37 protein-coding genes are annotated in these 42,716 nt (G+C 69.3%); 16 read left to right on the top strand and 21 right to left on the bottom strand.

Going from position 1 to position 42,716, the window contains the following annotated elements:
* Positions 1-65: 65 nt before the first annotated feature.
* Complete coding sequence (locus ACFVMC_RS25335; protein WP_379214169.1) at positions 66-1,061, bottom strand: zinc-dependent alcohol dehydrogenase family protein; 996 nt, start codon at positions 1,059-1,061, stop codon at positions 66-68.
* 594 nt (positions 1,062-1,655) lie between these two features.
* On the opposite strand from ACFVMC_RS25335, the gene ACFVMC_RS25330 reads away from it, so the two are divergent.
* From ACFVMC_RS25330 to ACFVMC_RS25310, 5 genes are all read left to right on the top strand, one after another.
* Complete coding sequence (locus ACFVMC_RS25330) at positions 1,656-2,171, top strand: hypothetical protein (protein WP_379214167.1); 516 nt, start codon at positions 1,656-1,658, stop codon at positions 2,169-2,171.
* A 122-nt stretch (positions 2,172-2,293) separates the two neighbouring features.
* Positions 2,294-3,700, top strand: coding sequence for an L-fucose/L-arabinose isomerase family protein (locus ACFVMC_RS25325; RefSeq protein WP_379214165.1), 1,407 nt, complete (start codon positions 2,294-2,296; stop codon positions 3,698-3,700).
* Positions 3,697-5,184, top strand: a complete 1,488-nt coding sequence (locus tag ACFVMC_RS25320; protein WP_379214163.1) for an FGGY-family carbohydrate kinase — start codon at positions 3,697-3,699, stop codon at positions 5,182-5,184. Before ACFVMC_RS25325 ends, ACFVMC_RS25320 begins: the two co-directional genes overlap by 4 nt.
* Before the next feature lie 117 nt (positions 5,185-5,301).
* Positions 5,302-5,766 (top strand): thioredoxin family protein, encoded by a 465-nt coding sequence (locus ACFVMC_RS25315; RefSeq protein ID WP_379214161.1) that lies wholly within the window; start codon positions 5,302-5,304, stop codon positions 5,764-5,766.
* Entirely contained in the window at positions 5,763-6,776 is a 1,014-nt protein-coding gene (locus ACFVMC_RS25310; RefSeq protein ID WP_379214159.1) for a glycoside hydrolase family 172 protein, read from the top strand. The genes ACFVMC_RS25315 and ACFVMC_RS25310 overlap by 4 nt, the downstream gene beginning before the upstream one ends.
* A gap of 4 nt (positions 6,777-6,780) precedes the next feature.
* On the opposite strand, the gene ACFVMC_RS25305 is transcribed toward ACFVMC_RS25310, so the two are convergent.
* The gene (locus ACFVMC_RS25305; protein WP_379214157.1) at positions 6,781-7,674 is read right to left on the bottom strand and encodes a hypothetical protein; all 894 of its coding nucleotides are present in this window, start codon (positions 7,672-7,674) and stop codon (positions 6,781-6,783) included.
* A complete protein-coding gene (locus tag ACFVMC_RS25300) occupies positions 7,671-8,069 on the bottom strand; it encodes a hypothetical protein (RefSeq protein WP_379214155.1) in 399 nt (132 codons plus the stop codon). The genes ACFVMC_RS25305 and ACFVMC_RS25300 overlap by 4 nt, the downstream gene beginning before the upstream one ends.
* A 131-nt stretch (positions 8,070-8,200) precedes the next feature.
* Between ACFVMC_RS25300 and ACFVMC_RS25295 the strand changes: the two genes are divergently transcribed.
* Positions 8,201-12,700 carry a CHAT domain-containing protein gene (locus ACFVMC_RS25295; RefSeq protein WP_379214153.1) on the top strand — a complete coding sequence of 1,500 codons (4,500 nt, stop codon included), beginning with the start codon at positions 8,201-8,203 and terminating at the stop codon, positions 12,698-12,700.
* Positions 12,701-12,703: 3 nt separating this feature from the next.
* Here ACFVMC_RS25295 and ACFVMC_RS25290 read toward each other — a convergent pair whose 3' ends face one another.
* The 8 genes from ACFVMC_RS25290 to ACFVMC_RS25255 are packed head-to-tail and all read right to left on the bottom strand — an operon-like array spanning position 12,704 to position 21,286.
* A complete protein-coding gene (locus tag ACFVMC_RS25290) occupies positions 12,704-13,582 on the bottom strand; it encodes a family 43 glycosylhydrolase (protein WP_379214151.1) in 879 nt (292 codons plus the stop codon).
* Between the two features lie 42 nt (positions 13,583-13,624).
* Positions 13,625-14,227 (bottom strand): hypothetical protein, encoded by a 603-nt coding sequence (locus tag ACFVMC_RS25285; protein WP_379214149.1) that lies wholly within the window; start codon positions 14,225-14,227, stop codon positions 13,625-13,627.
* A 19-nt stretch (positions 14,228-14,246) separates the two neighbouring features.
* Positions 14,247-15,011 carry a tyrosine-protein phosphatase gene (locus ACFVMC_RS25280; protein WP_379214147.1) on the bottom strand — a complete coding sequence of 255 codons (765 nt, stop codon included), beginning with the start codon at positions 15,009-15,011 and terminating at the stop codon, positions 14,247-14,249.
* 2 nt (positions 15,012-15,013) lie between these two features.
* A complete protein-coding gene (locus tag ACFVMC_RS25275; protein ID WP_379214145.1) occupies positions 15,014-17,245 on the bottom strand; it encodes a pyruvate, phosphate dikinase in 2,232 nt (743 codons plus the stop codon).
* A gap of 55 nt (positions 17,246-17,300) precedes the next feature.
* The gene (locus ACFVMC_RS25270; RefSeq protein ID WP_379214144.1) at positions 17,301-18,119 is read right to left on the bottom strand and encodes an SDR family NAD(P)-dependent oxidoreductase; all 819 of its coding nucleotides are present in this window, start codon (positions 18,117-18,119) and stop codon (positions 17,301-17,303) included.
* Positions 18,120-18,127: 8 nt separating this feature from the next.
* Entirely contained in the window at positions 18,128-18,859 is a 732-nt protein-coding gene (locus ACFVMC_RS25265; RefSeq protein WP_379214142.1) for a glucose 1-dehydrogenase, read from the bottom strand.
* 10 nt (positions 18,860-18,869) lie between these two features.
* A complete protein-coding gene (gene kstD / locus ACFVMC_RS25260) occupies positions 18,870-20,525 on the bottom strand; it encodes a 3-oxosteroid 1-dehydrogenase (RefSeq protein WP_379214141.1) in 1,656 nt (551 codons plus the stop codon).
* Positions 20,526-20,536: 11 nt separating this feature from the next.
* Entirely contained in the window at positions 20,537-21,286 is a 750-nt protein-coding gene (locus ACFVMC_RS25255; protein ID WP_379214139.1) for a glucose 1-dehydrogenase, read from the bottom strand.
* A gap of 175 nt (positions 21,287-21,461) precedes the next feature.
* Here ACFVMC_RS25255 and ACFVMC_RS25250 point away from each other — a divergent pair, with 175 nt between their 5' ends.
* Genes ACFVMC_RS25250 through ACFVMC_RS25240 form a run of 3 tightly spaced genes read left to right on the top strand, consistent with a single transcriptional unit; the run spans position 21,462 to position 24,316 of the window.
* Positions 21,462-22,589, top strand: a complete 1,128-nt coding sequence (locus ACFVMC_RS25250; protein ID WP_379214137.1) for an LLM class flavin-dependent oxidoreductase — start codon at positions 21,462-21,464, stop codon at positions 22,587-22,589.
* A gap of 12 nt (positions 22,590-22,601) precedes the next feature.
* A complete protein-coding gene (locus tag ACFVMC_RS25245) occupies positions 22,602-23,360 on the top strand; it encodes a glucose 1-dehydrogenase (RefSeq protein WP_379214135.1) in 759 nt (252 codons plus the stop codon).
* 17 nt (positions 23,361-23,377) lie between these two features.
* The gene (locus ACFVMC_RS25240) at positions 23,378-24,316 is read left to right on the top strand and encodes an alpha/beta hydrolase (RefSeq protein WP_379214134.1); all 939 of its coding nucleotides are present in this window, start codon (positions 23,378-23,380) and stop codon (positions 24,314-24,316) included.
* Between the two features lie 53 nt (positions 24,317-24,369).
* On the opposite strand, the gene ACFVMC_RS25235 is transcribed toward ACFVMC_RS25240, so the two are convergent.
* Positions 24,370-25,401, bottom strand: coding sequence for a TAXI family TRAP transporter solute-binding subunit (locus ACFVMC_RS25235; protein ID WP_379214132.1), 1,032 nt, complete (start codon positions 25,399-25,401; stop codon positions 24,370-24,372).
* Positions 25,398-27,395 carry a TRAP transporter permease gene (locus ACFVMC_RS25230; RefSeq protein WP_379214130.1) on the bottom strand — a complete coding sequence of 666 codons (1,998 nt, stop codon included), beginning with the start codon at positions 27,393-27,395 and terminating at the stop codon, positions 25,398-25,400. The genes ACFVMC_RS25235 and ACFVMC_RS25230 overlap by 4 nt, the downstream gene beginning before the upstream one ends.
* 326 nt (positions 27,396-27,721) lie before the next feature.
* On the opposite strand from ACFVMC_RS25230, the gene ACFVMC_RS25225 reads away from it, so the two are divergent.
* A complete protein-coding gene (locus ACFVMC_RS25225; protein ID WP_379214128.1) occupies positions 27,722-28,513 on the top strand; it encodes an SDR family oxidoreductase in 792 nt (263 codons plus the stop codon).
* Positions 28,514-28,607: 94 nt separating this feature from the next.
* Here ACFVMC_RS25225 and ACFVMC_RS25220 read toward each other — a convergent pair whose 3' ends face one another.
* Both ACFVMC_RS25220 and ACFVMC_RS25215 read right to left on the bottom strand, forming a co-directional pair.
* A complete protein-coding gene (locus ACFVMC_RS25220) occupies positions 28,608-29,663 on the bottom strand; it encodes an aminotransferase class V-fold PLP-dependent enzyme (protein ID WP_379214127.1) in 1,056 nt (351 codons plus the stop codon).
* Positions 29,664-29,885: 222 nt separating this feature from the next.
* Entirely contained in the window at positions 29,886-30,362 is a 477-nt protein-coding gene (locus tag ACFVMC_RS25215; protein ID WP_379214125.1) for a nuclear transport factor 2 family protein, read from the bottom strand.
* Between the two features lie 298 nt (positions 30,363-30,660).
* On the opposite strand from ACFVMC_RS25215, the gene ACFVMC_RS25210 reads away from it, so the two are divergent.
* The gene (locus ACFVMC_RS25210; protein WP_379214123.1) at positions 30,661-30,927 is read left to right on the top strand and encodes a three-helix bundle dimerization domain-containing protein; all 267 of its coding nucleotides are present in this window, start codon (positions 30,661-30,663) and stop codon (positions 30,925-30,927) included.
* 163 nt (positions 30,928-31,090) lie between these two features.
* Here ACFVMC_RS25210 and ACFVMC_RS25205 read toward each other — a convergent pair whose 3' ends face one another.
* From ACFVMC_RS25205 to ACFVMC_RS25190, 4 genes are read right to left on the bottom strand one after another with little or no spacing between them, the layout of a single operon-like run.
* Positions 31,091-31,975: a VOC family protein gene (locus ACFVMC_RS25205; RefSeq protein ID WP_379214121.1), complete on the bottom strand. Its 885-nt coding sequence runs from the start codon at positions 31,973-31,975 to the stop codon at positions 31,091-31,093.
* A 28-nt stretch (positions 31,976-32,003) separates the two neighbouring features.
* Positions 32,004-32,222, bottom strand: a complete 219-nt coding sequence (locus tag ACFVMC_RS25200; RefSeq protein WP_379214119.1) for a hypothetical protein — start codon at positions 32,220-32,222, stop codon at positions 32,004-32,006.
* A gap of 2 nt (positions 32,223-32,224) precedes the next feature.
* Positions 32,225-33,352: a Rieske 2Fe-2S domain-containing protein gene (locus ACFVMC_RS25195; RefSeq protein ID WP_379214117.1), complete on the bottom strand. Its 1,128-nt coding sequence runs from the start codon at positions 33,350-33,352 to the stop codon at positions 32,225-32,227.
* A gap of 49 nt (positions 33,353-33,401) precedes the next feature.
* A complete protein-coding gene (locus tag ACFVMC_RS25190) occupies positions 33,402-33,929 on the bottom strand; it encodes a flavin reductase family protein (protein ID WP_379214116.1) in 528 nt (175 codons plus the stop codon).
* Between the two features lie 258 nt (positions 33,930-34,187).
* On the opposite strand from ACFVMC_RS25190, the gene ACFVMC_RS25185 reads away from it, so the two are divergent.
* Together ACFVMC_RS25185 and ACFVMC_RS25180 are read left to right on the top strand one after the other, a co-directional pair.
* Positions 34,188-35,021 (top strand): IclR family transcriptional regulator, encoded by an 834-nt coding sequence (locus ACFVMC_RS25185; RefSeq protein WP_379214114.1) that lies wholly within the window; start codon positions 34,188-34,190, stop codon positions 35,019-35,021.
* Between the two features lie 40 nt (positions 35,022-35,061).
* Positions 35,062-35,658, top strand: a complete 597-nt coding sequence (locus tag ACFVMC_RS25180; protein ID WP_379214112.1) for a PadR family transcriptional regulator — start codon at positions 35,062-35,064, stop codon at positions 35,656-35,658.
* A gap of 56 nt (positions 35,659-35,714) precedes the next feature.
* Here the strand turns inward: ACFVMC_RS25180 and ACFVMC_RS25175 are convergent, their stop codons facing one another.
* Entirely contained in the window at positions 35,715-36,191 is a 477-nt protein-coding gene (locus ACFVMC_RS25175) for a hypothetical protein (protein WP_379214110.1), read from the bottom strand.
* Between the two features lie 367 nt (positions 36,192-36,558).
* Here ACFVMC_RS25175 and ACFVMC_RS25170 point away from each other — a divergent pair, with 367 nt between their 5' ends.
* The 3 genes from ACFVMC_RS25170 (at position 36,559) to ACFVMC_RS25160 (ending at position 40,916) form a co-directional block, all read left to right on the top strand.
* Positions 36,559-38,559 (top strand): SDR family oxidoreductase, encoded by a 2,001-nt coding sequence (locus tag ACFVMC_RS25170; RefSeq protein WP_379214108.1) that lies wholly within the window; start codon positions 36,559-36,561, stop codon positions 38,557-38,559.
* Between the two features lie 69 nt (positions 38,560-38,628).
* Positions 38,629-39,921, top strand: a complete 1,293-nt coding sequence (locus ACFVMC_RS25165; protein ID WP_379214107.1) for a bifunctional 3,4-dihydroxy-2-butanone-4-phosphate synthase/GTP cyclohydrolase II — start codon at positions 38,629-38,631, stop codon at positions 39,919-39,921.
* A gap of 158 nt (positions 39,922-40,079) precedes the next feature.
* Positions 40,080-40,916 (top strand): expansin EXLX1 family cellulose-binding protein, encoded by an 837-nt coding sequence (locus tag ACFVMC_RS25160; protein WP_379214106.1) that lies wholly within the window; start codon positions 40,080-40,082, stop codon positions 40,914-40,916.
* Here the strand turns inward: ACFVMC_RS25160 and ACFVMC_RS25155 are convergent.
* Positions 40,906-42,594 carry an FAD-binding dehydrogenase gene (locus ACFVMC_RS25155; RefSeq protein WP_379214104.1) on the bottom strand — a complete coding sequence of 563 codons (1,689 nt, stop codon included), beginning with the start codon at positions 42,592-42,594 and terminating at the stop codon, positions 40,906-40,908. The two genes, ACFVMC_RS25160 and ACFVMC_RS25155, sit on opposite strands and share 11 nt — an antisense overlap.
* Between the last annotated feature and the right edge of the window lie 122 nt (positions 42,595-42,716).

The following is a 42,716-nucleotide window of genomic DNA, read 5'->3' as shown; positions in this document are numbered from 1 at the left end:
GGTGTGGTCTCGGGTGTTGTGGTTGTTCGCGGTCGGCCCGGCGCGATCTCGGATCTTGCGGCGTTTCATGGTTGGCCCGGCGCGATCTGGATCTTGCGGCCCGCACCGTCGCGGAAGGTCCGGAGTGCGTCGGGGAACTCGGCGAGCCCGAAGGTGTGCGTGATCATGGCGTCGGCCGCGATCACGCCGCGGGCCATGAGTTCCACAGCGCGACCGAAACTTCGGAGCACGGCCATGGATCCGACGATGCTGATCTCGTCGTTGTAGATCCGGAACGGCGACACCGCCGCCGTCGCGGGGCCAGGAGCGACGCCGAATTGCTGATAGACCCCGCCCCGCCGGACCCGGCGCAACCCGTCCTCGATCGCTGCGACCACACCGGTGCAGTCGATCACCACCTCCCACCCGTGCGGCCGCCCGAATTCCGCCGCGTCCGTCGCGACCGCGTCGGCGCCGAGCGACGCGGCCACCTCCAGCCGGGCGGTGTTCACGTCCACCACCGACACCGAGGCGGCCCCGGCCGCGCGGGCCAGCTGCGCCATCAGCAGCCCCATGGTCCCGGCGCCGTAGAGCAGGTAGTGCGCGCCGAGCTCGCGCGGTAGCCGGTCGAAGGCGTGCACCGCGCACGACAGCGGTTCCACCAGCGCGCCGTGCGCCATGGACATCGCATCGGGCAGCCGATGACAATTGGCGGCGGGTACGGCCACGTACTCGGCCATCGCGCCGTCCACCGTGTCGCCGATGGCACCCCACCGTTCGCACAGATTCCCGCGCCCGATCCCGCAGTAGTGGCACACGCCGCAGAACAGCGACGGATCCACCGCCACCCGATCCCCGTCCCGCCACCCCGCCGCCTCGGATGCCACGATCTCCCCGGCGAATTCGTGCCCCGGCACGATCGGATACGGCGTCGGCGGAAACTCGCCCGCCACGATGTGCAGATCGGTACCGCAGATCCCGACCGCCCCCACCCGCACCACCACCTCACCCGCCCGCGGCACCGGATCAGCCACTTCCCGCACCACGAACCGCCCAGGCGTCTCGACCACCACCGCACGCATCCCTCTACGATGCCCCCACCACCCCCGCTCCCGGCACATTTTCAGCCTCCCTCGGCGCGTTCCGTCCCGCGCCTGGCTTGCTGGCCTTTTTCGGTGCGCTCTGTCCCCGCGCCTGGCTTGCTGGCGTCTTTCGGCGCGTTCCGTCCCGCGCCTGGCTTGCTGGCCTTTTTCGGTGCGCTCTGTCCCCGCGCCTGGCTTGCTGGCGTCTTTCGGCGCGTTCCGTCCCGCGCCTGGCTTGCTGGCCGTTTTCGGTGCGCTCTGTCCCCGCGCCTGGCTTGCTGGCGTCTTTCGGCGCGTTCCGTCCCGCGCCTGGCTTGCTGGCCTCTTCCGGCGCATTCCGTCCCCACACCCGCCACGCCGGCGTCCGATCGCGGCGTACCCGCACCACGGTGTGGGCGTGGCGGCGCTGTGCAGGGGTCGGCAGCCCACCTGACCACCGCACGTCGAAAGCATCGACAGGAGTTGCATCGGGCCTGTTCCGCTCCGGATCGGCCCAATTCGACTCCCGTCGAATTGTTGCGGAAGGGGGAAGTGCGCGTGGTGGAATTCGGACGGAGGGCGGCGGTGGCAGTTGGGGTCAGGCAGACTGGCGCGGTGGCGGAGACGGAACGCGGAGTGCAGGTTCGGACCGGTGACGGGGTGCTGTCGTCCGAGCTGACCGACGCCGTGCTGAATGCGGCGGTCGGGGGTTCGGGCGAGGCCGACGGGCTGTTGCTCGAACTCGAGCGGTCGAGTGAGGCCGAGGGGCTGTTGCTCGAGCGGTCGGGTGGCCGGTCGATCCGGGCCCAGCTGCTACCGGATCGCGTCTACCAGTTGACCTATCGCGAGGACGGGGGCGAATTCGAGCTGTTCACCTCGGATTCGAGTCTGGTGCGTGACATCCTGCGCGCGTGGGCCGATGAGCGACCGTGGTGGCGGGAACGGGTCGCGTGGTCGCCGGTCGATCCGGCGATCGCGGAACTGGAGTCCATGCGTCAGGAGATGGCGGGGATGCTGGACGGTATGAGCGTGCTGGACGCGCTCGGCGACACCATGGACGACGCGCTGGCCCGTGCGGATGAACTGCTCGAAAAGGACTGGGACGCAGAGGAGCTCGGCGGCAAGAGCTGAACCGTGGCCGGCCGGAGCGCGTTGCGATCCGGTGGCCGTTGCGCCGAATCCGCCCGGAGCGCGCCCGGCGGCTGGTATCTGTTGAGCGAGTTCTCCGACCACCCAACCGCGGGAGGCACGGTATGGCACGCATCGGGGTCATCAGTTTTTCCGACGGCCGCGACTATGTCCACGCGGGCATTGCCGAGTTCATCAGAACCACCGAGGATCGGCTGGTCGCGGCGTTGACCGCAGCGGGCCACGAGGTGGTGTGCGGGCCCGCGGTCAGTGACAACGCGCTCGCCGGATCGGTGGCGCGCAGCGTGGCCGCGGCAGGCGTGGATCTGACCGTCTTCCATTACGCGGTCTGGGCGTTCCCGCATTTCACCATGCTGGCGGCCGGCGCGACGCCTGGGCCGCTGCTGCTGTTGTCGAACATCGATCCCGTGCAGCCGGGCATGGTCGGGATGCTGGCCGCGGGTGGCGCGCTGGACCAGATCGGCCGCGACCACGCCCGGCTGTGGGGCGACCCCGGCGACGCGGCGCTGATCGCGGCCGTCGGGCAGCGGGCCCGCGCGGCGTCGGCCGTCGCGGCCCTGCGGGGCAGCACTTTCGGGCGTTTCGGTGGACGGCCGATGGGCATGAACACCGCGGTCGCCAATACCGATCAATGGCAGCGGCTGTTCGGGATCGATGTCGAGGAGATCGATCAGTGGGAGATCGTGCGCCGCGCGGAACTCGCCGACGCCGCGGAGGCGAAACACGCGCGCGAGTGGCTGGAACGCCACGCCACGGTGCATTACGACGGCCACAAGCTCACCCCGGAGCTGCTGGAACGTCAGATCCGCTCGTATCTGGCGGTGCGGGAGCTGATCGAGCAGTGGCGGCTGGATTTCAGCGGTATCAAGGGCCAGCCCGAGCTCACCCAGTATTTCGCCACCATGGACGTCACCGAGGCGTTCCTCAACGATCCCTACGACTGGAACGGGCCCAAACCGACGCATGTCTGCGCCACTGAGGCGGATATGGACGGCGCGCTCACCATGCAGCTGCTCAAGCAGATCGCCGACACCCCGGTCCTTTTCGCCGATGTCCGGCACTATCACGCCGACCGCGATATCTGGGATCTGTGCAACTCGGGCCAGCACGCGACCTGGTACGCGGCCCGCAGCGACGATCCGGCGGAGAACCTCGCGCGGGTGCACCTGTATCCGGAGGTGTTCTTCTTCCCCGCGGGCGGCGCTTCCGTGCATCACCTGGCGGCGCCGGGGGAGATGACCCTCGCCCGGTTCACACGCACGGACGGCGCGTACCGAATGCAGTTGATGCTGGGCGCTTTCGAGAACTACGACCGGTCCACCAACGAGGCGCTGATGCGGCAGTCGACCTGGGAGTGGCCGCACGCGTTCGCCCGCCTGGACGCCACCGCGTCGGATTTCCTGTCCCGGTTCGGCGCCAATCACATCCACGCAGTGCCGGGTGATCAGCGCGAAACCGTCCGTGCCGCCTGCGAATTGCTGGGCGTCGCCCTGGACGAGTTCAGCCGGTGAGCGATCCGCTGTTCGTCGGCGTCGATATCGGGACCTCCAGCTCGAAAGGCGTCCTGGTTCGAGCCGACGGCCGGGTTGTCGCCAGAGCCGAACGGGCACACGGTGTTTCCACCCCGCGCCCCGGCTGGGTGGAGCACGATGCCGAACGGATCTGGTGGGCGGAGTTCGCCGCGATCAGCCGGGAGCTGCTGGCGGCGGCCGACGGCGCCGCGCTCGGCGGGCTGGCCGTGTCCGGGATCGGCCCGTGCCTGCTGCCCGCCGACGCGGCCGGTGACCCGCTGCGCCCGGCCATCCTCTACGGCGTCGACACCCGAGCCACCACCGAGATCGCGGAACTGAACACCGAATTCGGCGTCGAGGCGGTGCTCGAGCGAGCGGGGTCGCCGCTGACCACCCAGGCGGTCGGCCCCAAACTGCGCTGGCTGGCCGCCAACGAGCCAGAGCTCGCGGCCCGGACCGAATTGCTGCTCATGGCGAGTTCCTTTCTCGTGCACCGGCTCACCGGCCGCTATGTGCTCGACCACCAGTCGGCCAGTCAGTGCGTGCCGCTCTACGATCTGCGCGCGCGGGCATGGGCGCTGGACTGGTGCGCGGCGATCGCGCCGGGTCTGCGGCTGCCCGAACTGGCCTGGCCCACCGAGGTGGTCGGCCGGATCACCGAAACTGCCGCCGCGGCAACGGGTTTGCCCGCCGGCCTGCCGGTGACCACGGGCACCATCGACGCCTGGGCCGAGGCCGCCAGCGTCGGCGTGACCGCGCCCGGTGACGCGATGGTCATGTACGGCACCACCATGTTCCTGGTCCAGGTGCTCACCGCACCCCGCCCGCACCCCGGTCTGTGGACCACCTGCGGTGCCTGGCCCGGCACCTACACCGTCGCCGCGGGAATGGCCACCTCCGGCGCGGTCACCGACTGGCTGCGCCGCCTCGTGGGTGGCGAATTCGCCGATCTGCTCGCCGCGGCCGGACAGGTGCCGCCGGGCAGCCGCGGGCTGCTCATGCTGCCGTACTTCGCGGGGGAGCGCACACCACTGTTCGATCCGGACGCCCGCGGTGTGATCGCCGGGCTCACCCTCGGGCACGGCCGCGCCGAGTTGTACCGTGCCGCACTGGAATCCATCGCCTACGGGGTCCGGCACAATCTCGTCGCGATGCGGGAGGCGGGTGGTCGGGCCGAGCGGCTGGTCGCGGTGGGCGGCGGCACCACCGGTGGGCTGTGGACCCAGATCGTCTCCGATGTCGTGGGCCGGCCGCAGCAACTCACCGCCGAGACCGTCGGCGCGTGTCTGGGCGACGCCCGCTTCGCCGCCGTCGCGGCCGGTGTCGACACCCGGCAGTGGAATCCCGTGGTCCACACCGTCGTTCCGGACCCAGCACGACATGCTCACTACGAGTCGTTCTACCAGCACTACCTAGAGCTGTATGCCGCCACGGCCGGCACCGCGCACTTCCTGGCCGCGGAACAGCATCGGGCCCATGAATGAGCCGGCGCGGCGCTATCGTGAGTCGTGTGGCGCCCGTCGTGGGCTCATGCAAGGATGCAAGGTTGGTTTCACCGTGATTGGGTGTGGCCGGATCAGCACACACCCGGGAGGATTGGCATGTCCAGCGTGACCTTGACCCAGCACAATTTCCACACCGTCGTCAGCACCAACAATATCGTGCTGATCGACTGGTTCGCGGGCTGGTGCGGGCCGAGCACCTATTTCGCGCCGGTGTTCGAGGACTCCTCGGATCGGCACCCGGATCTGGTCTACGGCAAGGTCGACATCGACGCCGAGGCCGAGCTCACCGCGCTCGCGCAGGTCAGCCAGTTCCCGACGCTGATGGCCTTCCGGGAGGGCCTGCTGGTCTTCAACAAGGCCGGTTTCCTGCCCGCCGCCGACCTGGAAGAGGTTGTGCAGCAGATCATGTGGCTGGACATGGACGCTGTCCGGCGGGCCGCCGCCGAGGGCGCGGAGGAGGCCGGTCAGGTGGCGGCCAAGACGACACAGTCACACGCGCAACCGGCGCGGCTCGCGAGCCTGGCGAGCGGGCCCGCCCGCTACGGCTGGCCCGGACTGTGAATCCGGCGGGATCGTCCGCCGATCTGTGGCGGCTCGATGCCGCGCGCACCCGCTCGATCAGTCCGGAGAACCCGACCGGCGCACCCGGCGCCGGGGCCCGGGCGACCGACGGCACCGGCGCGCACGCGGCTCGACTGCTCGGTCCCGGCTGGAAGGTCTCGCCGTCGATCGAGTTGCGGCCGGACGAAACCGCTGTGCTGGCCGATGTTTCCGGGCCGGGGGTGTTGCGGCACTTCTGGCTGACCACCGACCGCACGGTTCTGCGGCAACTCACCTTGCGAATGACCTGGGACGACGAACCCGAGCCCGCCGTCGATCTGCCACTGGGGTACTTCTTCTGCAACGGCTGGGACGAACTCGCGCTGCTCGGCTCCGAGATGGTGGTGGTCGCCCCCGCCGGGGGCTTGAACAGCTACTGGCCCATGCCTTTCGGCACCCGCGCCCGAATCACGCTGCACAATGGCTCCGGGCGCGCCGTCCCGGTCTACTACCAGCTCACCTATACCGAGGAAGAGCTCGCGGGCAAAGCCGCCCGGTTGCGCACCCGATGGCGGCGCAGCTCCCCGCTGGGGCTGCCCGCCGAGCATACGATCCTGGACGGCGTCACCGGCCCCGGCCGCTACGTCGGCACCTATCTCGCGATCCGGCCCGGTGCCCCCGGCTGGTGGGGTGAGGGCGAACTCAAGTTCTATCTGGACGGCGACACCACCCACCCCACGATCTGCGGCACCGGCACCGAGGACTACTTCGGCGGCGCGTGGAACTTCGACCTCGACGGCGTCTACCGCACCTACTCCACGCCGTATCTCGGCTTGCACCAGGTGCTGCCGCCCGACGAGATCTATCGGCCGCATCAGCGATTCGGCATGTACCGCTGGCATGTTCGTGATCCGCTGTGCTTCCGGGACGGTGTGCGCGTCACCCTCCAGGCGCTGGGCTGGGGCGACTCGGAAACCTATCTGCCGCTGGAGCGCGCCGATATCGCCACCACCGCCTGGTGGTACGGGTAGCCGGTCAGCCGCCCGGTGGCGGGAACGTCTCGTCCTTGCGCAGCAGTTTCGTCACCTTGGTGCCGATCTCCGGAGTGAGTACCGCCGGGCATTCGAAACCCAGCTCGCGGGCGAGCGCACCGCCGTAGAGGTCGATCGCTGATTCGGCGAGATCGGCCAGGGTGCTGGTCGCCGCGCGCGCCTGCGACCAGGCCGTGATCGCCACCGCCGCCGCGATGCCCAGCGCGGGCCACCACCACGCGCCGAGCAGCAGATAGAGAATGGCCCAGCCGAACAGGCGCGCGGCCGTGGCATAGGACTCGTGTGCCGTGCCCATATCGGCGCGCGGGCCTTCGGGCATGACGAACCACAGGCGCGGCCAGGCCACCGAGACATCCAGCCGGTACCGCTCCCAGACTCGAACATCCAACGCGCGCAGACGATCACCGATCCACAGCGGACGCTCGGCGGGCACCGGGGCGATCCGCTGGGTCCGTGCCATCGCGGCCGCGAGATCCAGCCGACCCGGGACCGGCCCGATCGCGGCGGTCACCTGCCGGTAGGCCCGATCCCAGCGCCACCGCCGCCAGCGGGTGAGCCACCGCAGCGGTCGCCGCCGCCCCGGCAGCATCCAGACGCGTTCGACGCCGCGCCCGAGCCAGCCCGCCGCCAGCCCGGCCCCGGCGGCGGCCACCAGGATTCCCGCGGTCACCGCGAGCAGGACGCCGGGCCGAGCCGTCTGCTGCGACTTCACGAATCCGTCGAACCAGGAGTGCAGCCGGTTCAGGTCGAGCGCCGCACCGCGCCCGAGCCGGTGCGCCACCACCGCCGTGGCCACCCACAGCAGGCCGGGCAGCACCAGCAGCGTCACCCAGCGTTCGGCGAGCTTCTTGCCCAGCTCACCGAGGAAGGCGTTCATGTCCCGATCTCCCGCGCGGCCAGCGGGTGTCCGGTGATCGCGCAGACCGGGACCTGATCCACCGGCCGTAGCAGAGTGCGCGCACACCGCTGCGGCGCCGAGCACACCAGCGCCGTGAAACTCGGATGCCCTGGGCCGCAGCCCGGCAGTCTCGCTGCGTTCGCGGGCGGGCCACCGTACGAGCGCGATCCGGTGGTGACATTGTCGATGCCGTTCTCGGCGAAAACCTGGTCCAGGGCATCGAGATCGGCGGCGAGCGCGTCGAGCCGACCGGCCCGCACCGCGTCCAGAATCCGGGCCAGCAGCGCGTCGGCCCCGAACCCGGCCGCCATCGTAGCGAAATCCGGATCCACCAGATGCACGCACAACCGATCGATCCGCTGGGTCACGTGCACCGTGCCCCTCCCCTCGAGATCCAGCACCACGGAATTCGTTGTGCCAGCATATCCCGATCGCCACAATGGAGGCCGATGGCTGGCAAACCCGTTGCGGGCATTGCGAAGTCGTCGGAACAGGGGGCGTTGTGATGGCCGGTCGGGACGAGATGGAAGCCGACATCCGATCGCTGTTCGACAGCGGCGATCTGTCCGTGGCCGCCGAGGCGATCGGAGCACTGGAAGCCGCGATGTCCGCCGCGGGCCCGAACAAGTACCAGTTTCGCGTCGCGCTGGCCGTCGCCTGCCAGATCTGGTTCGAACACACCGGAGACGACGACGCCCAGGCGGCGGCGATCGCGCTGTTTCGCGAGGAACTCGCCGACAATCCACCCGGGAGTCCGCACCGCGGCGCCTGCCTGGCCGACCTCGCCGAGGCACTCACCACGCTCGGCACCCAGACCGGTGATCTCGCCGCACTACGGGAGGCCGCCGACCTGCTCGACGAGGCCGCGGCCGCGGCGGCCGGACCGTATCGGGTGGGCTTCCGGTCGCGACAGGCGATGGTGCTGCGCTATCGGTACGACGTCTCCGGCGACGAATCGGATCTGCGCGACGCGGTGGCGATATTCCGTGCGCTCGCGGCCGCGACCCCGCCCGGACACCCCGAACGCGCGGTGGCGCTGAACAATCTCGCCCTGACCTTGACCGCCCTGTACGGCCGGACCTCGGACGGCGCCGTGATCGCGGAGTCGATCGAGTCGCTGCGGGCGGCGACGGTGATCGCCGAGGCACGCGGCGCGGACAGCACCAACTATCGCGTGCATCTCGCGAGCGCGCTCGAGCACAGCTACACCGAATCCGCCGACATCGCCGTGCTCGAGGAAGCACTCGCCCTGCGCCGCACCGTGTTCCGCACACTGCCGGTCGACCATCCGATGCGCGCGGAGTTCCTGAACGATCTCGGCAATGCGCTGCGGAACTACGCGGTGGAGTCCGGTGCGGACGATCTTCTGCACGAGGCCGTGCGGATCGGGCGGCAGTCGGTGGCCGCCGGTGTCGCCGATCGGGTGAAGCAGGGCGCCCATCAGGTCAACCTCGCCGAGTCGCTGGTCGCGCTGAGCCGCCGAACCGAGGCCGCCGACGCGCTCGACGCGGCCATCGAGCTCTACCGCGCCGCACAGGCGGCGGTGCCCGGAAGCCATATCTGGCATCGCCGGTTTCTGATCGGCCTGGCGCATGCCCTGATGCTCACGGCCCGGCGTACCGGTGCGTTCGCGGCGGCCGAGGAAGCGATCGCGGTGCTGGAGCAGGCCGCGGACGAGACACCCGACGATGATCCCGGTCTGGCCGGTGTGCTCGGTGCTCTCGCATCGGCGTGGCGGCTGCGCCACCAGCTCCGCGCCGAGCCCGGCGATCTGGTGCAGTCTGTCGAGTACGGCCGGGAGGCGCTGTCGTGCGCCGGTCCGGACCATCGTGACCGCGCCGATCTGCTGACGGGCCTGGCGGATTCGCTGCACACGCTGTTCGAGTGCGGCGGTGCGGGAGTGGTGCTCGAGGAAGTCATCGGCCTGCACCGCGAGGCCGTCGCCGTCGCACCCGTCGCGAAGCGGCACTATCCATTGCACGGCCTCGCGATCAGTCTGCACACCTCGGCCGAGTGGCGGTCCGACGTCGCGGCACTGGACGAGGCGATCGGCCTGTATCGCGACGCCGCGCGGACGACGAGTGATCTCGACAGCCGGCGAGTGCTGCACTTGAACCTGGCTGATGCGTTGCTGCTGCGCTACGAGTGGCAGCCGGAGGTCGCGACGCTGGAGGAAGCGGCCGGGTTGTGCCAGGCAGTCGTGGAGCAGACCCGGGCGGGCCACGAGAGCCGCTCGCGCGCACTGCGCGAACTCGGCGCGGCACTGCTCGCACACTACGAGCACACCGGCCGGCCCGAGTTGCGCGACGAGGCGATCACCCGGTGCCGGCAGGCGGTCGCCGAGGCGCCGACCGGGCACCCGGAATACGCGCGCTGCTGCTCCGGCCTGGGCAATGCCCTGCGCCGGAAGATCGACGACGTCATCGATCCGAATGTCCTGGACGAAGCGATCGGGCTGTACCGCGCCGCCGTGGACGCGATGCCCGCCGATTCGCCTGAATCCTTGTCGTATCTGGGCAATCTGGCGCATGCCCTGCGCACCCGTTACCTCCTCACCCGGGACTCGGCAGCGCTGCACGAATCGGTCCGGTACGCGCGCGGCGTCGTCGAGGCGACCACCGCCGGGCATGTCGAGGAGGCGATGCGACTTGCCGGACTGGGCAATTCGCTGCACTTGCTCTTCGATCTCGAACGAGATCGCACGGTTCTCGACGAAGCGGTGCGTACCTGGCGGCGCACCGTGGAGCGGACTCCGCCCGGGCATCTCGACCGAGGAGTGCATTCCGCGCAGCTGGGTACCGCGCTGCACGCGCTGTATCAGGAAACCCACGCGGTGGACGCGATCACCGAAGCGGTGGCGGTCTACCGGGACGCGGTCGCGACCACTCCCGAGGAGCACCCCGCACGAACCGCGCGCTCGGCCGACCTCGCGGACGGACTCTGGGCGCTGTCGGAGGCCATGCGCGCCGAGGAGGCACGGACCGAAGGCGCTTGGGCCGACGGGGTGCGCGTGGCGCCGATCAGCTCCGACGCCGCGTTGGACGAGGCGATCGGCCTCTATCGCACGGTGCTTGCCGCCATGGCGGCCGAGCACCCGCGGCGGGCGACCACCCTGCACAATCTCGGTGTCGCCCTGCGTGATCGGCATCGGCAGATCGCGGATCCGGACACGCTGGTGGCCGCCCGCGCGGCGTTCCGGGACGCGATGTCCCTGCGTTCCGGATCACTGCGGGAACGAATCCTCTCCGGTATCGAACTGTCTCGCCTCGAACTGCGGACCGGTGCGGCGACGGCGGCACTGGCGGTGCTGGAGAAGGTGGCCGAGTTGGTGCCACAGTTCGCTTCTCGCGCCCTGGCTCGCGCGGACCGGGAACGAGGACTCGGCCGATTGGCCGGGCTGCCCGCGCAGATGGCCGCCACCGCCGTGGCAGCCGGTCGGCCCGACCTGGGTGCCGTCCTATTGGAACAGACACGCGCGCTGCTGATCGGCGAGGTACTGGAAGATCGCGCCGCCGCGCTCGAATTGGCCGCGCTCGCACCGGATCTGGCGGTCGAGCTGCGCGATCTCCAGGAGCGCATGGCGGCTTTGGAGCTGGGGGAGACAACGTCCGGCATAACGAGTTCGATGACCGGAGACGATCGCCGGGCCGGCGGCGGAAGGGATCCGCTCGCACCGGATCTGGCGGTCGAGCTGCGCGCACGCACAGCGGCATCAGGGATTGGCCAGTCCTCGTTCGGCGCGGATCTGCGGCTGGCAACCGAGCGGGGCGAGCGGCGTCGTGCGCACTTCGAGCAGTGGCAAGACCTGACGGCACGAATTCGCCGACGGCCCGGGCTCGAAGGGTATCTGCGGCCTCCGACCATCGAGCAGCTGTGCGATGCGGCCGGTGCCGGTCCGATCATCATGCCGTACGCCGATCGCGAGACGGGTGGGGCGATCGTGCTCACCGCCGACGGTGCGACGGCGGTGACGCTGCCCCGGCTGACCGTGTGGTCGGTCTTCGACCAGCTCGAGCGGCTGCTGGATGGATGGCATGCGGCCGAAGGTCCGGTCGGTGGCCGGGCGGCGGCACAGCGCGATATCCGCACGGTGCTGGGCTGGGTCTGGGACGAGATCGCCGAACCGGTGCTTGATCATCTGAAGTTGCGAGGCGAGCCGGGAACTCGGCCGCGGGTGTGGTGGTGCCCGATCGGGCAGTTGGCATGGTTGCCTCTGCACGCGGCCGGGCGTGAGGTCGAAGGCACGAGCGATTCCTCGGTGCCGATCGAGCCGCTGCCCTTGCAGGCCGGCAGGCGCGATGACGAGGGTTCCCGTGAGTGTTCCGTGCCGGATCGGGTGGTGTCCTCGTGCATCACAACCGTTCGCGCGCTCGTGCGCGCCCGGATGCGCTCCGGCGGCGCGGACCCTTCCGCCCTGATCGTCGGCATGCCGATCGGCGCCGGTGACGAACCGGACGGTGTCGACGCGGAGATGGCGGATCTCGCTGCCCTGCTGCCCGATTCGCGGATCATCTACGGGGCGGACGCCGACTACGCCGCGGTGGCGGCGGCACTGCCGCGCCATTCGATCGCGCATTTCGCGTGCCACGGTTTCACCAGCATGGGCGATCCGGCACGCGGCGCGCTGGTGCTGTCGGATTACCGGGAACGGCCGCTGACCGTGGTCGAGCTGTCGCGCATGAATCTGGGTGCGGCCGATCTCGCGTATCTGTCCGCGTGCAGCACCGCTCAGGGCAGTCCGCAGCTGGCCGACGAGGCGATCCACGTGACCGCCGCCATCCAGCTGGCCGGCTACCGCCACGTCATCGGCACGCTGTGGCCGATCAACGACGCGGCGGCCGCGGCGTTCGCGCGCGAGTTCTATGGTCGGCTGACCGGCGGCGGGCAGCATGTTCCGCGCACCGACGACAGCGCGATCGAGCTGAATCATGTTGTGCGGGACATGCGTTCGCGGTACCCGAAGCTGCCCACGCGGTGGGCGGCCTATCTGCATCAAGGAGTGTGAGCGCTAGCGGGGCACGGTGGGCCCGGGCCCGCGGGCCGGGAAGCTCACGGGGGCGAGGTGGACTCCGCCCTGGCCCCAGCCCGCGCTGGTGACCCACCAGCGGTCGTCGTCGTGGACGAGTTCGGCGGCGTGGGCGCGAATGTGACCGATCTTGTCGCCGATGTGGAAGCGGAACGGGCTGTCGCTGCGGAAGACATCGGTGCCCACGTAGTCGGGGCGCGGGCCGATGAACAGATACCAGGAGCCGTCGTGGCGGACCACGAACGGGGATTCGGTGTTGCCCGCTTCGCTGCCGGTGCTGGGGTCGGAGTAGGCGATGTGACGTTCACCCCAGTGCAGCAGATCGGTGCTGAGGCGATAGCAGACGACATGATGGCCGCCGTGCGGTGCGCTGGTGGCGCAGTAGTACATGACCCATTTCTCACCCAGGCGCAGCACCATGGGGTCGCGGGCGTCGTAACCGTCGCGGAAGAGTGGGCCGTGCGGTGCGCGGGTCCAGCGGAACAGGTCGGGGGAGGTGGCCAGGGCGAGGGCAGCTCGGGTGCGATCCGGGCCGCCGCCCGCGTAGAACATGAAGTACCGGCCGTCGTGCCGGATGACGTGCGGCGCCCACAGGTGGGTCTCGCCGGCGCCGGGATCGGCCCTCAGCGCGGGTGCGCGCTTGGTCCAGGGGCCGTGCAGGTCGGGGGCGACGGCGTGGGCGAACTCGATCTCGTGGAACGGGTCGGCGGGTTCGGCATGGGTGATGCCGAACAGGTGCCAGCGGCCGTCGTCCGCGCGCACGATCGTGTGATCGTTGATGTACCACGGGCGCTGTTCGCCGACGGTGGGGTCGTAGATCTTCGTGAATGTCCCTGCTCGCACCACTGCACGCGTCGGCATGGCACCCATGATCCCCGTCGCGTGGCCGTTCGCGGGCCCGACTCAGTTGCCGGGCTGGTCCGGGTATTGCTGGGTGCCGGGGTGCACCTGCTCGTGCGGGAGCCGGACGGTGGCCGGCCCGTGTGCGAACGGCTGCCGGGCCGGATGCGGCATGACGGTGGTAGGCGCTTCCGGTCCGGCCGGGAACGGGTGGCGCACCGGGGGCGGCTGGTGGCCGGGCTGTGCGGGTGCGGTATTCGCGCCACCGCGCCGGAAACGGCCGAGACCCGGCAGGTGGGAGCGGTAGAGTCCGGCCGCGACGGCGGTGGTGAGCACCACGGCGACGCCCGCGAGCCAGTCGACATGCCAGAACGCGGCGACCACCCCGAGGGCGGCGGCGCCGATCGCCACGGTCGCGACCGGACCGCGTGCGCGCTCGTCGCGTGCGACGTCGAGCAGGATCAGCACCCCGAGCAGCGGGATAGCGACCGCGAAGGCCGATACCGAGAGCTTGGCGGCGCCGCCGATCGTCTCGGCGGTCAGGAATCCCTGTAGGAGCACCACGCCGAGCGCGATGAGTCCGGCGTACATGAGATTGTGCTGCCCGGCCGCGCTCCGCTCCGGGGCGGGGATGGGCTCGTGGTAGGCGTAGTCGTCCTCTCTCATGGGGGCGACCCTACCCTTATTACACCTCTACCAGCACCTGGCGCAATTGTGTCAGCTCCGCTGCATCCAGCCCGTGTGATCGCAGCCACGCCGCGCTGCCGCCGTGTGTCTCGCGCAACCCGGCGAGGAACTGCCGGATCACTTCCGGGTCGGCGGCCAGGATTCCGGTATTCACCGGTGGCAGACCATGATACGAGGGTAGATCGTCGAGCCGGGCGCGGATGCGGCTCAGGCGCTGACCGGTCAGCGCGTAGTCCTCGGCAATGACCTCGACGGGTACTCCGACCGCGTCCAACAGTACCGCCGCGACCAGCCCGGTTCGGTCTTTTCCTGCCGCGCAGTGGAATACGACGGAGTGTCGGGCGGAATCGGCGATGATGCGCGCTGCGGTCACCACAGATTCCGCACTGCCACTGAGTAATTCGCGATACAAGCCGACCAGGTCGTACTGTCGGCCATCGGGTACCAGCTCTGCCGGAGTCAGGGTGGATCGGGTCGCCTTGCGCACCGGCAGGTTGACCACCGCCACCGCGGCCGTCGCGAGCAGGCCATAACCCTCCCGCTCCACCTCGTCGGGATTGCGTAGATCGAGGAGCGTGCGCAGGCCGAGCGGGCCGAGCAGCGCGCTCAGGTCCTCCGCGGTGAGATGCTGGGGCGTGCTGGCGCGGTAGACGACGCCGAAACGGGTTGTCCCGCCTCCGATTACCGGCAGTCCGCCGAGGTCGCGCACATTGTCGATCTCGGCGAAATCGATCCAGCGCCGAACATTGGTGTCGCTGTACATGATCAGTGCGCCCGTCCCGCCGCCGCTTCGTCGGCGCGGCTCAGGCCGCAGAGGCCGATCAGGTCTTCGTGGAGTTCGAACCAGACCGTGTGATAGCTGTCGATGATGGGACGAGCGACCCAGAGATGCTCGCCCGCGCCGATCTTCGCGATCGCCGCGTCGAAGCGGTCCGGATAGGGATGTAGTCGTGGCGCGATCGATGCGATCCATCTGGTCAGCGGCGTCACCTGTTCGTGCAGGACCTGAAGCCGATCCAGCACCCGCCGGTCGTAGGCGGCATCGGTGTGATCGTTGGGCGTCTGCGCGTCCCTCATCTGCCAGGCCGTGACAATATCCTTCAATTCAGCGTTGTGGCCGCAGAATTCGGTGTAGATGGTGGCGATCTCGGCGGCGTCGACCTGCTCGCGTTCCGCCGCGAGCAGCGCGGTGAGCCGTTCCCGGCCCGGCGGGGCGAGCCGAAGTCCGGCCGGGGTGGTCGCGCACCAGCCACGATCGACGAGTTCGGCGCAGCGGCGGACGATTTCGTCCTCCGATCGGCTCAGACTCGCGGCCACCGCTTCTGGGCGCACCCGGCCCTTGATGCCGATCAGCCGAAGTAGAGCGAGGTCGGTGCTGGTGGACTGCGTCTGGCTGTCGGGCAAGGTGGTGCGCGGCCGAGCGAGATCAGACGCAGGCGAGATCCCTGCTGTCATGGTTCCATTGTCGGCCGAAACGATTGCCGATGACGAGGTTTCACCGGTTCGGGTGCGGGACAGGGCTGCCGGAAGTTCGCCCGGCTCGACGCCGGCCCAGGTCGCCAGCCGGGCCACATCCTCGATGACGTCGGGCGCCACCGGTTTTCCGTCGACCTTCCCGAGCAGCACCACGCCCGCGCCGCCGTCCACCGTGACCGTGCGCCCGGCGAGCGCGGCGACCACGCCGGGGCCGCAGCCGACCACGCAGGGCCGGCCCAGCTCCCGGCTGACCAGCGCGGCATGCGATGTCGCACCGCCCAGTTCGGTGACCACGGCGCGCGCGGCGATCATGCCGGGCAGGTCGTCGGGGCTGGTGGTGGCGCGCACCAGGATCACGTCTTCGCCTGCGGCCGAGCGGGTTTCGGCCTCATCGGGATCGGTGACCACCAGTCCCGAGGCCAGCCCGGGGCAGGCGGATTCGCCGCGGGCCAGTGGCAAAGCGCCGGTGTCGGCGCCGGATTCCGGTCGCAGCACGATGCGCAGCTGCTCGGCGGTGACCCGCTCCAGGGCCCGCGCGGTATCGATGAGTCCTTCCTCGACCATGGCGACCGCGGCGCGCACGGCCGCGCGCGCGGATCGCTTGGCGGGCCGGGCCTGCAACAGCCACAGCCGCCCGGACTCGACCGTGAACTCGAGGTCCTGGATATCGCGGCCGTCGCGTTCGAGCAGGGTGGCCGCGGCGAGCAGTTGCTCGTGCGCCGCGGGCAGGACGCGGGCGAGATCGTCGAGTGGGCGCGGGGTGGTGCGGCCGGACACCACGTCCTCGCCCTGACCGCCGGCCAGCCACTCGCCGAAGGGCTGCGGCGCACCGGAATTCGGGTTCCGGCTGAACAGCACGCCGGTGCCGGAGCGATCGTCGAGATTGCCGAACACCATGGCCTGGACGGTCACCGCCGTGCCGAGGTCGTCGGCGACACCGCGATTGCGCCGATACGCCTGGGCGCGTGCGGAATCCCACGAGCGGAAGACAGCGGTGACGGCCGCGCGCAGCTGGTCCCAGGGATCCGGCGGTACCTCGGCGTGCGGGTCACCGAGCACGATCTCGCGGTACTGAGCCAGGAAGCGGCGGTGGGTGTCGCTCGCGTACCCGGGGTTGCCGGTCTCGGCGACCAGCGCCCGCTCGACCTGGGCGTTCATCCCGAGATTGAGGACGGTGTCCATCATGCCCGGCATGCTCACCGCCGCACCGGAGCGCACCGAGACCAGCAGCGGCCGGGTGTCCGCGCCGAATCGGCGGCCGGTGCCGCGTTCGAGGGCCGCGATCCCCGCCCGCACCCCGGCCCAGATCTCCGGGCCGAGTGCACCGCGCGCCCCGAATTCCGCCCACGCCGCCGTGCTCAGCGCGAACGCGGGCGGTACCGGAAGCCCGAGGGCCCGCATGTGATTCACACTCCACGCCTTGCCGCCGATCTGCTCGCGCGCCAGGGGGCAGGTGCCGTCCAGCTCGGCTACCGAGGATGCGGTCTCGGGCGTCTCCACGGGCCCCACTCCGGTTGACATGTCACTCCTTTGTTTCAGGTATGGCTGCCACGGACGGGCGCCAGGGATCCGCCGTTCAGGCGACTTCTTTCTTCATCTGGGCGGTGATGATCTTCTGGTAGCCCGGGCCGAAGAGGCGGGGGAGCAGGGCGATGAAGCGGGCGTCGGCGCCGATCAGGATCTGGGCCCGGTCCTTGCGTATGCCTTTGAGCATGGTCTTGGCAGCGGATTCGGGGCTGGTCTTGGCGAGGCGGTCGAAGTTCGCGGCCAGGGCGTCGCGGTCGCGACCGGCCCCGGCACGGGCCTTCCAGGCGATGCCGGTCTTGATCATGCCAGGGTGCACCGAACTGACTCCGACGGCGTGGCCGGCGATCTTCATCTCCTGACGCAGCGCGTCGGTGAACCCGCGGATGCCGAATTTGGTGGCGTTGTAGGCGCTTTGGCTCGGGCACGCGGCCAGGCCGAACATGGAGGAGACATTGGCGATATGGCCGTCACCGGAGGCGATCAGCTGGGGGAGAAAGGCTTTGGTGCCGTGCATGACGCCCCAGAAGTTGATCCCGACGATCCATTCGAAGTCTTCCCAGCTGAGCTCGTCGACATTGGCGGTCAGCGAGACACCCGCGTTGTTGACCAGCAGGTTGGCGTTGCCGAAATCGGCTTGCACCTGCGCCGCGTGGGCGTATACGGCGGCCCGGTCGGTGACGTCGAGGCGGTAGGGGCGCGCCACCCCGCCCGCTTCCGCACACAGCGCGGCGGTCTCGGCGACATTGTCGAGACTGCGCCCGGACAACGCCAGGCGCGCGCCGTTGCGCGCCAATTCGAGCGCGAGCGCCCGTCCGATGCCCGCGCCCGCGCCGGTGATGACAGCGACCCGGTCCTGAAAGTTCTTCACGGTGTTCCTTACTTGGTGGTGTAGCCGCCGTCGGCGACGAACTCGGAGCCGGTGCAGTACCCGGCCTCCTCGGAGATCAGGAACAGCACCAGGGCGGCCAGCTCCTCGGGCGCCGCGGCGCGCGGCAGCGGCTGATCGCCGACCATCGAGTGCGAGCGCGCGGATTCCGAGGTCATCTCGGTGGCGACCACGCCCGGATGAACCGAGTTGACCCGGATGCCGTCCGCCCCGAATTCCTGTGCGGCCGCCTTGGACATTCCGCGCACCGCCCATTTGGAGGCGACGTAGCCGAGGATGTTGCTGAAGGCGATGATGCCGCCGATCGAGGAGATGTTCACGATCGACCCGCCGCCGCCCCGGCGCATCGACGCGACCACGGATTTCATCCCGAGGAATACGCCGATCTGGTTCACGTCGAGCACCTTGCGGAAGTCGGCCTCGGCCAGCCGCTCGATCGGATCGACGTGCACGATGCCCGCATTGTTGATCAGGCCCCACACCGGGCCGAACAGCCGCTCGGTCTCGGAAATCACATCCTGCCAAGCGGATTCGTCGGTGACATCGAGCGGGAGGAACGCCGCTCGCGCGCCGAGTTCGGCCGCGACCGCCTTGCCCTCGTCCACCAGGACGTCGGTGATCACCACCGCCGCGCCCTCGGCGACCAGCCGGCGCGCGAAGGCGGCGCCCATACCGCGCGCGCCACCGGTGACGATCACGGTCTTGCCGTTGACCCTGCCCATGTTCTGCTCCTTACTGTTCGTGGTCGGCGAGATGCTGGGCCGCCAGGTAGCCGAACACCATCGCGGGTCCGATGGTGGCGCCCGCGCCCGCGTAGCTGTTGCCCATCACGGCGGCCGAATTGTTGCCCGCCGCATAGAGTCCGGGGATCGCGGCGCCGTCGGCGCGCAGCACCCGGGAGTGTTCGTCGGTGACCAGCCCGCCTTTGGTGCCGAGATCGCCGGGCACCATCTCGACCGCGTAGTACGGGCCCTGATCCAGCGGCGCCAGACAGGGATTGGGGCGCACGGTCGGGTCGCCGTAGTAGCGGTCGTAGGCGGATTCGCCGCGGTGGAAGTCCTCGTCGCGTCCGGCCCGGGCGAATCCGTTGAAGCGCTGCACGGTCGCGGTCAGGGTGTCGGCGGGCACGCCGATCAGCCCCGCGAGTTCGGCGAGGGTGTCGGCCTTCTTGATGATGCCCGCGTCGAAATACTTCTGCGGGATCGGCCTTTTGGGGAAAGTCCCCAGGAACAGATACCGGTCGCGGAATCGCTGATCCATGATGAAGTGCGCGGGCACATGGCTCACGGCGCTGGTGTGCCGGTCGTACATGGTGTGCACCACGTCGACGTAGCTGGCCGATTCGTTGGTGAACCGTTCGCCCGCTGCGTTGACCATGATCCCGCCGGGCTGCGAGCGTTCGGCCAGACAGAAGAACGGTGGGCCGTCGGGATTGCGCACGGACGGGCCCCACCAGGCGTCATCCATCAAATCCAATGCCGCACCCGCGGATTCACCCGCGCGGATGCCCTCGCCGACATTCTCGACCGCGCCGACGGTCCAGTCGGTGCTCACCGGCGCCGCGAAGTACTGCTCGCGCATCGCGAGGTTGTGTTCGAACCCGCCCGCCGCCAGGACGACACCGCGCCGCGCCCGGATCTCGACCGGCACGCCGTCGCGCTCGGCCCGGACTCCGGCCACCATGCCGTCGACGACGATCAGTTCCCGCAGCGGGGTATTCAGCCACACGGGTACCTGCGCGTCGCGCAGCGCCAGCCACAGCCGTGCCACCAGCGCCTTGCCCAGGGCGAGCGGAATTCGCCCGCGCAGCCGGTTGCCGATCGCCTGCAAGCCCACTCGCACCGCGGTGCGCTTGCCCTTCCAGGTGCGCCCGATCATGTTCAGGTCGTGGAAGTCGCTGACCGTGAACGCGATTCCCTTCGGGCCGGACATGGTCGGCTGGTTGATCAGTGCCAGATCATCACCGAGCAGGCGTCCGTCGACGATCGCCGGTTCGATGCTGCGGCCCTGGGCGAGGCCGCCCGGCTTCTCGGGGTGGTAGTCCGAATAGCCGCGGTCGTAGACGAAACGCAGGTGCGGTGTCCGCGATTGCAGGTAGGTCATCATGCGGGGGCCGTTGTCCAGGAATGCGTCCTGCTTGGCCTGCGGAACCCGGTCGCCCACAACCTCTTTCAGATACACCCGGGCCAGGTCGGGGCTGTCGGGCACAGCCTCGCGGACCAGTACCGGATTGTTCGGTATCCACACGCCGCCGCCCGAGCGCGCCGTGGAGCCGCCGAACTTGGCGCTCTTCTCGATCAGGACCACCGAGAGCCCGCGATAGGCGGCGGTGAGCGCGGCGGTCATCCCGGCCGCGCCGGACCCGACCACTACGACGTCGTATTCCATCGCTGTCTCCCTCAGTATCCCGCGCCGGTGAGCATGCCGCCGTCGACCACGACCTCGGTGCCGGTGCAGTAGCTCGCCGCGTCGGAGGCGAGGAAGACCACCGCCTCGGTCACCTCGGCGGGCTGTCCCCAGCGCGGGATCGGCAGTCCGGCAAAGAATGTGTCGCCGTCGACGCCGGAGCCGGCGGCCGCGGTCATCGGGGTGGCGATACCGCCGGGATGCACCGAGTTGACGCGGATTCCGTGCTTGCCGAGCTCGCGGGCCGCGGACTTGGTCACGCCGCGCAGCGCGAATTTGCTTGCGCTGTAGGCGGAGAGCCCGGCCGCGCCGACGAAGCCCTCGATCGAGGAGATGTTGACGATGGACCCGCCGCCGGATGCGGCCAGTGCCGGGGTGACGGTCTTGATGCCGAGCCACGCGCCGGTCACGTTGACGTTCAGCATGGTCGTGAAGTCCTGCACGGGCATGTCCGCGATGGACTGGAACCGCAGCATTCCGGCGTTGTTGACCAGCGTGTCGAGCCGCCCGAACCGGCTCAGGGTTTCCGAAACCGCTGCTGCCCACTCGGTTTCGCTCGTCACGTCGTGGTGCACGTAGTGGCAGCCCGGGCCGATCTCGGCCGCCAGCGCCGTGCCCGCGTCGTCGAGGACGTCGCCGAACACCACCTGGGCGCCCTCGGCGACGAACCGCCGCACATGTTCTGCGCCCATTCCGCGCGCGCCACCGGTGACCATCGCGACCTTGCCTGCGAGACGACCCACTCGATCCTGCCTTTCCGCTACCGCCCCCGCTGACTGTCATCCCCCGTCGATCCCGAAGGTAAGTCCGCCGTCGCGCCCCGAGCCGCCGCAGTCTCAGCTACCGAGACATGCGGCTGACCTCCACGCAAGCATCGGAAATATTTCTACTAGGCATATAGAGACCTGGAGGCAGTGAATGAAGTTCTCGATGATCTTCGAGGCGCAGATGACCAACCCGTCGGCCGATCACGAAAAGCAGGTGCTGCGTGACTGCGTCGAGCAGGCCGTGCTGGCCGAGGAGATGGGTTTCGACACCGTCTGGGCCGTCGAGCACCACGGCCTGAAGTGGTACGCGCATATGAGCGCCCCGGAGATCTTCCTGACCTGGGTCGCCGCGCGCACCTCCCGCATCCGCATCGGGCACGGTGTGGTGTGCATGCCGTTCAACTTCAACCATCCGGTGCGCGCGGCCGAACGCGCGGCCATGCTGGACGTGCTCTCGGGGGGTCGGGTCAACCTCGGTGCGGGTCGTGGCGCCACCCCGCAGGAGACCTCCATGTGCGGTGTCGATCCCGACCGCACCTATCAGGAGGTCGAGGAGTCGCTGCGCATCATCGGCAAGGCGTGGCAGGACCCGGAGGGCGAATTCGAGTGGCACGGTGAGCTGCTCGACATCGACCCGCACCCGCTGCTGCCCCGCCCGGTGCAGCTGCCGCATCCGCCGCTGTTCATGGCGTGCACCAAGAAGGACACCCTGAAGCTGGCCGCCGACTACGGCATCGGCGCCCTGGTACTCGGTTTCGCGGGCATCGAGGAGATCGCCGAACTGCGCCGCACCTATGACGCGGCGATCGCCGAGCGCACCGGGGACAAACTGGTCTCCACCGTGGTCAACGACCATTTCGCGGCGTTGTGCCCGACCATCGTGCTCGACGATCGAGAGCAGGCGCAGCAGATCGGCGCCCGCGGTCAGCGCTTCTTCGCCCAGTCCATCAAGCACTGGTACGGCGCGGGCCCGGTCCCGGACGAGGCCATCGACCCGGCCGTCGACGAGGTGGCCGGGATCAAGAAGGCCGCCGAGGAGCACCTGGCCTACCTGCACGAGGCCAAGATCCCGGTGAAGCCCGGCGCCACCTCGGTCTTCAATGTCGAGCACGCCTACGGCAGCCCCGAGGACGCCATCGCCTACGTGGAGCGGCTGCAGGCGGCCGGAGCGGACGAGATCCTGTGCCTGATCCAGATGGGCACGGTGCCGCAGGAGGCGTGCCTGGAGACCATTCGCCACTGGGGCGAGAAGGTCATTCCGCATTTCCGGAACAAGTAGAAAGCCGTCGACATGTCCGATCTGACAGGCAAAGTCGCGATCATCACCGGCGCGGCGCGCGGACAGGGCGAGGCGGAGGCTCGCCTGTTCGTCGAGCGTGGCGCACGGGTCGTCCTGACCGATGTACTCGAGACCGAAGGGCAGGCGGTCGCCGAATCCCTCGGTGACGCGGCACGATTCGTGCGGCACGACGTGAGCAGCGCCGCGGACTGGGCGACGGCGGTGCGGACCGCCGTCGAGACCTTCGGCGGGCTGCACACACTGGTCAACAATGCCGCCATCTACACCGCGAAGCCGCTGACCGAGACGAAAGCCGAAGAGCTGGACCGTATTCTGCGGGTGAATCTGATCGGCGCGTTCCTCGGGATCCAGGCGGTGGTCGATCCGCTGGCCGCCGCGGGCGGCGGTTCGATCGTCAACATCTCCTCGCAGGCCGGGTTGCAGGGGCTGCCGGGGCACGCGGCCTACGGCGCGTCCAAGTGGGGTCTGCGCGGTTTGACCAAGACCGCGGCATTGGAGCTGGGTCCGGCGGGCATCCGGGTCAACTCGGTGCACCCGGGCCCGATCGCCACCCCGATGATCGGCCACCTCGGGCTGGCCACCGGTCCGGGCAGCTTCCCGACCCTGCCGCTGGGCCGCGTCGGGCTCCCCTCGGAGGTGGGCACGCTGGTCGCCTTTCTCGCCTCCGACGATTCCGCCTTCATCACCGGCGCGGAACTGGCCGTCGACGGCGGTCTGTCCGCGGGCCCGTTCATCCCGCCGTCGGAATAACCAGTCAGGAGGCGGCGATGCCGCTGAAACCCGAAGCACAGGTCATCGTGGACGCCGCGAGCGCCACGTTCCCGAAACTCGGCACCGAGGTGCTCGACGCGGCGCAGGCGCGGCGCATGCTCGCCGCCCGCCCGGCCCGCACGGTGGAGCCGATCCCGGTTCGCAAGGTCGAGGAGCGACTGGTGCCCGGCCCGGACGGCGCCGCGCCGGTGCGGGTCCGGATCTATCACCCGGCCGGAGCGAGCGGCGAGCTGCCCGCGATCGTGTTCTGCCACGGCGGCGGCTTCACCATCTGCAGCCTGGATTCCCACGACCAGCTGTGCCGGTCCATGGCCAATGAGGTGGGCGCGATCGTCGTCTCGGTCGATTACCGCCAGGCGCCCGAGCATCGATTCCCCGCCGCCGCCGAAGACGCCTACGCCGTGCTGTGCTGGGTGGCCGAGCTCAAAGCCTCGCTGGGCGGTGACCCGACCCGGATCGCCGTCGCGGGCGACAGCTCCGGGGGCAACCTGGCCGCGGTCACCGCGCTCATGGCCCGCGACCGGCAGGGCCCGTCGATCGCCCACCAGCTGCTCATCTACCCGATGCTGGATCCGGCGTGCGCCACCGGCTCCTATCGGGACAATGCCGAGGGCTACTTCGTCACCGCCGACCATCTGCGGTGGTACTGGGAGCAGTACCTCGGTGCCGACCACGGCGCCGCGCACCCGTACGCGGGGCCCATCGCCGCCGATCTGCACGGCCTGCCCCCGGCGCACATCGTCACCGCGGAGTACGACCCACTGCGCGACGAGGGCGAAGCCTACGGCGCGCGGCTGCGCGCGGCGGGCGTCGAGGCCGCGGTACACCGCTACGACGGCGAGTTCCACGGCTTCTTCAGCATGGCCGAGCAGCTCCCGGACGCGAAAGCCGCTGCTGCGCTGGCATATTCCGCACTGCGCCGCGCCTTGGCATGACCCCGCGGACGCGAGCACCCCGCCGGTGGGCGGGGTGCTCGGGCGGTCGCGGGTCAGTGCGTGAAGGCGTGGGTGGCGCCCCGGTGCATCGGGACCGGGCTGGTCTTCTGGGCATTGTCCTTGACGATGCCCTTGGCGGCCGAATTCGCCTGCTCCAGTTGCGGTTTGCGATCGTAGACGGCCTTGGCCAGTACGCAGGCCAGGTTCGCGTCCAGGTCGTCGCGGACCAGCAGGACATTGGGCACGACAATGGTTTTGGCGTCGGCGGGCAGCCCGTACGTGGCGGCGGGGATGGTGCCCTCCTCGTAGACGGGGCTGACCTTCTGCATCGCGGTGGTCAACGCGGCGATGTCGAGGAACTCGACCTGATTGCCCGCCGAGGTGAACAGGTCGGTGATGCCCGGCGTGGGCAGGCCGCCGGAGAAGAACATGGCGTCGATGGAGCCGTCCTTCATACCGTCCACGGTCTTGGTGAGATCGAGGCGCTGGGCGGAGATATCGCTGTCGGGATTGAGGCCCGCGGCCTCGAGGACCCGGTTCGCGATCACCTCGGTGCCGGATTTCGGCGATCCGGTGGAGATCCGCTTGCCCCGCATGTCGGCGACCGAGTTGATGTTCGCGCTCTTGCGCACGACCACCTGGGTGTAGTTCGGGTACAGCCGGGTGAGCGCCTGCACCGGTTGCTTCTTCCCGTCGAAGCTGCCGGTGCCGAGCACCGCGTCGGCGGCGGTGTCGGCGAGCGAGAACGCCACCTGATAGGTGCCCGCCACCAGCTGCTGGATGTTCTGCACCGACGCACCGGTTTCCGCGGCGGTCGCCTTCACGGTGCCGTTGGTGGCTTGCGAAACCTGTTCCGCGTAGGCGTTTCCGAGCGCGAAGTAGACGCCGGTGGCGTTGCCGGTGGCAATGCCGACCCGGGTCTCCTGATGCACCTCGCAGTTCACCTCCCCGCCCGCGTCGGCCCTCGGCGCGTCGCGACGCCCGCCGCAGCCGGTGAGCAGTCCCGCCGACAGCACCGCGACACCGAGTAGCGCGATCACCCCGGCCGGCTTGGACCTGACGAAACCCCTTGCGACTGCGCTCATGTCGTCCTCCTCTGTGACCAGGCAGTGACCCCGACGGCCGCGACGACCGCGGCCAGCCCGATGACGATCGCACCGGGCTCCAGGTAAAGCAACGTCAGACCGCCGACCGCCGCGAGCACGCGGGCGGTCTTTCCGGCGGGTCCGACGCCGAGAATCCAGCCGCCGGTGGCGGCGGAGAGCGCGGCCACAGCCAGGCACGCGACCACCGTCGTCCACAGCACGCCGACCAATGACCCACGCGCCAAGAGGGATTCGCCGTTGGCGGTCATCACGAACACCACCGGCACCAGGAAGGCGGGCAGCGCGTACTTCAGGGTCTGCCACATGGTCGGCAGCGTCTTCCCGCCGGTGATGGCGGCCGCGCCGACCGCGGCCAGGGCCGTCGGCGGCGTCACCTCCGACAGCACCGAGTAGTAGAAGACGAACATGGCCGCCGCCGGGGCAGGCACCTCCAGGGCCAGCAGCGCCGGACCGATGATCGCCCAGCCGATGATGAACGACGCCGTCACCGGGATCGCCAGGCCGAGCATGGCCAGGGCGACGGCCGCGAAGATCACGGTGAGCGCGAGGACCACCGTCTGGTTGTCCGATACCGCACCCGCCGCCTTGACCAGCAGCGCGGCCAGCTGCGCGCCGAGGCCGGTCTTGGTGGTCATCGCGGTGATCACGCCGGCCGAGGTGCACACCGCCACCACCGGCAGCGCCGAACGCACACCGGAGCTCAGCGCGGTGAAGACCAGTTTCGGCGAGAGCGCCCGCGCCCGGGTCCGGCCGTCCAGGAACGACAGCGCGAATGCCAGCAGCGTCGCGTACACGACCGCCTTGGTGGCGCTGACATCCAGCAGCAACAGCACCACGATCACGATCAGTGACAGGAAGTGGTAGCCGAACCGGCCCAGCTGCCGCCATACCGACGTGGTCGCGACCTCCACCGGCCGGGTGCCCAGCCGCCGCGCGTCGATCTCGACGGCGAGCAGAATTCCCAAGTAGTACAGGACCGTCGGGATCAGCGCCCAGCCGAGCACCGTCACATAGGAGACCTCGAGGTATTCGGCGACGATGAACGCCGCCACGCCCAGGGTGGGCGGGGACAGGATCGCGCCGACGCCGGCCGCTGCGAGCATGCCGCCGGCCTGTTCCGGCGGATACCCGGCCTTGCGCAGGATCGGCCAGGTGACCGCGCCGACGCTGACCGCGGTCGCCGTGCCGGACCCGGAGACGGTGCCGAGCAGGAAACCCGAGGCGACGGTGGTGCGTCCGGCGGCGGTGCGCGAGCGCCGGAACGCCGAGACCGACAGATCCACGAAGAACTGTGCGGCGCCGGAGAATTCGAGTACCGCGCCGTAGAGGGTGAACAGCACGATATAGGTGGCGGCGACATCGAGCGGGGTGCCGAAGAATCCGCTGGACGAGTTGTAGAGCGCGTCGACGATCTGCGAGAAGTCCAGTCCCGCATGGGCGATGGACCAGTCCTGAGGCATCAGGCCGCCGTAGTAGGCGTAGGCGACGAAGGCCAGGCACACCACCGGCAGCACCCAGCCGGTGGTGCGGCGGCAAGCCTCCAGCACCAGCACCAGCAGGATCGCGCCCATGGTGATGTCGACCGGATCGAACAGCGCCTGGCGGTCCAGGAACTCGTCGTATCCGCCGCCGCCGGAGCCGATCGGGAACGGCAGCACCGGGTACAGGCACACAGCCAGCGTCACCGCCGCCAGCGCCCAATCCACCGGCCCGGGGCCGGATTCGCGGTCCAGCCAACGGATTCCGGACCGGTAGGCCAGGAACACCAGCGGCAGCGTGCCCGCCAAGAAGACCACCAGGTAGTACTGGCTGCCCTGCGGTAGCGGGCGGAACACCTGCCAGAGTGCGAGCAGCGCCACCGCGAAGGCGACGGCGGCGACGATCCGGTCCGGCCAGCCGGAGAGCGGGCGAGCCGGGCGCTCCTCGTCGTCGACCTCGATGGTCTCGGGCAATTGTCTTGGCTCATCCGGCATTTCGAGCCGCGTGGTCTCGAACCGGCCGGGTTCGACCGGAGCGTCCGGCGGGACCGCCCCGGGGTCTGGTTGCCCGGGCCGCGCAGCAGACGCTTCGCCCCCCGATCGAGCGTCCTGCGAGTCCAGCATGGCGCGACGATATCAACGCGCTAGGTCAAGATCACATACTTTTCAAACATGTTCGTCTGAACATTAACTGTCCCTTAGGTGTGGGGATGACCACATGTTTCGAGGTTCGGCCACCGGGACTCGAGTCGCCGGGCGCGGGCTGAGGGCGCACAATCGGGGGCCAACGGTTGGCATCGACGTGGATGTGGTGGGCTGGAATGATTCTGGATCGGTTTCGGATCGACGGGCAGGTCGCGGTCGTCACGGGCGCGGGGCGCGGGCTCGGTGCCGCCATTGCCGTCGCCTTCGCCGAGGCGGGCGCGGACGTGGTGATCGCGGCGCGCACCGAGGACCAGCTCGACGAGGTGGCCGAACGCGTTGCGGCGGTCGGGCGGCAGGCGCATGCGGTGCCGGCCGATCTGCGGGATCCGGACGCCACCGCCGCCCTGGCCGCGGTGGCGGTCGAGGAATTCGACCGCCTCGACATCGTGGTCAACAACGTCGGCGGCGCCCTGCCGAGCCCGCTGCTGGACACCACGCCGGCGGCGCTGTCGGAGGCGTTCGGGTTCAATGTCGCCAACGCGCACGCGCTGGTGCGCGCCGCGGTACCGCTGATGCTGGACTCGGCCGGCGGGGGTTCGATCGTCAACATCACCTCGGCCATGGGGCGGCTACCCGGGCGGGCGTTCGCCGCCTACGGCACCGCGAAAGCCGCTCTGGCGCACTACACTCGGCTCGCCGCCGCGGATCTCAGCCCACGCGTCCGGGTGAACGCCATCGCGCCCGGCGCCATCCTGACCTCGGCGCTGGAGGTGGTCGCGGGTAATGCCGCCATGCGCGCCGAACTCGAGGACAAGACCCCGCTGCACACCCTCGGCGAACCGGAGGACATCGCGGCGGCGGCGCTCTACCTGGCATCCCCGGCGGGCAAGTACATCACCGGCAAGGTACTCGAGGTCGACGGCGGCCTGATCACCCCGAATCTGGCCATCCCGCTGCCGGATCTGTGAGAGCGGCGATTTCGGCCCGCGAGACGTGCCGGCCGTCCCGCCGGATCGGTGCGGGCGCACCGATCCCCGATGGGGACATGCGATCACAGCGGGCTCAGCTGTCGTGGTGCTCGCCGAGCGCCGCGAGCGCGTGCTCGACATCGGCATCGGAGTTGTAGAGGTGGAAGGAGAAACGGAGGCCGCCGGCGCGGGCGGAGGCGAGGACTTCCGCTTGTTCCAGACGGTTTTCGGCGGTGCCCGCGCCGGGAATGGCGACGATGGCGGAGGATTGTTCGATCGGCTGATATCCGAGGGCGCGGGCCCCCGCGCGGAAACGACCGGCCAGAGCCAGGTTGTGGGCGTGGATCTTGTCGATGGTCAGTTCGTCCAGGAGCTCGAGCGCGGCCCGGGCCGCGATGACGCCGATCCAGTCCGGGGTCTGGTCGAAACGTCTTGTACCGGTGGGCAATGCGATCGGGTTGTACAGCTCCGCCCAGCGGTCCTCGGCGGCGTACCAGCCGGGACCGACCGGCCGCAAGTCGGCTGCGGCGGCCGGGCTCGCCGCGAAGAACGCGACGCTGCGGGCACCGACCAGCCATTTGAAAGTCGCACAGACCCAGTAGTCGGCATCGGCGAAGTCGAGCGGATACCAGCCCGCTGCCTGCGTGCTGTCGAGCAACAACTTCGCACCGTTGGCCCGGGTGGCTGCGCGTAGCAGCGCGGTGTCGGCGATGCGTCCGTCCGCCGACTGTACGACGCTCACCGCCACCAGTGCCGTCTCCGGGCGCACGTCCGCCGCCAATCGTTCCAGCGGAACAGTTCGCACGGCGAGGTCGCCCCGGAACAGGAACGGCATCGTCACCGAGGCGAATTCTCCTTCGGCCACGAGCACTTCCGCGCCTGCGGGCAGGGCGCTTGCGACCGGGGCGATGAGTGCCGACACCGTGCCGCCGAGCGCGATGTCCTCGGCCGTCGCCCCCGTCATGAGCCGGGCGAACCCCGCCCGCAACTCCGGGACCAGATGGTCCTGCACCGGCGGTGCTCCCCGTCCCGCCGCCCACCGATCCTGTGCTTCCCGTACCGCCGCCACCGCCCGCGCGGGCGGCAACCCGTGCGAGGCGGTATTCAAATAGGTGGTCTCGGGAGTGAATTCGGCAGGTGCGAGCGACATATCCCGAGCCTGAACCTCGCACACCGACCCGTCCAGCGCCACTACTGCCAATCTGGCCCTATCTACCGCCAATCCGCCTGATCGTCGAACCGAACCGGTACCTGCCCCCGCTGCGGCCCGAACAGGGCTGCGTTTCGCTCGAGTGGTCCCCGACGGCACATGGTGCAGCGTCGGTGGTGCCGGTTCGCGGCGTCGGCACTGTGGTGCCGCCGAATGCGCCGCTCAGTCGGACCTCGCCCACATGTTGCTGAGCAGCGTGAAGCTGGGGATGTCCGAAAGTGCCTGGGAGGCTTCGTAGATACGCTGGTAGCCGGTGGCGGTGATGCGCCACCGGCCGTCCTCGTCACGGCGGTAGCGGTCGGTGTAGTAACCGGAGCCGCGGATCAGGACGCCGAAGTCGGTGGCGATCACCGTGTCTTCGAAAAGCCAGCTGCCGGTGGCGGTTTCGCCATCGATTTCGATTTCCGGCTGGGTGGCGACGTGGGTGGTGACCACGTTCGGTCCCAGGTTCGCGCGCATGAAGTCGGTGATCGCGGTACGGCCGTCGAGCACGAGTGCCTTGCCGAGCGCGTGGGTGCCGTAGCGGCCCTCGGCGTCGACGGCGAGGGTGTCGGCGAATTCGTCCCAGAGCTTGAGGTCCAGGGTGCGGAAGTAGCGGTACTTCAGGCGGTGCAGCGCTTCGAGTGCGTCGAGATCCATGGCTCAGGCTCGCACGTGCACGCCGCCGGGGCTCGATGTTCACCTGGGGAATTCCGGTGAGCGGGATGTGCGGTGGACACCCGGGGCGAGACGGACGCTTCCGCTCAGATGCGTGGGGGTCTGCGGCACCTCACATCGACCCAGCGGCCATGACACCGGTTGGCGACGGCCGAGTGAATACTCGGTGAACAGTCGGCTCGTCCCGCCCTTCGTGGCAGGAGAATCGGGATCGTGCGGGTACTCGCCGTGTGGGCGCATTGCCCGCATCCGGAATCCCTTCCGCGCCGAGGAGCCAGCCGTGACCGTGAGCCCAGTCAGCCCCAGCCACCACCAGCCCCACGATCCCGCGCTCGACCAGGAGGCCGCGCTGCGGATCGCCGCGACCCGCCTGGCCGAGGAATTCGACGGTGTGGCCGACGCCGAGGCCATCGCCGGCCTGCTTCGCGCCGCCCACCGCCGCCTGGCCGAGCACGCCACGCTCGACAATTTCCTACCGCTGCTGGCCGAGCGGTACACCCGCGAATTCCTGCGCGCGGCCGCCGAGCGGCGCACACTCTCGCGGTGAACGTCATCGACCTTGCCGAAGTCGACCGGCAGCGGTTCGGTGAGTGGTCGAATGGCCGAGCAGACCGATCCGGTCGGCCAGCATCAGCGGCTGGTGCTACGGCAGCGGATTCACGCCGGTGCCGAGCCGGATCCGCCGGGTGCGCGGCGATGATTTCGAGGTCCTAACGGGACCAGTCGTGACCCCAGTAGCTGTCGGCGGTGATTTCCTCTGCGGTGTAGGTGGATTCGTCGACCTTGACGCCCTCGGTGCCGAATTCGAGATCCCAGCCGCCGGGCGTGCGGACGTAGAAGGAGATCATCTTGTCGTTGGTGTGGCGGCCCAGCGTGGAGGACAGGTGGTAGCCGGCCTTGCCGACCCGGTCCAGCGCGCGGCCCACATCGTCGAGCGCGTCCACCTCGACCATGATGTGCACCAGCCCCGAACTCTCCTGTCCGCCGGAGGGAATCAGCGCCAGACTGTGGTGGCGCTGATTGACGCCGAGGAAGCGCACCCGCATGGGCCCGTACTCCGGCGGAGTCGGCAGCCGGAACGCGCCGCGCGGCGCGAACCCGAGCACCTCGGTGTAGAACCGGAACGCGGCATCCAGGTCCGGTACCGGCAGCACCGCGTGCCCGAGACCCAATCCGTCTGTCACGAAACGGTTTCCGTGCTGGCCGACGACGGGGGAGTGGTCGAGGACCGGTCCGTGGAAGACCTCGACGGTGGTGCCGGAGGGATCGACGAAACTGATCGCCTCCTCGACCCGGCGCGCGTCTGCCTCCTCGAGCGAGAGCGGGGTGACCGCGATGCCGAACTGTTCCACCGCCGCGCGCACCTGCGCCAGGGCCCGATAGTCGCGTACCTCCCAGCCGATGGCGAGCACCTTGTCGGTCTCGCCGGGCACCAGCACCAGGCGAGCGGCGCGCTCGTCCATGCGCAGGTAGACGGCGTCCGGGTCGGGGCCGGAGCCCGGCGCGAAGCCGATCACGTCGAAGGCGAAGGTCCGCCACGCCTGGGGGTCGCTCACGGCGACCTTCACATATCCGAGTGAGCTGATCACAGCCATGGGGAAAGTCCTTAGGAGAGAGGGAGATTCAGAGAAGATCGTGGTCGCGGGTGTGCAGGCCCAGCGTGCCCGCGCCGACGGCGGCGTCGATGCTGCGGCGCAGCGCCGGGCACCCCTGGAAGGGCCCGGCGGTCGCCTGGGCACAGGTCCGCGCGGCCGCCCCGGACCACTGCACACTGGTGTGCGCCGGACTGAACTTGACCACGCCGACCCGATTGCCGCAGGCCTGGCAGCTGACCGTCGCCATGGTCAGACGCTCTGCCGGGCGGCGAGATTGCCGGCCACCTCGGCCTCCCACGCGCTGACCGCGCGGGTGGTGTCGACCTCGAATTCGAAACGGTCGGTCATGTTCTCGTCGATGTCCTCGACATCACGGTAGAACTGCTCGTACCAGCGCCGCAGCTGGTAGACCGGCCCGTCCTCCTCACACAGCAGCGGATTGTCGATGCGGGTCTTGCGTTCCCAGATCGCGACATCCTGCTCGAAGCCGCGACCAAGGCCACCGGCGAACCGCACCGCCATGGCGTCGGCTTCCTCCGGCGCGAGTCCCGGCTGCTTCTTCACGATCGCGCCGTACTGGAGCACGAACTTCGTCGGCGTCACCGGGTAGTGGCAGTTGATCAGCACGGCCTCCACGCGCATGCCGTCGGATTCGCTGACCAGGTTGTCGATCATGTAGGAGGGTCCGTGGTAATGCGCCTCCGAGCGCAGTACATTCTGCCCGCCCGCCTCCTTGGCCAGCTCGCCCTGCACATCGGCGCGGCCGAGCGAGGTCATGTACTGGCTGGCGATGTGGCCTTCGAAGACATTCTTGAAATAGGTCGGGAAGGCGAAGTGCACATAGAAGAAGTGCGCCATGTCGACCACATTGTCGATCACCTCGCGGCAGTTGGCGCCCTCGATGGTGATCTGGTTCCAGGTCCAGTCGCTCCACTCGTCGCTGAACGCGCCCTCGATGCGGGGGATGGCGACCTCGTCCGGCGGTGGATTGCCCTGCGGGTCGTTCCAGACGAACAGGTGCCGATTCTGTTCGAGGGTGGGCCAGGACTTGGTGCGCGCCAGCGGCGGCACGCGGCGGCCGTAGGGTATTCCGGCGCAGCGGCCGTTGCCCTTCCAGCGCCAGTCGTGGAACGGGCAGGCGAGGGTGTCGCCCTTGATGGTGCCGTCGCCGAGATTGCCGCCCATGTGCCGGCAGTAGGCGTCCAGCACGTTCAAGGTGCCGTCACCGGCCGCGAAGACCACCAGTTCGGTGCCGAAAGCCGTGATGGTGTGCGGCTTTCCGTCGCGGAAGGAGTCCGCGAGGCCGAGGCAGTGCCAGCCGCGGGCGTAGCGCGCGGGCGGAGCGCCGGTGTCGATCACGCGCACCTGATCGGTCATGATGTGAATCCTCCGAAGGGTATTTCGGTCAGGTTTATGACGGGCTGGGTTATTTCGATGCTGAGACGGCGGCGCGGTGGCCGGTAGGGGTGGTCTCACTCAACGGGCGCGCCGTCAAGCGCTCGAAAGCCGAGCGGTAGAACAGCAGTGGCGGCGCGTCGCGCAGTTCGCCCAGCCCGGTGACATGGCCGACGACGATGGTGTGGTCGCCGCCGTCGAGCTCCTGTGCCAGGGTGCAGTCGATCCAGGCGAGCGCGCCCGCGAGCAGGGGCGCGCCGTTGGGCGAGGTGCTCCATTCGAGGTCGGCGAACTTGTCCGGACCCGGGCGCCCGAGCCGGCGGCACACGGTCTCCTGGTCCTCGGCCAGGATGTTCACGCAGAATCGGCCGACCTCTCTGATCCGGGGCCAGGTGCTGGAGGTGCGCGCCGGGAACAGCGCGACGGCGAGCGGGTCCAGCGACAACGCGGAGAACGACTGACAGGCGAAGCCCAGCGGCTCGGTGTCGTATGCGGTGACCGCGGTGACGCCGGTACAGAACCGGCCGAGGACAGCCTTGAAGTCGAGGTCGACGGCCATGCGGGCTGCCATCCTTTCACGACGAAGTTTCGAATAGGAATATTCCGTTTCGCCATGAAAGTAAGCTGTGAGCTCGCGGGGGTGTCAAGGGCGGATTCCGGCTACCGAGAAGATCCGTAGCGATCTACGTAGTTTCCGGGATTCGTCGTTCCGCCCGGGTCGGCACTGTGATTGGGGACACAGCGAGGAGTGTCGAAAGTGCACATGCCTAGTCGAAATACTCCTAAGCTTGGACGCGCTACACCACTGGAGGTAACCATGACGGTCGAGATGCTCACCCATCCCGAGTCCGGCGAGGCGTGGGCCGCGGGCCGGGCGGCCAAACCGGTCCCGCCGGTATCGATGATCGAGCGAATGACGTTGATCCTGGACGCATTCGACGGTTCCACGCCGACGCTCACCCTGCTCGGGCTGGCCGAGCGCACCGGCCTGCCGCGCTCGACGGTGCATCGCATCCTGGACCAGATGATCCGGTTGCGCTGGCTCGCGCACGCGCCCGGCGGTTACCGGCTCGGCATGCGCACGCTGGAACTCGGCGGACTTGCCGCCGACCACAACGAGATTCGCGATGTGGTGAGCCCGCTGCTGCACGATCTGGCCCAGCGCACCGGCATGGTCGGGCATCTGGGTGTGCTGGACGGGCGCGAGGTGCTCTACCTGGACAAGGCTGGCGGTCGCGGCGCGGCGCACGTCCCGACCCGGCTGGGCGGCCGCATGCCCGCGCACTGTACGGCTCTGGGCAAGGCGCTGCTCGCGTCGCTCGAGCCCAGCATCGTGGAGGCTTCCTTCCGGGATCCGCTACCCCAGTTGACCTCCCGGACCATCGCGGACCGTGCCGAATTGCACCGCGAGCTGGCCCGGATCCGGCACCGCCAGGGCGTGGCCGTCGACAACGAGGAGGCCGTGGCCGGCATCGCCTGCGTCGCGGTTCCGGTGCGCGGACGCGGAGCGGCCGTTGCCGCGCTCTCGCTGACCGCTCAGATCACCGGCGAGCGAACGGCCCTCGATACCGCCAGGCTGGCCCGGGTGCTGGTCGAGGTGGCGCACGAGGCGGGGCGCAGTCTGTTCCCGCGGCATGCGCGGTGGCGGTAAGTCTGGCCAGGAATATGCCTAGACGATATAGTCACGACCCGTGAGTGACGTCAAGGTGCCGCAGCTGCCCACCACGAGCTGGGCCGTGCTCGGAATGCTCTCGCACGCAGAGGAATTGTCCGGCTACGACCTCAAGAAGTGGGCCGATTGGAGCCTCCAGTTCTTCTACTGGAGTCCGTCGTTCAGCCAGATCTACGCCGAACTCAAGCGCCTGGAGAAACACGGCTACGCGACCTCGCGCACGGTGCTGCAGGATGACGGCGTCCGCGGCAAACGCATGTACGCCATCACCGAAGCCGGCCGCGCCGCCGCCGCCACCTGGGTCAATCACGCCTCCGTGGAAGCGCCCGTCCTGAAACACAGCGTCATGCTGCGGGTGTGGCTCGGCCATCTCGCCGAACCCGACCGCCTCCGCGAGATCCTGACCGAACACATCGATTACGCCGAGCGTATGCGCAAGCTGGCCGAGATCGACGCCGAAGGCGCCGAGGAGAACCCCGACTGGGCCTACCCCGGCGCGGTGCTGCGCTGGTGTGTCCGCCACTACGAGGCCGAACGCGACTTCGCGAAAGAGCTGCTCGCCGATGTCGGCAAGCTGCCGGTTGCGCGGAAGGGCAAAGGGCGCAAGGTGTCCTGAGCCGATGGGGGCCTATGCGGAGTCCGCGGGCCGGCCCGTGACGATCGGCTGGCTGCCTACCGGGTGATGGTGACGGACGGGCAATAGTGCCGAATCGTCGCGAGGATGGCATCCGGGGTGGCCTGCAACGGGGCTGTGGGGATGGTGTGGAGGTCGCGGAGGCCGGGGAGGATGGTCAGCCGGGTCGGCGTGGCGTGGATCAGGGCGATCTCGGGCCAGGTGAAGGTGGTGACATCGCCGTCGATATGGGTCAGGCCGTGCGGGGTGATGACCAGACGTGGTGTGGTGCGCGAGATTTCGCGGGCGAGCCAGAGGCTGCCGCAGCCGAGCGCGGTCCACAGCCCGCCGAGCACGAGTCCGAAGGCGACACCGAGGTGGTCGAATGCCGGGCTGCGATCCGCGATCGCCCCCAGTGCGGACAGGACCACAGCCGAGCCGCCGCCGGCGAACACGATGCCGACCGCCAGGCAGAACCAGTAGTCGAGCATGGCCGTGTGGGATTGCCGATAGGTCGTCGATGTCCCGTACGCCATCGCCACCGCCGAACCGCCCGACACGAACGGACCGCCTGTCCGCCGATCGCCCAGTCTACGGGTGGAGTGCCGGCGATCGGCGACATTCCCGCGGAGGTCGTTGTCCTCCCGGACGCGCGACGGCCCACGTCGAATGCACTGTGTCTGACTGCGGGTAACTGGAAAGTCTTGTCACACATACCGTCTGACCTGGGCGAACGGGGTGACCAGTTCCACACCGAATGGCTTTGCCGGGACCGGCCCGCGCCTATTACAGTTTCTAATCAGTCGGGCCGAAGCTGTTCCCCGGCTTCTTTCATCCGCATCCATTGCTGCATGTCGGATCGGCGTTGCGCCACAAGACGATTCAAGACAAGCAGGAGGATCGATGACTTCCTACATCGTGACAGGCGGTACCGGATTTCTCGGGCGGCGGGTGGTGCAGGGCTTGCTCGACGCCGATCCCACGGCGATCGTGCACGTACTGATCCGCTCGGCCTCGTCGGCGAAATTCGACGAGCTGGCCGCGGGCTGGCACGGCGGTGAGCGGGTGTTCGCTCTGCTCGGCGACCTGACCGCTGCGGGCCTCGGCCTCGCGGACAACCCGCCCGCGGCCGACCACGTCGTCCACCTGGGCGCGGTCTACGACATGACGGCCGACGAGGCCACCGCGCACGCCGCCAATGTGGCGGGCACCGAATCGGTGATCGCGCTGGCCCGTGACCTGGACGCGGTCCTGCACCACGTGTCCTCGGTGGCGGTCGCCGGTGATCACCGGGGCAAGTTCTTCGAGGAGGACTTCGACCTCGGCCAGCAGCTCACCTCCCCGTACCACCGGACCAAGTTCGCCGCCGAGAAGCTGGTCCGCGCGGCCGAGGGCCTGCGCTGGCGGGTGTTCCGGCCCGCGATCGTGGTCGGCGATTCGCGCACCGGCGAGATGGACAAGATCGACGGCCCCTACTACTTCTTCCCGGCCATCGCGAAGCTGGCCGGGCTGCCCGCCGAGCTGCCGGTCCCGCTGCCCGATCTGGGCGCCACCAATATCGTGCCGGTCGACTACGTGTCCGCCGCGATGGTCGAACTGATCCGCCGTCCCGGCCTGGACGGCCGCACCTTCCACCTGGTCAATCCGGAGCCGCAGCCCTTCGACGAGATCTACGGCGCGCTGGCCACCGCCGCGGGCGGCCCGGCCGGTATCGGCGTCGTCCCGGGCAGTGGTCGCGCGCTGAACGGTCTCGCGCAGCTGCCCGGCGTCCCGGCTGTCCGCGATTTCCTGTTCGAGCAGGCCGGGATCCCCGCCGCGGTCGCGCCGCATGTCGGTTTCACCGCGCAGTTCGTTGCCGAGTCGACCCAGGCGCAGCTGCGCGATTCCGGCCTGAGCGTGCCGTCGTTCGACAGCTATGCCGATCGGCTGTGGCAGTACTGGCGGGCGAACCTGGACCCGGACCGCGACCGTCCGGCCGCCGGCGACCCGTTCGCCGGGCGGATCGTGCTGATCACGGGCGCGTCCTCGGGGATCGGGCTGGCCAGCGCACACGCGGTGGCCAGGCGCGGCGCCACGGTGCTCATGGTGGCGCGCGGGCGCGAGGATCTCGACGCCGCGGCCGCATCCGTGCGCGCCGAGGGCGGCTCTGCCTACGCCTACCCGTGCGACATCACCGACCCCGAGGCCGTCGAGTTGCTGGTCAAAACCGTGCTGCACGATCACGACCACGTCGACTACCTGGTCAACAACGCGGGCCGGTCGATTCGGCGGGCGGTGGTCAATTCCACCGATCGCATGCACGATTTCGAGCGGACCATGGCGGTCAACTACTTCGGTGCGGTGCGGCTGATCCTGGCGCTGCTGCCGTCCATGCGGGCGCGGCGGTTCGGCCATATCGTGAACATCTCCTCGATCGCCGTGCAGACAAAGGTGCCGCGCTTCGCCGCGTATGTCGCCAGCAAGTCCGCCCTGGACAACTTCTCCGATATCGCCGCCGTCGAGAACCGGGATGCCGGAATCACTTTCACCTCGGTGCGGATGCCGCTGGTGCGCACGCCCATGATCGCGCCGACCGATCTGTACAAGTCGATTCCGGTGCACGATCTGGATCAGGCGGCCGCGATCGTGCTGCGCGCGCTCGAGCAGCGCCCGCATCGGATCGACACGCCGGTGGGCACTTTCGCGCAGGCGGTCGATCTGCTGATGCCGTCGGTGAAGCGATCCATTCTGCACCGGGGCTACCGGATGTTCGGGGAGTCGCGGGCGGCGCAGGGCGGCGAGCCGAAGTCCGCGGGTTCCGCTCGCGGTCCGCTGACCGCGCTCGCGCCGGTCCTGCTGCCGCTGATGGCGCTGCCGACGCCCGCGGCGAAGGTGACCAGGGTGATTCCAGGACTGCACTGGTAACCACTCACTGAGACATCTCCTGTCGTGCCTGGCTAGGAATATTTCTACTAGGCATATAAGGAGGTGGTCATGCGGACCGAGCTGGATCCCGTCGAGGCGGGGATCGCCGCCATCGCGGCGGGCGGAATGGTCGTGGTCGTCGATGACGAGGACCGCGAGAACGAGGGTGATCTCGTGCTCGCGGCCGCGCTCGCGACGCCGGAGCAGATCGGATTCATGGTGCGCCACACCAGCGGTGTGCTGTGCGCGCCCATGACCGGCGCGGACCTGGATCGGCTGCATCTGCCGCCGATGACGGCGGTCAACGAGGATCCCAAGGGGACGGCATACACGGTCTCGGTGGACGCCGCTACCGGGATCAGCACGGGTATCTCGGCCGCCGACCGGGCGCGGACGCTGCGCGCGCTGGCCGACCCGCGCACGGTCGCCGGCGATCTCACCCGTCCGGGCCACGTGTTTCCGCTGCGCGCCGACCCGGACGGCGTCCTGGGCCGCCCCGGGCACACCGAGGCGGCTGTCGATCTGACCCGGCTGGCGGGCTTGCCGCCCGCCGGGGTGATCGCCGAACTCGTGCGCGACGACGGCGCGGTGGCACGGTTGCCGGAGCTCGTCGAGTTCGCCCGGGCGCATGGGCTGCCGATCATCTCTATCGCCGATCTCATCGCCTACCGCGGCACGCCGCGCCGAGTGGTCGAGACCCGGCTGCCCACGCGGTTCGGCGAGTTCCGGGTGGTCGGTTACCACGATGAGATCACCGGAACCGAAACGCTCGCCCTGGTTTTCGGTACGCCGGACGCCGAGGGTGCGCTGGTCCGGTTGCATTCGGAATGTCTGACCGGCGACGGGCTCGGTTCGCTGCGCTGCGATTGCGGTGACCAGTTGGAGGCCTCGTTGCGGCTGGTCGCCGCGACCGGCAGCGGTGTGGTCGTGTACCTGCGCGGCCAGGAAGGCCGGGGCATCGGTTTGCTGAACAAGCTGCGCGCCTACGAACTCCAGGATCGGGGCGCGGACACCGTCGAAGCAAATCTGGCGCTGGGGCTTCCGGTCGACGCGCGGGAGTATCGGGCCGGGGCGCAGGTGCTCGCCGATCTGGGCATCCGGTCGGTCCGGTTGCTGAGCAACAATCCGGCCAAGCAGGCGGGATTGGCGGCGCATGGTATCGAGGTGACACAGCGCCTGCCGTTGCGGTCGAGGCCGACCGAGCACAATATCCGCTATCTGCGCGCGAAGCGTGATCGGATGGACCACCAGTTGCCCTTCGGAGACGACGGCGGTGTGGCTGGGTGGAGCTTTTCCGATTCTCGCGAGAACGGTCCCGGCGAGTTGCCGAGTGATTGCCACATTACGTCCGTTTCACTGTGAAGTATTTACGTTCGCGGCGTGCCGGCGGCGTCCCGCTGCTTTGCTGATGCGGTCAGGAGGCAGAGTCCACGAGCTGGGTGAGCGGGAAGCCGGGGTCCGCGGTGCACCGAATACCTTTGAGTCGAAGTCATTTTCGGCAGAGCTGGGCGTGGTCGGCGGTGGGTGTACTGCTCGCCGTCGTCGGGCTGCTCGTGTGGGTGGCCAGACCCGAGTCGACGCCCTGTGCGGCGACCGGCACCGCCGGCTTGGTCACCGAATTCCCCACCCCGCCGAGTAGTTCCGGCATCGCGACCATGCGGACGACGGTCTCCCCGCCGGCCGCGGTGGTGGGCGAGGCCCGCTACTTCCGCTTCGCGCCCGGCGTGGCCTGCTCCTTCCCGGATCTCCCGGTGGACGGTTACTATGCCGGCGTCTCCACCCTGGAGTACGGCACCGCCGATCTGTGCGGCGCGTACCTGGACGTGCACGGCCCGAACGGTGCGGTGCGCGTGCTCGTCGCCGACCACTGCCCCGGTTGCGCCCCGGGGCAATTGGACCTGAGCGCCGCCGCGTTCGCCGAAATCGCCGACCCGGCCCACGGCGTCGCCGATATCCGCTACCGAGTCGTACACAATCCCGACCCGGCGCCGGAGATCGGTTACGAGATCAAGGCGGATTCCTCCGAGACCTGGCTGGCCATCCTGTTCACCGGCACCGGCAATCCGCTGCGCCAGGTCTCGATCCGCTCCGCCGAGGCCGACGCCTGGCTCCCGCTCGTGCATACCTCCGACAACCACTGGACCATCACCGGCGCGGGCGCGGGCCCGTTCGGTCTGCGGCTGACCGATATCCACAACCAGGCCACCGAGATCCACGGGCTGACGCTCACCACCGGCGTCAACCGATCCGGCACCAGCCTGTACACGATCACCCCGCCACCACCGGTCACCACACCGGCGCCGGTGCCCCGGCCGAGCGCGGCCCCGCTCTCGGCCGAGTGCGCGGCTAGCGGCTGAGGCGGGCGGCGAGGGCGCGGCCCGCGGCGCGGCCGGAGAAGATGCAGCCGCCGAGGAAGGTGCCTTCCAGCGCGTTGTAGCCGTGCACGCCGCCACCTCCGAAGCCCGCGACCTCGCCCGCGGCGTAGAGGCCGGGAAGAGGGGTGCCGTCGGGGCGGATCACCTGCGAGTCGAGATCGGTTTGCAGGCCGCCGAGCGTTTTGCGGGTGAGGATGTTCAGGCGCACGGCGATCAGGGGGCCCGCCGCGGGATCCAGGATCCGATGCGGTTTGGCGACTCGACCGGCCTTGTCGCCGAAGTACTGCCGGGCGTTTGTCATGGCCATGAGCTGGCTGTCCTTGCTGAACTTGTTGCCGATCTCGCGGTCGCGGGCGACGATCTGGCGTTCCAGCGTGGCGTAGTCGAGCTGCGGGCCGCGGGCGATCTTGTTCATCCCGTCTACCAGGTCGCGCAGATTGTCGGCGACCACGAAGTCGGCGCCGTGCTGCTTGAACGCTTCGACCGGGCCGGGCGCGCCCTTGGCGACGCGGCTCTTGAGCGTGAGTTTGAGATCCTTGCCGGTGATATCGGGGTTCTGCTCGGACCCCGAGAGCGCGAACTCCTTCTCGATGATCGACTGGGTGAGCACGAACCACGAGTAGTCCTCGCCGGTGGCCAGGATCTCCTTCATGGTGGCGTTGGTGTCGAAACCGGGGAAACACGGTGCGGGCAAACGCTTTCCGTGCGCGTCGAACCACATCGAGGATGGGCCCGGGATGATTCGGATGGCGTGATCGGGCCAGATCGGATCCCAATTCATGATGCCCTCGGTGTAGTGCCACATCCGGTCCCGGTTGACGATCGCGCCGCCGGCGGCCTCGGAGATGCCGAGCATGCGGCCGTCCACGTGCGCCGGCACGCCGGAAATCAAGGTCTGCGGGCACGGGCCCAGCCGATCCACCGGCCAGTTCCGGCGGATCAGCTCATGATTGTGGCCGATGCCGCCCGAGGTGACGACGACTGCCTGCGCACGGAACTCGAAGTCGCGCACCACCTCTCGCGAGGAAGCCTGGCCCCGCGCCAGATTGGAATCCGCCAGCACACTGCCGCGAACACCTACCACCGCACCGTCCTGCACGATCAACTCGTCGACGCGATGGCGGAAGCTGAAGCCCACCAGCCCCTTGCGCTCGGCCTCCAGCACGGGCTCGGCAAAGACCCGCACCACCTCCGGCCCCGTTCCCCAGGTGAGATGGAAGCGCGGCACCGAATTGCCGTGCCCGTCGGCGAATCCGCCACCTCGCTCGGCCCAGCCGACCAGCGGAGTCACCCGCAATCCCAAGGCGTGCAGGTAATCTCGCTTCTCGGTGGCGGCGAAACGGACGTAGGCCCGCGCCCACTGTCGTGCCCAATGGTCCTCGTCGTCGCGGTCGAAGCCGGCCGAGCCGAGCCAATCCTGTAGCGCCAGCTCATAGGAGTCGTGGATGCCGAGGCGGCGCTGCTCCGGGCTGTCGACGAAGAACAGCCCGCCCAGCGACCAGAACGCCTGCCCGCCGAGGTTGTTGCTGTTCTCCTGGTCCAGCAGGTGCACCCGGTGCCCGGCCTGGCTCAGCTCGTAGGCCGCGACCAGCCCGGCCAAGCCCGCTCCGACCACGATCACCTCGGCCGATTCGGCGAATTCGGGGCTGCAGTTCTTCATGTCGATCCCTAAGTTCGTAGGTGTCTGGGGTTGGTGCCCTGGATGCCCAGGGCGGTGGGGTGTAGCTCATGTCGGTTTGCCTTTGGTGAGGCTCCGAAGGACTGGCTGCCCCGCCGTGCTGG

It is taken from the genome of Nocardia sp. NPDC127579, assembly GCF_042672005.1.
Lineage (GTDB): Bacteria > Actinomycetota > Actinomycetes > Mycobacteriales > Mycobacteriaceae > Nocardia.
The sequence above is the reverse complement of the archived record's forward strand: the minus strand, read 5'-3'. Positions and strand labels throughout refer to the sequence as shown.

Coding starts and splice junctions, on each gene's coding strand:
- ACFVMC_RS25335 (WP_379214169.1), bottom strand. CDS start 1,061: ATGCGTGCGGTGGTGGTCGAGACGCCTGGGCGGTTCGTGGTGCGGGAA.
- ACFVMC_RS25325 (WP_379214165.1), top strand. CDS start 2,294: ATGGCACGCATCGGGGTCATCAGTTTTTCCGACGGCCGCGACTATGTC.
- ACFVMC_RS25315 (WP_379214161.1), top strand. CDS start 5,302: ATGTCCAGCGTGACCTTGACCCAGCACAATTTCCACACCGTCGTCAGC.
- ACFVMC_RS25305 (WP_379214157.1), bottom strand. CDS start 7,674: ATGAACGCCTTCCTCGGTGAGCTGGGCAAGAAGCTCGCCGAACGCTGG.
- ACFVMC_RS25295 (WP_379214153.1), top strand. CDS start 8,201: ATGGCCGGTCGGGACGAGATGGAAGCCGACATCCGATCGCTGTTCGAC.
- ACFVMC_RS25290 (WP_379214151.1), bottom strand. CDS start 13,582: ATGCCGACGCGTGCAGTGGTGCGAGCAGGGACATTCACGAAGATCTAC.
- ACFVMC_RS25285 (WP_379214149.1), bottom strand. CDS start 14,227: ATGAGAGAGGACGACTACGCCTACCACGAGCCCATCCCCGCCCCGGAG.
- ACFVMC_RS25280 (WP_379214147.1), bottom strand. CDS start 15,011: ATGTACAGCGACACCAATGTTCGGCGCTGGATCGATTTCGCCGAGATC.
- ACFVMC_RS25275 (WP_379214145.1), bottom strand. CDS start 17,245: ATGTCAACCGGAGTGGGGCCCGTGGAGACGCCCGAGACCGCATCCTCG.
- ACFVMC_RS25265 (WP_379214142.1), bottom strand. CDS start 18,859: ATGGGCAGGGTCAACGGCAAGACCGTGATCGTCACCGGTGGCGCGCGC.
- kstD (WP_379214141.1), bottom strand. CDS start 20,525: ATGGAATACGACGTCGTAGTGGTCGGGTCCGGCGCGGCCGGGATGACC.
- ACFVMC_RS25250 (WP_379214137.1), top strand. CDS start 21,462: ATGAAGTTCTCGATGATCTTCGAGGCGCAGATGACCAACCCGTCGGCC.
- ACFVMC_RS25245 (WP_379214135.1), top strand. CDS start 22,602: ATGTCCGATCTGACAGGCAAAGTCGCGATCATCACCGGCGCGGCGCGC.
- ACFVMC_RS25240 (WP_379214134.1), top strand. CDS start 23,378: ATGCCGCTGAAACCCGAAGCACAGGTCATCGTGGACGCCGCGAGCGCC.
- ACFVMC_RS25235 (WP_379214132.1), bottom strand. CDS start 25,401: ATGAGCGCAGTCGCAAGGGGTTTCGTCAGGTCCAAGCCGGCCGGGGTG.
- ACFVMC_RS25230 (WP_379214130.1), bottom strand. CDS start 27,395: ATGCCGGATGAGCCAAGACAATTGCCCGAGACCATCGAGGTCGACGAC.
- ACFVMC_RS25225 (WP_379214128.1), top strand. CDS start 27,722: ATGATTCTGGATCGGTTTCGGATCGACGGGCAGGTCGCGGTCGTCACG.
- ACFVMC_RS25220 (WP_379214127.1), bottom strand. CDS start 29,663: ATGTCGCTCGCACCTGCCGAATTCACTCCCGAGACCACCTATTTGAAT.
- ACFVMC_RS25215 (WP_379214125.1), bottom strand. CDS start 30,362: ATGGATCTCGACGCACTCGAAGCGCTGCACCGCCTGAAGTACCGCTAC.
- ACFVMC_RS25205 (WP_379214121.1), bottom strand. CDS start 31,975: ATGGCTGTGATCAGCTCACTCGGATATGTGAAGGTCGCCGTGAGCGAC.
- ACFVMC_RS25200 (WP_379214119.1), bottom strand. CDS start 32,222: ATGGCGACGGTCAGCTGCCAGGCCTGCGGCAATCGGGTCGGCGTGGTC.
- ACFVMC_RS25195 (WP_379214117.1), bottom strand. CDS start 33,352: ATGACCGATCAGGTGCGCGTGATCGACACCGGCGCTCCGCCCGCGCGC.
- ACFVMC_RS25190 (WP_379214116.1), bottom strand. CDS start 33,929: ATGGCCGTCGACCTCGACTTCAAGGCTGTCCTCGGCCGGTTCTGTACC.
- ACFVMC_RS25185 (WP_379214114.1), top strand. CDS start 34,188: ATGACGGTCGAGATGCTCACCCATCCCGAGTCCGGCGAGGCGTGGGCC.
- ACFVMC_RS25175 (WP_379214110.1), bottom strand. CDS start 36,191: ATGGCGTACGGGACATCGACGACCTATCGGCAATCCCACACGGCCATG.
- ACFVMC_RS25170 (WP_379214108.1), top strand. CDS start 36,559: ATGACTTCCTACATCGTGACAGGCGGTACCGGATTTCTCGGGCGGCGG.
- ACFVMC_RS25165 (WP_379214107.1), top strand. CDS start 38,629: ATGCGGACCGAGCTGGATCCCGTCGAGGCGGGGATCGCCGCCATCGCG.
- ACFVMC_RS25155 (WP_379214104.1), bottom strand. CDS start 42,594: ATGAAGAACTGCAGCCCCGAATTCGCCGAATCGGCCGAGGTGATCGTG.